General features: G+C 59.6%; 45 protein-coding genes (1 of these 45 running past the window's edge). 33 read left to right on the top strand and 12 right to left on the bottom strand.

Going from position 1 to position 57,671, the window contains the following annotated elements; translation table 11 throughout:
- The 11 genes from H6M51_RS19655 to H6M51_RS19605 form a co-directional block, all read left to right on the top strand.
- On the top strand, positions 1 to 71 hold the end of the coding sequence (locus H6M51_RS19655; RefSeq protein ID WP_185811492.1) for a glycoside hydrolase family 105 protein. It extends 1,036 nt beyond the left edge of the window; the window shows 71 of its 1,107 coding nt (coding positions 1,037–1,107); its start codon lies off the left edge, out of view; the stop codon is at positions 69 to 71.
- Between the two features lie 105 nt (positions 72 to 176).
- Positions 177 to 551: a thiol-disulfide oxidoreductase DCC family protein gene (locus H6M51_RS19650; RefSeq protein WP_246780592.1), complete on the top strand. Its 375-nt coding sequence runs from the start codon at positions 177 to 179 to the stop codon at positions 549 to 551.
- 296 nt (positions 552 to 847) lie between these two features.
- Positions 848 to 1,108: a DUF4212 domain-containing protein gene (locus tag H6M51_RS19645; RefSeq protein WP_185811491.1), complete on the top strand. Its 261-nt coding sequence runs from the start codon at positions 848 to 850 to the stop codon at positions 1,106 to 1,108.
- Between the two features lie 12 nt (positions 1,109 to 1,120).
- Positions 1,121 to 2,887 (top strand): sodium:solute symporter family protein, encoded by a 1,767-nt coding sequence (locus H6M51_RS19640; RefSeq protein ID WP_185811490.1) that lies wholly within the window; start codon positions 1,121 to 1,123, stop codon positions 2,885 to 2,887.
- Positions 2,888 to 2,973: 86 nt separating this feature from the next.
- A complete protein-coding gene (locus H6M51_RS19635) occupies positions 2,974 to 4,800 on the top strand; it encodes a DUF294 nucleotidyltransferase-like domain-containing protein (RefSeq protein WP_185811489.1) in 1,827 nt (608 codons plus the stop codon).
- A gap of 11 nt (positions 4,801 to 4,811) precedes the next feature.
- On the top strand, positions 4,812 to 5,333 hold the full coding sequence (locus tag H6M51_RS19630) for a hypothetical protein (RefSeq protein ID WP_185811488.1): 522 nt from the start codon (positions 4,812 to 4,814) through the stop codon (positions 5,331 to 5,333).
- A gap of 10 nt (positions 5,334 to 5,343) precedes the next feature.
- The gene (locus H6M51_RS19625; RefSeq protein ID WP_210314875.1) at positions 5,344 to 7,413 is read left to right on the top strand and encodes a 3'-5' exonuclease; all 2,070 of its coding nucleotides are present in this window, start codon (positions 5,344 to 5,346) and stop codon (positions 7,411 to 7,413) included.
- Between the two features lie 250 nt (positions 7,414 to 7,663).
- Positions 7,664 to 8,608, top strand: a complete 945-nt coding sequence (locus H6M51_RS19620) for a tripartite tricarboxylate transporter substrate binding protein (RefSeq protein ID WP_185811486.1) — start codon at positions 7,664 to 7,666, stop codon at positions 8,606 to 8,608.
- Complete coding sequence (locus H6M51_RS19615; RefSeq protein ID WP_185811485.1) at positions 8,605 to 9,099, top strand: tripartite tricarboxylate transporter TctB family protein; 495 nt, start codon at positions 8,605 to 8,607, stop codon at positions 9,097 to 9,099. Before H6M51_RS19620 ends, H6M51_RS19615 begins: the two co-directional genes overlap by 4 nt.
- Positions 9,100 to 9,109: 10 nt before the next feature.
- The gene (locus H6M51_RS19610; RefSeq protein ID WP_185811484.1) at positions 9,110 to 10,627 is read left to right on the top strand and encodes a tripartite tricarboxylate transporter permease; all 1,518 of its coding nucleotides are present in this window, start codon (positions 9,110 to 9,112) and stop codon (positions 10,625 to 10,627) included.
- A gap of 140 nt (positions 10,628 to 10,767) precedes the next feature.
- Positions 10,768 to 10,932, top strand: a complete 165-nt coding sequence (locus H6M51_RS19605; protein WP_113460508.1) for a hypothetical protein — start codon at positions 10,768 to 10,770, stop codon at positions 10,930 to 10,932.
- Positions 10,933 to 11,074: 142 nt separating this feature from the next.
- On the opposite strand, the gene H6M51_RS19600 is transcribed toward H6M51_RS19605, so the two are convergent.
- Entirely contained in the window at positions 11,075 to 12,949 is a 1,875-nt protein-coding gene (locus tag H6M51_RS19600) for a sensor histidine kinase (RefSeq protein ID WP_246780591.1), read from the bottom strand.
- A gap of 210 nt (positions 12,950 to 13,159) precedes the next feature.
- On the opposite strand from H6M51_RS19600, the gene H6M51_RS19595 reads away from it, so the two are divergent.
- Together H6M51_RS19595 and H6M51_RS19590 are read left to right on the top strand one after the other, a co-directional pair.
- Positions 13,160 to 14,287: a PAS domain-containing protein gene (locus H6M51_RS19595; RefSeq protein WP_185811483.1), complete on the top strand. Its 1,128-nt coding sequence runs from the start codon at positions 13,160 to 13,162 to the stop codon at positions 14,285 to 14,287.
- Entirely contained in the window at positions 14,284 to 14,712 is a 429-nt protein-coding gene (locus H6M51_RS19590) for a response regulator (RefSeq protein ID WP_185811482.1), read from the top strand. Before H6M51_RS19595 ends, H6M51_RS19590 begins: the two co-directional genes overlap by 4 nt.
- On the opposite strand, the gene H6M51_RS19585 is transcribed toward H6M51_RS19590, so the two are convergent.
- The 4 genes from H6M51_RS19585 to denD all read right to left on the bottom strand — a co-directional run bounded on the left by H6M51_RS19585 (position 14,694) and on the right by denD (position 19,140).
- Positions 14,694 to 15,365, bottom strand: coding sequence for a BA14K family protein (locus H6M51_RS19585; protein ID WP_185811481.1), 672 nt, complete (start codon positions 15,363 to 15,365; stop codon positions 14,694 to 14,696). The two genes, H6M51_RS19590 and H6M51_RS19585, sit on opposite strands and share 19 nt — an antisense overlap.
- A gap of 115 nt (positions 15,366 to 15,480) precedes the next feature.
- On the bottom strand, positions 15,481 to 17,265 hold the full coding sequence (locus H6M51_RS19580) for an IlvD/Edd family dehydratase (protein ID WP_185811480.1): 1,785 nt from the start codon (positions 17,263 to 17,265) through the stop codon (positions 15,481 to 15,483).
- Positions 17,258 to 18,160 carry an NAD(P)-dependent oxidoreductase gene (locus H6M51_RS19575; protein ID WP_348644542.1) on the bottom strand — a complete coding sequence of 301 codons (903 nt, stop codon included), beginning with the start codon at positions 18,158 to 18,160 and terminating at the stop codon, positions 17,258 to 17,260. Before H6M51_RS19575 ends, H6M51_RS19580 begins: the two co-directional genes overlap by 8 nt.
- Complete coding sequence (gene denD / locus H6M51_RS19570; RefSeq protein WP_185811479.1) at positions 18,157 to 19,140, bottom strand: D-erythronate dehydrogenase; 984 nt, start codon at positions 19,138 to 19,140, stop codon at positions 18,157 to 18,159. Before denD ends, H6M51_RS19575 begins: the two co-directional genes overlap by 4 nt.
- 223 nt (positions 19,141 to 19,363) lie before the next feature.
- Here denD and H6M51_RS19565 point away from each other — a divergent pair, with 223 nt between their 5' ends.
- The 6 genes from H6M51_RS19565 (at position 19,364) to H6M51_RS19540 (ending at position 25,710) form a co-directional block, all read left to right on the top strand.
- Positions 19,364 to 20,761 (top strand): FAD-binding oxidoreductase, encoded by a 1,398-nt coding sequence (locus H6M51_RS19565; RefSeq protein ID WP_185811544.1) that lies wholly within the window; start codon positions 19,364 to 19,366, stop codon positions 20,759 to 20,761.
- Between the two features lie 34 nt (positions 20,762 to 20,795).
- Positions 20,796 to 21,524 carry a FadR/GntR family transcriptional regulator gene (locus H6M51_RS19560; RefSeq protein WP_185811478.1) on the top strand — a complete coding sequence of 243 codons (729 nt, stop codon included), beginning with the start codon at positions 20,796 to 20,798 and terminating at the stop codon, positions 21,522 to 21,524.
- A 160-nt stretch (positions 21,525 to 21,684) separates the two neighbouring features.
- Complete coding sequence (locus H6M51_RS19555; RefSeq protein WP_407073603.1) at positions 21,685 to 22,851, top strand: fumarylacetoacetate hydrolase family protein; 1,167 nt, start codon at positions 21,685 to 21,687, stop codon at positions 22,849 to 22,851.
- Positions 22,852 to 22,854: 3 nt separating this feature from the next.
- Positions 22,855 to 23,388 carry a TRAP transporter small permease gene (locus H6M51_RS19550; protein ID WP_185811476.1) on the top strand — a complete coding sequence of 178 codons (534 nt, stop codon included), beginning with the start codon at positions 22,855 to 22,857 and terminating at the stop codon, positions 23,386 to 23,388.
- Positions 23,388 to 24,665, top strand: coding sequence for a TRAP transporter large permease (locus tag H6M51_RS19545; protein ID WP_185811475.1), 1,278 nt, complete (start codon positions 23,388 to 23,390; stop codon positions 24,663 to 24,665). The genes H6M51_RS19550 and H6M51_RS19545 overlap by 1 nt, the downstream gene beginning before the upstream one ends.
- A 40-nt stretch (positions 24,666 to 24,705) precedes the next feature.
- Positions 24,706 to 25,710: a TRAP transporter substrate-binding protein gene (locus H6M51_RS19540; protein WP_185811474.1), complete on the top strand. Its 1,005-nt coding sequence runs from the start codon at positions 24,706 to 24,708 to the stop codon at positions 25,708 to 25,710.
- A gap of 75 nt (positions 25,711 to 25,785) precedes the next feature.
- On the opposite strand, the gene H6M51_RS19535 is transcribed toward H6M51_RS19540, so the two are convergent.
- The gene (locus tag H6M51_RS19535; RefSeq protein WP_185811543.1) at positions 25,786 to 26,661 is read right to left on the bottom strand and encodes a DMT family transporter; all 876 of its coding nucleotides are present in this window, start codon (positions 26,659 to 26,661) and stop codon (positions 25,786 to 25,788) included.
- Positions 26,662 to 27,030: 369 nt separating this feature from the next.
- On the opposite strand from H6M51_RS19535, the gene H6M51_RS19530 reads away from it, so the two are divergent.
- Positions 27,031 to 27,687: a response regulator transcription factor gene (locus tag H6M51_RS19530; protein ID WP_185811473.1), complete on the top strand. Its 657-nt coding sequence runs from the start codon at positions 27,031 to 27,033 to the stop codon at positions 27,685 to 27,687.
- A 61-nt stretch (positions 27,688 to 27,748) separates the two neighbouring features.
- Here the strand turns inward: H6M51_RS19530 and H6M51_RS19525 are convergent, their stop codons facing one another.
- Positions 27,749 to 29,173 (bottom strand): sensor histidine kinase, encoded by a 1,425-nt coding sequence (locus H6M51_RS19525; protein ID WP_185811472.1) that lies wholly within the window; start codon positions 29,171 to 29,173, stop codon positions 27,749 to 27,751.
- Between the two features lie 320 nt (positions 29,174 to 29,493).
- Between H6M51_RS19525 and H6M51_RS19520 the strand changes: the two genes are divergently transcribed.
- The 5 genes from H6M51_RS19520 to H6M51_RS24880 all read left to right on the top strand — a co-directional run bounded on the left by H6M51_RS19520 (position 29,494) and on the right by H6M51_RS24880 (position 44,048).
- Positions 29,494 to 38,394 (top strand): peroxidase family protein, encoded by an 8,901-nt coding sequence (locus H6M51_RS19520; protein ID WP_185811471.1) that lies wholly within the window; start codon positions 29,494 to 29,496, stop codon positions 38,392 to 38,394.
- A 63-nt stretch (positions 38,395 to 38,457) separates the two neighbouring features.
- Positions 38,458 to 40,176 carry a type I secretion system permease/ATPase gene (locus H6M51_RS19515; protein WP_185811470.1) on the top strand — a complete coding sequence of 573 codons (1,719 nt, stop codon included), beginning with the start codon at positions 38,458 to 38,460 and terminating at the stop codon, positions 40,174 to 40,176.
- 6 nt (positions 40,177 to 40,182) lie between these two features.
- Positions 40,183 to 42,393: a calcium-binding protein gene (locus H6M51_RS19510; protein ID WP_185811469.1), complete on the top strand. Its 2,211-nt coding sequence runs from the start codon at positions 40,183 to 40,185 to the stop codon at positions 42,391 to 42,393.
- Positions 42,394 to 42,434: 41 nt separating this feature from the next.
- A complete protein-coding gene (locus H6M51_RS19505; RefSeq protein WP_185811468.1) occupies positions 42,435 to 43,739 on the top strand; it encodes an HlyD family type I secretion periplasmic adaptor subunit in 1,305 nt (434 codons plus the stop codon).
- 174 nt (positions 43,740 to 43,913) lie between these two features.
- Positions 43,914 to 44,048 carry a hypothetical protein gene (locus H6M51_RS24880; RefSeq protein ID WP_281418972.1) on the top strand — a complete coding sequence of 45 codons (135 nt, stop codon included), beginning with the start codon at positions 43,914 to 43,916 and terminating at the stop codon, positions 44,046 to 44,048.
- Positions 44,049 to 44,178: 130 nt separating this feature from the next.
- Here the strand turns inward: H6M51_RS24880 and H6M51_RS19500 are convergent, their stop codons facing one another.
- The 5 genes from H6M51_RS19500 to H6M51_RS19480 form a co-directional block, all read right to left on the bottom strand.
- The gene (locus H6M51_RS19500) at positions 44,179 to 44,337 is read right to left on the bottom strand and encodes a YqaE/Pmp3 family membrane protein (protein ID WP_006728180.1); all 159 of its coding nucleotides are present in this window, start codon (positions 44,335 to 44,337) and stop codon (positions 44,179 to 44,181) included.
- Positions 44,338 to 44,494: 157 nt separating this feature from the next.
- The gene (locus tag H6M51_RS19495) at positions 44,495 to 45,214 is read right to left on the bottom strand and encodes a Bax inhibitor-1/YccA family protein (RefSeq protein WP_185811467.1); all 720 of its coding nucleotides are present in this window, start codon (positions 45,212 to 45,214) and stop codon (positions 44,495 to 44,497) included.
- A 23-nt stretch (positions 45,215 to 45,237) separates the two neighbouring features.
- Positions 45,238 to 46,011 carry an anti-sigma factor gene (locus H6M51_RS19490; RefSeq protein WP_185811466.1) on the bottom strand — a complete coding sequence of 258 codons (774 nt, stop codon included), beginning with the start codon at positions 46,009 to 46,011 and terminating at the stop codon, positions 45,238 to 45,240.
- Positions 45,998 to 46,543 (bottom strand): sigma-70 family RNA polymerase sigma factor, encoded by a 546-nt coding sequence (locus tag H6M51_RS19485; protein ID WP_185811465.1) that lies wholly within the window; start codon positions 46,541 to 46,543, stop codon positions 45,998 to 46,000. Before H6M51_RS19485 ends, H6M51_RS19490 begins: the two co-directional genes overlap by 14 nt.
- 52 nt (positions 46,544 to 46,595) lie before the next feature.
- A complete protein-coding gene (locus H6M51_RS19480; RefSeq protein ID WP_348644541.1) occupies positions 46,596 to 47,189 on the bottom strand; it encodes an exopolysaccharide biosynthesis protein in 594 nt (197 codons plus the stop codon).
- Positions 47,190 to 47,873: 684 nt separating this feature from the next.
- On the opposite strand from H6M51_RS19480, the gene H6M51_RS19475 reads away from it, so the two are divergent.
- From H6M51_RS19475 to H6M51_RS19440, 8 genes are all read left to right on the top strand, one after another.
- Positions 47,874 to 48,953 (top strand): glycosyltransferase, encoded by a 1,080-nt coding sequence (locus H6M51_RS19475; protein WP_348644540.1) that lies wholly within the window; start codon positions 47,874 to 47,876, stop codon positions 48,951 to 48,953.
- 2 nt (positions 48,954 to 48,955) lie between these two features.
- Positions 48,956 to 50,437, top strand: a complete 1,482-nt coding sequence (locus tag H6M51_RS19470) for a glycosyltransferase family 39 protein (protein WP_185811462.1) — start codon at positions 48,956 to 48,958, stop codon at positions 50,435 to 50,437.
- Positions 50,438 to 50,462: 25 nt separating this feature from the next.
- The gene (locus tag H6M51_RS19465) at positions 50,463 to 51,197 is read left to right on the top strand and encodes a glycosyltransferase family 25 protein (RefSeq protein ID WP_185811461.1); all 735 of its coding nucleotides are present in this window, start codon (positions 50,463 to 50,465) and stop codon (positions 51,195 to 51,197) included.
- Between the two features lie 80 nt (positions 51,198 to 51,277).
- Complete coding sequence (locus H6M51_RS19460; RefSeq protein WP_185811460.1) at positions 51,278 to 52,636, top strand: O-antigen ligase; 1,359 nt, start codon at positions 51,278 to 51,280, stop codon at positions 52,634 to 52,636.
- A complete protein-coding gene (locus H6M51_RS19455) occupies positions 52,633 to 53,916 on the top strand; it encodes a glycosyltransferase family 1 protein (protein WP_185811459.1) in 1,284 nt (427 codons plus the stop codon). The genes H6M51_RS19460 and H6M51_RS19455 overlap by 4 nt, the downstream gene beginning before the upstream one ends.
- Before the next feature lie 149 nt (positions 53,917 to 54,065).
- On the top strand, positions 54,066 to 54,632 hold the full coding sequence (locus H6M51_RS19450) for a sugar transferase (RefSeq protein WP_185811458.1): 567 nt from the start codon (positions 54,066 to 54,068) through the stop codon (positions 54,630 to 54,632).
- Positions 54,633 to 54,644: 12 nt separating this feature from the next.
- Entirely contained in the window at positions 54,645 to 56,624 is a 1,980-nt protein-coding gene (locus H6M51_RS19445) for a nucleoside-diphosphate sugar epimerase/dehydratase (protein ID WP_246780589.1), read from the top strand.
- The gene (locus H6M51_RS19440; protein WP_210314874.1) at positions 56,621 to 57,559 is read left to right on the top strand and encodes an NAD-dependent epimerase/dehydratase family protein; all 939 of its coding nucleotides are present in this window, start codon (positions 56,621 to 56,623) and stop codon (positions 57,557 to 57,559) included. Before H6M51_RS19445 ends, H6M51_RS19440 begins: the two co-directional genes overlap by 4 nt.
- Positions 57,560 to 57,671 lie beyond the last annotated feature (112 nt).

The raw sequence follows: 57,671 nt of genomic DNA, 5'->3' as shown, positions 1-57,671 counted from the left end.
TCGTCATGCTGCTCCTGGCACGCGCGATGAATGATGCCAAGCAGGCTGCCGACCGGTCGCGAAAGATCTGAAATCCGGCCCTTTGCCGAGGTTTCCACGGTGAAGAAGGCAGCGGCGCGACGCCGCATTGCCTTCGCTCGGCTTTCACTGCATCGTTTTATCGTGGAGTTCTCACGATGAAGGCGACCATGTCCACGCAGGTGACCGTCTGGTTCGACAGCAGCTGCCCTCTCTGCCAGCGCGAGATCGCCCTGATGCGTCGCCTTGATCGACGAGGGGCAATTGAATTCATCGACGCATGCGACCCTCAAGGAAGCTGTCCGATCGACCGCGCGGATCTTCTCGCGCGCTTCCACGCTGAAGAAGGGGGCAAGCTTCTCTCCGGTGCTGCGGCCTTCGCCGCCATGTGGCGTGCCATCCCCCTGTTGCGTCCTATTGGCCTTGTGGCGGGATGGAAGCCTCTGACCCCACTCTTCGACGTCGCCTATCGGCACTTCCTTCGCATCAGGCCACGACTGCAGCGCATGATGGCTTCGTCTTCCGTGTCATGATGTTGTTGCCGACCATCTCCTCAACTGGCACTCCGCGATCCGTTCTCGTTATCACGTGACGTCTTGATGCGTTGATCAGTGGATCTCGACCGAGTTCTTGCAGCAAGTCCTTATTGCATTGCAACACTTCACCGAAGTTATGGTGCCTCCTGCGACTAACGGAGAATGTACGTTCTCCGGCGGATTCGTTACTCCTAGACAATTGTCTATTCCGCCTTGGGACATGGATTGGTGGAATGGACGTGGAGGAAGGGGCGTCCCGGGGGACGTCTCGTCGAGGAAAGGGAGGAGTACTCGTGACGGATAATTCTTCGTCCAACGCTTACTGGTCAGCAAACGTTCGCATCATCTACATCTGCCTGGCGATCTGGGCCGTCGTATCCTACGGGTTCGGCATCCTGCTCCGCCCGGCTCTTTCCGGCATCGCCGTCGGTGGAACCGATCTCGGCTTCTGGTTCGCCCAGCAAGGCTCGATCGTCGTCTTCATCGCGCTGATCTTCGGCTACTCGATGTACATGAACAAGATCGACCGCGAATTCGGCGTCGATGAGCAGTAAGGCGGACCAACAATGGATCAGTATACACTCAATCTGCTGATCGTAGGCGCGTCCTTCGCGCTCTACATCGGCATCGCCATCTGGGCCCGCGCGGGCTCGACGGCCGAGTTCTACGCCGCCAACCGCGGCGTCAACCCGGTCATGAACGGCATGGCAACCGCTGCCGACTGGATGTCTGCAGCCTCCTTCATCTCGATGGCCGGCCTGATCGCCACCGTCGGCTATGGTAACTCCACCTACCTCATGGGCTGGACCGGCGGCTACGTGCTGCTCGCGCTCCTGCTCGCGCCCTATCTGCGCAAGTTCGGCAAATACACGGTTCCGCAGTTCATCGGGGACCGCTTTTACAGCCAGGGCGCACGCCTCACGGCCGTCGTCTGCCTGATCATCATCTCGGTCACCTATGTTATCGGCCAGATGACCGGTGCCGGCGTTGCCTTCTCGCGCTTCCTAGAGGTCGAAGTATCGACCGGTCTCTGGATCGCTGCCGCTGTCGTGTTCGTCTACGCCGTTCTCGGCGGCATGAAGGGCATCACCTACACGCAGGTCGCCCAGTACATCGTTCTGATCATCGCCTATACCATCCCGGCGATCTTCATCTCGCTGCAGCTCACGGGTAACCCGATCCCGTGGTTCGGCCTCTTCGGCACGCATACCGAATCCGCGCTTCCGCTCTTGCAGAAGCTGGACCAGGTCGTGACGGACCTCGGCTTCAACGCCTATACCGCTCAGGGTTCCATGCTCAACATGACCCTGTTCACCCTGTCGCTGATGATCGGTACTGCTGGTCTGCCGCACGTCATCATCCGCTTCTTCACCGTTCCGAAGGTTGCGGATGCGCGCTGGTCGGCTGGCTGGGCGCTGATTTTCATCGCGCTGCTCTACCTGACGGCTCCGGCTGTCGGCGCCATGGCACGCCTGAACATTCTCGACACCATCTATCCGGGTGGCACGCAGCAGGAAGCCGTCCTTTACGAAGAGCGTCCCGACTGGATGCGTAACTGGGAAGTCACCGGTCTCCTGACGTTCGAAGACAAGAATGGCGACGGCCGCATCCAGTACTACAACGACAAGTCGGAAGGCTTTGCTGCCACGGCAACGGAGCGCGGCTGGACTGGCAACGAGCTGACGATCAACAACGACATCCTCGTTCTCGCCAATCCGGAAATCGCACAGCTTCCGGGCTGGGTCATCGGCCTCATCGCCGCAGGTGGTCTCTCAGCTGCTCTCTCGACTGCTGCCGGCCTGTTGCTCGCCATTTCGTCGGCGATCAGCCACGATCTGATCAAGGACTTCCTGAAGCCGGATATTTCCGAAAAGTCCGAACTTCTGGCAGCCCGCATCTCCATGGCCGGTGCAATCCTGGTGGCGACGCTGCTGGGCCTCAACCCGCCAGGCTTTGCCGCGCAGACCGTTGCTCTCGCCTTCGGTCTTGCCGCTGCAACGATCTTCCCGGCGCTGATGATGGGCATCTTCTCGAAGCGCATCAACTCGCTCGGCGCCACGCTCGGCATGGTCGTCGGTCTCGTGGTCACCTGCGTATACCTGTTCACCTATCTGGGCTGGTTCTTCATCGCCGGTACCAACATGCTCGAAAACGTCCCGGCCAACTACCTGTTCGGCATCCCGCCGACGGCATTCGGCCCGATCGGCGCGCTGCTCAACTTCGCGACGGCCTACGTCGTATCGTCGATGACCCAGGCTCCGCCGAAGCATGTCCAGGACCTCGTCGAGTCCATCCGCGTCCCGCGTGGCGCCGGTGCCGCGACCGGTCACTGATACCGATCAATCGGGAGGGGCGAGCCAATCGCCCCTCCTGTCCCTCAAACAGCCAGGGCACTATCGTGCCGCATGAGGGCAAACCGATGAACCAGGCACAGTCCGACGTGCTGGCATTTCTCGAGACAGTCCATCCTTACGACAGTCTTCCGAGAGACGAGATCGAACGGGTCTCGACCCGCTTCCAGGAATTCTCCTTTTCGGCCGGGGCCGAAATCTATCACCGCGGCAATCCGCTGCCGGGTATCTATCTCATCATGGACGGGGCCATAGAAATCAGGGACGCCACCAGTACGGTGGTCTCCGAGCTTGCCCCTCGCAACTCCTTCGGCGAACGCGGCCTCTTGGCCGATGGCTTTGCGGCGACAACCGCGACGGCGCGCAGCGACTGCACGCTGCTGATGCTGCCTGTGGACGAGTTCCGCCGTCTGATGCAGGAACAGGCCGTTTTTTCCCGTTTTTTCACGCGCGGGCGATTTGCGGACAGCCGCCGCGGCGACGTTGCTATCCAGAAAGTCAGCGAGTTGATGTCGCGGCCGCCCATCGTCTGTGCGCCGTCCGACACCGTGCGCTCTGCCGCGGCGCTCATGCGGGAAAGGCATGTTTCCAGCCTCGGCGTCGTTGATGGAACGCGATTCCTCGGCATTCTCACCACACGCGACCTGACTGGGCGTGTGCTCGCAGAGGGGCTCGATCCGGATAAGACTCCGGTTTCCGCCGTGATGACCCCCGACCCGGTCGGTTTGCCCGGCGAGGCGCTGGGGTCAGACATCCTGCATCTGATGCTGGAGAGACGTGTCGGGCATCTGCCGGTGGTCGAAGGCGACCGTCTGGTGGGTATGATTACGCAGACCGATCTCATCCGCTTTCATGCGATCAGCTCGGCGCAGCTGATCCGCGACATTGCGACTGCCGAAACGCCCGAGGCGATGCGGACGATTACGGCGCGGATACCGCAACTGCTTGTCCAGCTCGTTGGCAGCAACAACGCGCACGAAGTCGTCACGCGGTTGATCACCGATATCGCCGACAGTGTCACCCGCCGGCTGATCATGCTGGCCGAGCGGGAGCTGGGGCCGCCGCCGGTCCCGTATGTCTGGCTGGCCTGCGGGAGTCAGGGGCGTCAGGAACAGAGTGGGGTCAGCGACCAGGATAATTGCATCTTCATCGAAGACGGTGTCGAGCCGGAGGAAATGCCCTGGTTCCAGCAATTGGCGGCCAAGGTCAGTCGCGGTCTCGATGTCTGCGGCTACTTTTACTGTCCAGGCGACATGATGGCGACCAATCCGCGCTGGTGTCAGCCGGTTTCGGTTTGGCGCAGTTACTTCCGGGACTGGATCAACAAACCCGACCCGACGGCACAGATGCTGGCCAGTGTCATGTTCGACCTCAGGCCGATCTGCGGCGCTTCGTCCCTCTACCAGGATCTGCAGGCCGAGACCTTGGAAGCAGCGGGCCGAAACTCGATCTTCACGGCTCACATGATCAGCAATTCCTTGAAGCATGCACCACCGCTCGGCCTCCTCCGGGGCTTCGCGACGATCCGCAGCGGTGAACATCGCAACCAGATCGACATGAAGCACAATGGCGTGGTGCCGGTTGTCGATCTCGGGCGCGTCTACGCCCTTATGGGCAGGCTTGCACCGGTCAACACGCGGGCGCGCTTGCTGGCAGCAGAGGAGGCCGGAATCATCTCCGGCGCTGGTGCCCGTGATCTCGTTGCCGCCTACGACCTCATCGCGGACATGCGGCTGCGGAATCAGGTTCGACAGGTAAGAGACGGTCGAAAGCCAGATAACTTTCTGGCACCTTACGATTTCGGTGATTTCGAGCGCGCGCATCTGCGCGATGCCTTCGTCGTCATTCGAACCATGCAATCGGCGCTCGCCAATGGCGGTCGAGCGCCTGTCTGAAGGAATGAAGAATGCTGTTTGAGTTGATCGCGGCGGTGGTTGCTGGCGTTGCCCTGGCAGGCGTGGCGATGCTGTTGCGCTGGTTGAGCCGCGGACTGCTGCCAAAATGGATCGTGCCCGCGACGGCCGGTCTCGGAATGCTCGGCTATGCCGTCTGGAGTGAGTACAGCTGGTTCGATCGGATGAATCTGGCTCTGCCAGGCATCGCCGTCTCCTGGAAAAACGAGCAGACGGCTTTTTGGCGGCCCTGGTCTTACATCGAGCCGGTGACGACCCGGTTCACGGCTGTCGACCTGAAGGGCGTCAAACGCAATCCGAACCAGCCGGCTCTGGTGATGGTCGACATCCTTCTGGTGGCACGCTGGCAGCCGGTTACGCCCGTGAAGGTGGTGTATGACTGCCAGAATGCGCAACGGGCGGATCTGATCGACGGGAGCGTGAGTATCGCGGATGACGGCAGCGTCGTGGGGGCGGAATGGCGCAAGGTGGAGCCTGACGATGCGGCGCTGAAGATTGCATGCGCGGCCGGGTGAGGGAGATATGTTGACGAGGATCAGTCTGCGCGGACGCATCCTTCTGTTCTTCGCGGCTCTGGCGGCCGGTGCCATGGCGGCGCTGGCGGTCGGAATGTGGTTCGGCTACCACCGCGAGGGTAGCCCGGACATGCTCAACGCCTTCATGCAGAGCGCGATTGCAGCCGGATTTCTGATCCTCGCCCTCGTGGCCTGGATCTGGTTTCTGTTCGATACGCATCTGGCTCGTCCGATCGACAAGGTGGCATCCGCGATGCGCGCTCGGGCCCATGCCGATGTCGCACACGATTTTCAGGCAGATGATGCACGTTATCTTGGGGATCTCGCCGAAGCGGCATCGGCCACCGCAGCCACGATTGCCCAGACGCGCGGGGCGCTGGCTGAACAGGTGCAGCGGGAGACGACCCGCCTCTCGTCTGACAAGAACAAGCTAGAGCAGTTGCTGGCGGATGTCCCTCCTGCTGTTCTGCTTTGTACGGGCCGTCATCACCTCGTTTTCTACAACGGCGTCGCCCAACAGATGCTCGCCGGCTCTCAGCGTCCCGTGTGTCTCGACCGGAACGTCTTCGACTATCTCAGCGAGGGCCCGATACGCGACGCGCACAACCGGCTGCTGGAAGGTTCCGACCGGGACGCGGTCGTCGAGTTCATCTGTTTGAGTCCCTGCGGTCGCCGCAGGCTTGCGGGGCGCATGAGACTTGCCAGCGATAACGGCGGCGATCAGGCGGCCTATGTCATGACCCTGAGGGACGTTACGACAGAAGTGGCGGCCTACGCCCGGCGAGATGCGCTTCTTGGTGATGTTTTCCTGCAGGTTCGCCCCGTCGTATCAAATCTGCGCAATGTCTTGCTTTCGCGTGAGGTGGACGTGCGCGGAGAAGACGCGGTGTCGACGCAGATTCAGGTTCTGGACGCGGCGCTTGCCGAACTGGAAGCGCGCTTTGAAAGCTGTCGCTCCGATGGCTGGCCCATGGCGCCGACAGATGCGCGAGAGCTCGCCGGCCAGTTGCGACGCGAACTCGAGGTGCGCAAGCTCTCACTTTCGAGCAATGCTGCCGAACTTGCTGTTCGCTGCAACGCCTTCGACATTGTCAGTCTACTGGCCCACGTCGTCACGCGGATCGGCGAGCAAACCGGTGCCGCCCGCTTCCATCTCGCCATTTCGGAGTCGGCAGGAGCAGCGGATGTCACCGTTACCTGGGAGGGAAGATCCGTTCAACCCGACAACCTTGCTGTCTGGCTGAGTGAGCCGGTTTTCGAAGGTGGGGTCACCTGCGACACAATTCTCAGAGCCCATGGAAATGAGGTCTTGACCGGCAACACCGAGGGCCAACCTGCGATCTCGATGCGGCTGAAACCGATCGAGCGGCTCCATCCGGCAAGTGCGGACATCTCACGGCATGTTGTCTATGACTTCGATCTTCTCTCCCGGTTGCATTACGACAAGCTCTCCGAAGCCCAGATGGACGCGCTGACCTATGTCGTATTCGATACCGAAACCACAGGCCTCTTGCCGGAGCAGGGTGACGAGATCGTGCAGATCGCCGCTGTCCGGATCGTCAACGGGAAGCGTGTCAAGAACGAAGTCTTCGACATGCTGGTCAATCCCGGTCGACCGATTCCCGCTTCAGCTTCGGCGATCCATGGGGTGACGGATGCTATGGTCAAGGATGCGATCAGTGTTCAAGAGGCTGTTCGCCAGTTCCATCGCTTCGCCGAAGGTGCCGTGCTCGTGGCACATAATGCGCCCTTCGATATGGAATTCCTGTCCCGCCGAGAGAAAGATGTCGGGCTGCGTTTTGTCAACCCGATCCTGGATACCGTGCTTGTCTCAGCCACGGCCTTCGGTCAGGCGGAGACCCACACGCTCGATGCCCTGGCCGAGCGACTTGGTGTGGTGATCGCCGAAGAGGACCGGCATACGGCCCTGGGCGACGCGATCGCAACTGCCGATGTGTTCATCAAGCTCAAGGATATGCTGGCAGGCCGAGGGCTGACACGGTTCGGCGAGGTTCTGACGCGGTTGCGCAGCCATCAAAGGCTCGTCCGAGACCTGAACGATCACGCGAGGGTCTCCTGAACCTCAGCCAAGACTGACGCGGTCTCCCCTTCATGCCCTGGGCGATCATCCGGTGTGCCGTCGGCTGTGACAGGTGGATGACAGATTCTTCTGTTAAGCCTTCCTTCACATCTTCCCGTGGAGGCGGGAGAGATGGGACCTGGGAGGAGCAGGCTTTGCCTGGCGCGGACTTGTCCGCAAGCGCATGCTTGCGTTCTCCCCACAGATCATTTGCAAGCGGCACAAGCCGCATTGATGGTGGAGGACTATCTTGAAACACTTCTTTCTCGCATCCTTTCTCGCTGGCGCACTGGCCCTTCCGGCTGTCGCTGCCGACTACACGATCATGGCTCCGGCGGCGCCGGGCGGTGGTTGGGACCAGACGGCTCGCTCGCTGCAGCAGGTGATGCAGGCCGAAGGCATCTCCGGCAATGTGCAGGTCATGAACGTGCCGGGCGCTGGTGGCACGATCGGCCTTGCGCAGTTTGCGAGCCAGCAGAAGGGCAATCCCAACGCCCTGATCGTCGGCGGCTATGTCATGGTCGGCGCGATCCTGACCAACCAGTCGCCCGTCACGCTTGCCGACGTCACGCCGATCGCGCGCTTGACCGGCGAATATCAGGCGGTTGTCGTGCCGGCCAATTCCGAAATCCAGAACATCGGCCAGTTGGTCGAAAAGCTGAAGGCTGATCCGGGTTCCGTTTCCTGGGCCGGTGGTTCGGCCGGTGGTACGGACCATATCGGTGCAGGCCTGATCGCCAAGGCTGCCGGCGTTGATCCGACCAAGATCAACTACATCGCCTATTCGGGTGGTGGCGAGGCGCTTGCTGCGATCCTCGGCGGTCAGGTGACCGTCGGCATCTCCAGCTACGGTGAATTCCAGGCCCAGGTTGCGGCTGGCGCGCTGCGTTTGCTCGCCGTCTCCAGCGCCGAGCGCATTGCCGGTGCGGATGCTCCGACCCTCAAGGAAAGCGGCCTCGACGTGGTTCTGCAGAACTGGCGTATGGTTGCCGCCGCTCCGGGCCTGACCGACGAGCAGAAGGCCGCAATCTCTGCCGACGTCGAAAAGCTCGTGAAGTCTGCCGGCTGGCAGGAAACGCTGAAGACGAAGAACTGGCAGGATACCTATCTTTCGGGTGCTGCTTTCCAGGAACAGCTCACCAAGGATATCGCCGCGACAGAGGAAATCCTCAAAGACATCGGTCTGGTGAAATGAGCTCGGAAGAACGCTCTTCCACAGATCGGTCGCGCCGCCCTGATTGGGCGGCGCTGATCATCGCCCTTGTCCTCGTGGTCATGGCCGGCGTGATCCTTTACGATGTTGCGCGCCTGCAGGGGGGCAACGTCTATTCCGGCATCGGTCCTGCGACCGTACCGAAGGGCATCGCGATCGGGTTGATTGGCCTTGGCGTCTGGACGGTTTTTGCGGCTATGCGTCGGGATTTTCCCGAGCGCGAGCATCAGGAACTGCCGCCGATCCTGTTCATCGTTGCAGGGCTTGCGGCACAGATGATGCTTTTGAAGACGGCAGGCTTTTCGATCGCCACAGGCATCCTTTTCGCGCTGACCGCTGCCGGTTTCGGGAAGCGGAAATTCTGGATCTCGCTGCCCGCCGGCATCGCACTTTCATTCGTCGTTTGGATCGTCTTCGCGCGCTTCCTGCAACTGTCCTTGCCGGCCGGACCGCTCGAACGGCTGTTCTTCTGAGGGGAACCCCGTGAATACGTTTGATTTCCTTCTCCAGGGGCTGGCGATCGCCGCTCAGCCGATCAACCTGTTTTACGCGCTGATCGGCGTCACACTCGGGACGCTTGTCGGCGTGCTTCCGGGCATCGGCCCGGCGCTGACCGTCGCCCTTCTTCTGCCTGTCACCTATCAGCTGGATCCAGCGGGATCGCTGATCATGTTCGCGGGCATCTATTACGGCGGCATGTATGGCGGCTCGACGACCTCGATCCTGCTCAACACGCCTGGCGAGAGCGCATCCATCGTGACTGCGCTGGAGGGCAATAAAATGGCCCGCGCGGGGCGTGGCGGCCCGGCACTTGCGACGGCCGCCATCGGTTCCTTCGTGGCCGGTCTCCTGGCGACAATCTCGCTTGCCTTCATCGCGCCCTATGTCGTCAAGTTCGCCCTGTCCTTCGGTCCTCGCGAGTATTTCGCGCTGATGGTTCTGGCCTTCGTGACGGTGTCCGCCGCGTTCGGTGATTCCACTCTGCGTGGTCTGACCGCCCTGTTCATCGGTCTTGCCTTCTCTATCGTCGGTATCGACCAACTGACAGGGCAGACGCGGTTGAGCTTCGGCGTGCCGGATCTCCTCGATGGCCTTGAGGTCACCACGCTTGCCGTCGCCATGTTTGCGATCGGCGAGACGCTTTACATTGCGGCTCAAGGCGCCCGTGCGCCCGAGAAGGTCGAGGCTGTGCGCGGCTCGCTCTGGATGAACAAATCCGACTGGAAACGCTCGTGGAAGCCTTGGCTTCGCGGAACCGCAATCGGCTTTCCGATCGGATCCATGCCGGCGGGTGGTGCCGATGTCTCGAGCTTCCTGTCCTACTCCGCGGAAAAGCACTTCACTAAGCATCCCGAAGAGTTCGGCAAGGGTGCCATCGAAGGCGTCGCCGGGCCCGAGGCTGCCAACAATGCCTCGGCTGCCGGTACGTTGGTACCGTTGCTGACACTTGGCCTGCCCACGACGGCGACCGCTGCGATCATGCTTGCGGGCTTCCAGCAATTCGGTCTGCAGCCCGGGCCGCTGTTGTTTGCGACCAATCCGCAGCTCGTCTGGGGGCTGATCGCATCCCTGCTGATCGCCAACTTCATGCTGCTGGTGCTGAACCTGCCGCTGATCGGGCTCTGGGTGCGTCTGCTCACCATCCCGAAGCCCTGGCTCTATGCGGGTATCCTGGTCTTTGCGACGCTCGGCACGATCGGTGCCAATCCGTCGGTGTTCGAACTCGGCCTGCTTCTGACGTTCGGCGTGCTCGGTTATGTCATGCGCGTCTTCGGCTATCCGATTGCGCCTGTCATTGTCGGCCTGATCCTCGGTCCGATGGCGGAGCAGCAACTGCGTCGGGCGCTGTCGATCAGTCAGGGCGATCCGACCGTTCTTGTGACCTCGCCCATAGCAGCGGTTTTGCTGCTGCTGGCGGCTATTGCGCTCTTCGTGCCGATGATCCTTCGGGCGCGGGGTAGGGGCAAGGTTCTGGCCCAGGTCGCGGCGAGCGAGGACTGATCCTTAAACTTCCATGTTCTGATGCAGGATCAAGTTAACTGGGCCTGCATCGGCTGCATGGCTGGCCTGACTTTCCGTCCATTGTAATCCGATGGGCGGAGTATCATCTTGTGCTTGCAAACAAGAAAGCGAGCAAAGAAATGTCTAGCCTCCGCAAGTCCATCCAGCAGGGTTTCCTCGGTCGTGCATTCGCCGTTCTCGGTGCAGCAAGCTCCGCAGCGGCTGCTGTCGAAGGACATCGTCGTCCGAAGGATCATCACCTGAAGACGCTCGGCATCAATCCTGCCGACTTCCCGCGTTACTGATCCGACTGCTACTGGCAAGCGCTTTTCGGCCTTGCCAGGGAGCGAGCAACAAGCTCAGAAATCATCAGAGACAGTCAGAGCGTCCCTTCCGGGCGCTCTTTGTCATTCGGCCCAGCGCCAGGTCGTGAAAGCGGATGATCTGCTATCGGCCGAGCCGCTCTGCCGAGGCAGTCAGTGCTATGCTGACGCCGCCCGGTCGCCACTCGAAATCGATGGAGCCGCCCAATTGGTGAGTCGCACTGGTGCGAGCGAGCTTGCTGCCAAAGCCTTCCTGGCTTGGAGCACTGATCAGAGCCTGCGTGACGTTTTCCTGCCATTGCAAATTGAGCCGGTTGCCGTCCATTTCCCACAACACGTCCAATCGGCCATTGGCATCGCGAAATGGCCCGTATTTCGCGGCGTTTGTCGCCAGTTCGTGAAAGATGAGGGCGAAGCTCGTTGATGCATGCGGACCAAGCCGAAGCTCCGGTCCCGTCAACGAGACCTGGCGCTCTCGATCAGACAGATGCGGCGACAGAATCTCCTCCAGAAGGGCGTGAAACGCGACTGTCTCCGCTCCCGTTGATCCTGCCATGATAGCCGGCTGGATCAACTGATGGGCTTTGGCCAATGCCTGCAATCTCCCGTGGAGGGATTGTGCCATGGCGCTGACCGAATGCGAGGATCTGGCCGTCATGTTGATCATGCCGGAGGTGATGGCAAAGAGGTTCTTCACGCGATGATTGAGCTCGCGCAGGAGAAGCTGACGTGCCTCTTCGGCCACCTTCAGGTCATGAATGTCGGTGCAGGTGCCGTACCAGCGAATGATCTCGCCGTTGTCGTCGCGAACACATTGGGCGCGTCCGATAACCCAGCGATAGGCGCCTGACCGATGCCGGAGCCGGTACTCGACATGGTAGGGCTCTCCTGTCTCAAGGCTGAACTGCCATTTGGCCCAGGTTTCCTCGCGATCATCCGGGTGAAAGACCGTCTCCCATTCCGCTCCGTCCGTCTGGCCCTCCGGCACTCCGGTGTATTCGTACCAGCGTTGATTGAAGTAGTCGTGGTAGCCGTCCGCCCGTGTGGACCAGATCATCTGGTCGATCGAATTGACGATCGCTTCAAAGCGCTGCTCGCTTTCCCGCAGCGCGGCCATGGCCGTGGCGGCCTCGGTTACGTCCGAGGCCTGGATGAATATGCCCGCTGGCTCGCCGGCCGCATCGGTGACAGGCTGGAAAACGAAATCCACATGCCGGTGCTGACGTTCGCCCTCTGGCAAAATGAACTCGACAGGAACTGCAGTGCCCTTATAGGGCACGTTCGTCGCATAAACGGTGTCGAGAAGATCGACAAAGCCCTGGTCTTTGACTTCCGGAAGGGCGTCTGCGACCGTGCGCCCAACAAGGTTCGAGCGCTGCACCAGCGCTTCGTAGGCCGGATTTACGAGCTTGAAGACGTGGGTCGGACCTTCGAGTATGGCGATCGCCGCCGGAGCCTGAGCAAATAGTCGACCAAGACGGGCGAGCTCTTCCTGAGCCTCGCGTCTGGCTAAGACGGCAGCGGTCGTCTCGTTGCCCTGGTTGAAGATGCCGCAGATCGTTCCGTGTTCATCGCGGATCGCGGTGAAGCTGTAATTCCAGTAGCTTTCCGTCTGCACGCCGTTGCGCATCATCGGGAGATGCTGGTCGTAGATGGACAGGCCCTTGCCCGTGCTTGCCACACTGGCAAACTGCGGTCCCACGACTTTCCAGATGTCGGACCACACTTCTGCGGCCGGGCGCCCCAGTGCCCACGGATGCCGCTCGCCAGGAATGTGAGACCAGCTGTCGTTGTACAGCAGACGAAGTTCAGGACCCCAGTATATGGCTGTCGGGAAGCTTGAGTTCAGGCAGATGGACAGTGCCGAGCGAAGTGCGGCCGGCCATGTTTCTATCGGCCCCAGACCATCCGACCAGTCGCGAGCCAGGATGAGGTCCGCCATCTGTCCGCCGTTTCTGAGAAAGCCGGGTATGGCGTGTTGCTGCTCGTCCTTGGACATCAATTCCGTTGCCTTGAGCTTCGCGTTTCGGCCTGTCTAATGTCAAATATGCTAAACAGGTAGTCGTGTCCATTGTCACCGCACTGCCTGAAATGGGGAGCCTCCTGGCGTGGAGCGGTGGTTGGACGGTTCGGCATTTTTTCGCTACGGCCTGGAACTTTATGGCGTCGCGTGCGTTTTGGCGCGAAGCCTGATCAGGACTAGGTGTGAATGTCAGACCAAAATTCCTCGCGGCGTGACGCAAGAGACGCCGGCGACCGCCTCCTTGCTTCCCATCCCTCGGAAGATCCCTTCGCTGCGGCCTTCAAGGCAACGCGCATGCCGATGCTGATTACCGACCCGAAACAACCCGACAATCCGATCATTTTCTGTAACCACGCCTTTTGCAGTCTGACCGGATACAGCTCGGAGGAGTTGATCGGCCGAAACTGCCGCCTGTTGCAGGGCCCGGAAACCGAGAGCAGCGCAGTTGCCCGGCTTCGGGAAGCCATCGCCGCAGAACGTGATATTGCCATCGACATCCTGAACTACCGGAAAGACGGAACACAGTTCTGGAACGCTTTGTTTGTCAGCCCTGTCCGAGATGCGGCCGGCGATGTGGTCTATTTCTTTGCATCCCAGCTTGATTTCACCACGATCAAGAGCAAGGAATTGGACCTGGCAGAGGCACGTCAATCCGCCGAGCGGGAAGTGGCAAGGCGCACCCATGATCTGTCGGAGGCGCTGAAGGCGCAGACGCTCCTGGTGCATGAGGTTGATCATCGAGTGAAGAACAACCTTCTCACCATTGCCTCGATCGTGAAGCTGCAGGCACGGATGTCAGAAAGCGACCTGGTGAAGCGGACCCTGTTCTCCGTGCTCAATCGGGTGGAGGCGCTGAGCACCGTACAACGCAAGCTGTTTACCAGCAGCGATCTCGGCCGGTTTGACGTCTCCGACTTCGCCAAGGATCTGATCGAGGATCTATTGGGCGCGCTGCGGCGAGATGACATCCGGGTCAGCACAGACCTTTCTCCCGTGCTCGTTCCGGCGGTCAAGGCCTCGCCGCTTTCCCTGATCATCAACGAACTTGTGCTGGATGCGGTGCGTCGCGGGCTAAGCGACGGCGGCGGTGACATTCATCTGGAGGTGAAGCGGACCAATGGTCATTTCCTGATCCGGGTCACGGATACGACAAAGCCGGTCTCAGTCAATCCGGAGGAGGAGGCCTTTGGTCTGTTGATGCTCGAAACCTGCGCCAAGCAGCTTGGAGCGGAGATTCGTCGCGAGGTCGACGGCCATCGCACGGACGTGCTCGTCACCATGCTCGTCGAAGAGATGAAGGATACCGACACTTGAAGATCATGATTGTCGAAGATGAAGCACTTCTTGCCCTCGAACTGGAGCTAGAGGTCGAGGCTGCGGGTCATACGGTTGTCGGCACTGCGGCGTCGCGCAAGGCGGCTTTCGAGATCATTGAGCAATCGCTGCCCGAGTTTGCCTTTGTGGACGTTCACCTCGGCGATGGCCCGTCGGGTATCGAGATCGGCCGGCACCTGGCGGAAAGGCACATCCCGTTCGTCTTCGTCACGGGCAACATAAAGCGCATACCCGAGGATTTCGTAGGTGCCATCGGCGCGATCGAGAAGCCATACACCATGAACGGGCTGCAGAACGCGCTTGCCTACATCACTCGCAAGGTGGCTGGTGGCGAAACTGGCACACCGCCTTCCGGTCTCATCCTGGCAGCGACCCGTTGTCTTCATCAAAATGATGCCAGCTGACACTGCTGACGAGGTCCACCACCGAAAGGCTGGTAGGTGTTGTCGCTCGACCGGTAAGAGCGATAGCGGTCCATGCAGGCATTCACCTGTGACTCATTCACCGTGAGACCCGTTTCCGCGTGGCTTGCGCTGACGTTGATCACCTCCATCTCGTCTTCGCGGACGTCCGCCATGACCTCGACCTGGAATGGCGAGTTGCAGGGCCGAACAGTGCCGCTGAAGCTTCGATAGGTGTTGTGAACGGGGTCGTAAGAGCGATACCGCGCTTCACACCAGGAAAGATGTTCCGGCGGTAAGGTATCGGTGCCGAAGCCAGAGGTCGCTTCGTCGATTGCGGATGTCACGAGGATATCGATGTCTCCGACTTGATAATTCGCGTCGGAACTGGCGGTGGCGGCACCCTCCTGGGATTGGCGAACCGACGGTTCGCTCATGACTACATGGCTTGCATAACGTGGCGGCAAACGCTCAAGGTCCTGGGCAGACCTGTCGATACGAACAGGTTCCATTGTCCAGAGATCATCGATGTCGAGGCCGGTAAAGCGATGAGGATCCTCCTCCGGTGCGAGCGCCGCCGAGGCGAGCACCACGCCGCCAATGACCATTCCGGCAGCAAGCGCGGATGCTGTGAGCAGTTCCAGAAGCGGTTTCATCGGGATCTCCATGCGTCGTTTGTAACGGGAAATGAAATTCCCCTTCGACGGTTCCCGATGAAACTTCGCTGGAGATCCTTTGAACGGTGGTGTTGGCTGGTGACGACGTGGTCCGTCAGTGATTGTGGCGCGGTGGCGTCTTCGAAATCTGGCGGAACTCCTCGGCCGAGCGGATGGTCGCGCCATCGGCAAGCTGGGTGACAGTCTGCCGGTAGAGGCGTTGCCACGGCGTAGCATCCTTCGGCACGGGCGGTATGCCTTCTGCCTTGCGCCTTGCGATCTCTTCCTCGCCGACCAATGCGTCACAGCGACCCTGATTGAGGTCGATGCGGATGACATCACCGGTGCGCACCCAGGAAAGGCCACCACCTGCTGCACTTTCCGGAGAGGCATTGAGGATCGACGGGCTGTCGGCGGTGCCGGACTGGCGGCCGTCACCGATTGTCGGCAGGCTGAGAATGCCGCGCTTGATCAGATGATCCGGCGGCTGCATGTTCACCACTTCTGCCGAGCCCGGCCAGCCAAGTGGTCCGGCACCGCGGATGACGAGGATGCAGTCCTCGTTGATGTCGAGGGCCGGGTCATTGATCCGCTTGTGGTAATCCTCCGAGCCATCGAAGACGATCGCACGGCCTTCGAAAACGCCTTCACGGCCTTCCTCCTGCAGGTAGCGCTGGCGGAAGCCCTCGGAAATGACGCTGGTCTTCATGATCGCGAAGTCGAAGAGATTGCCTTTGAGCACGATGAAGCCGGCGCGTTCGCGCATCGGCTCGCCATAGGGCTTGATCACCTCCCGGTCGGTTGCCTCTCGCCCTTCCAGGTTTTCGGCGATGGTGCGTCCGGTGACCGTACGACAGGATCCCTCAAGCTTTCCGGCCTGCATCAGTTCCCACATGATCGCGGGCACGCCGCCGGCGCGGTGGAAGCGTTCGCCGAGATAGGCGCCGGCCGGCTGGACATTGGCGAGAAGCGGAATGTCGTAGCCGTGGATCTGCCAGTCTTCGGGCTGCAATTCGACCCCGGCATGTTTGGCCATCGCCATCAAATGCGGCTGGGCATTGGTGGAGCCTCCGATGGCGGAATTCACGCGGATGGCATTGAGAAAGGCCTCGCGGGTCAGAATGTCCGACGGTCGAATATCCTTGAGCACCAGTTCGACGGCCCGTCTGCCGGTGCGGTAGGCCATCTGGCCGCGCTCTCGATAGGCAGCGGGGATTGCCGCGCAGCCGGTCAGCGACATGCCGAGTGCCTCGGCGATCGCGTTCATCGTCGAAGCGGTACCCATGGTGTTGCAATGGCCGGGCGACGGGGCGGAATCGAGCGCACGTTCGAGGAATTCCTCACGGCTGATCTCGCCGGCGGCATACTTGCGACGCGAGCGCCAGATGACAGTGCCCGACCCGACAAGCTCGCCGTCGTGCCAGCCGTCGAGCATCGGACCCCCGGACAATACGATGGCCGGGATGTCGACCGTGGAGGCGGCCATCAGGGCCGAGGGCGTGGTCTTGTCACAGCCGGTCGTCAGGACGACCCCGTCGAAGGGATAACCGTAGAGGAGTTCGACGAGCCCGAGATAGGCGAGATTGCGATCGAGGGCGGCGGTCGGTCGCTTGCAGTTTTCGAACAGCGGATGGGACGGAAATTCGATCGGGATGCCGCCTGCGTCGCGGATGCCGTCGCGGACGCGCTTGGCGAGTTCGAGGTGGTGGCGGTTGCAGGGATTGATGTCGGAGCCCGACTGGGCGATGCCAATGATCGGTTTGCCGGACCTCAGCTCCTCCGGCGTGGTGCCGTAGTTCATGAAGCGCTCAAGATAGAGCGCGGTCATGTCGAGATGATCGGGATTGTCGAACCAGTCTTGAGAACGCAATCGGCGCTTCGGCTGTTCAGTCTCACTCATTGTCGGCACCTTTGCGGCGGTTGATCTTTTCGAGATGAAGAAGAAAGGCGCTGTGATCCAGGTCGCCGTTTCCGTCTGCCACGAAGGCATCGAAGGCGTGGCGAACATCTGAGGTCAAGGGCAGGTCGAGGCCGTATGCTTCAGCCATCGCGGCCACTGCATTCAGATCCTTCAGTTGCAGGCGAGACGGGCCGCCCGGCTCAAACCGGCGGTCGACCATGCGCTGGCCATGCAGGTCCAGGATCCGGCTCTCGGCGAAACCGCCGCGGATCGCCTGGCGAAACCGTTCGCGTGAGGCTCCCCCTGCTTCGACCAGCATCATGGCCTCCGCCACCGCGCCGATGGTGATTGCCACGATCTGCTGGTTGGCGAGCTTGCAGATCTGGCCGGCGCCCGAAGGTCCGACATGGGTGACACGTCCGAGCGGTGCAAAGACTTCGGCCAAAGCCTCGACCGCAGCCTCGTCGCCGCCGGCCATGATGGCGAGCGTTCCGGCTTCTGCTCCGACGACGCCGCCTGAAACAGGAGCATCGAGATGGACGATGTCGCGCTCGGCCAGCCGGCGGGCGTGTTCTCTGGCAATCGGCGGCGCGATCGAGGATGTATCGATAACGGCCGCGCCCTTTTTCAGGGCGGCGGCGGCTCCTCGGGCGAAGAGCACATCCTCCACAGCGCAGCCGTCCGAGAGCATGGTGAAGACAATATCGGCATCTGCCGCGGCCTCTGCCGGGCTTTGGGCGAGCTTTGCACCGGCTGCCCGCAGCGGCTCTGCCTTGCCAGGATCGCGGTTCCAGACGGTGACCGGAAAGCCTGCGCCCAGCAGCCGCCGCACCATGGGGGCGCCCATCAGTCCGGTGCCGAGAAAGGCAATCTGCCTCGTTCGTTGAGCGGTCACAGCTTTCCTCCGAGTTCGTCCTCGATATGGGCACGGATGATTTCGTCGAAGGAGGTTTCGGCCGTGAAACCGAGGGCACGGGCACGAGTGGCTTCGAAGCCGGGCGCCCAGCCGGCGCAAATGCGCATGATCATCTCATCGGGTTCGTGGCGAATGAGTTTTACCGCGTTTTCACCGGCGACGCGGCGTAGCGCCTCGATCTGCTCGCCAACGGTGGCACTCAGCCCCGGCATCGAGAGGTTGCGGCGCGGTCCAACCTCTTGCAGATCGATCGTTGCCCCGTGAAGCAGGAATCCGACGGCGGAGCGCGGTGAGGCATGCCAGTGGCGGACATCCTCGCCGACCGGGAGCACGGCTTCCTGGCCAACCAGTGGCTCGCGCAGGATGTTGGAAAAGAAGCCGGAGGCGGCCTTGTTCGGCTTTCCGGGACGGATGCAAATCGTCGGCAGCCGGATGCCGATGCCGTCGAAATACCCCTTGCGCGAATAGTCCGACAGCAGAAGCTCGCAGATTGCCTTTTGCGTGCCGTAGCTTGTCAGGGGCGTAGTGTGGAAGTCGTCGGGGATGGGGAAGGGCAGAGGAGCACCGACGACGGCGATCGACGAGGTGAAGACAAGACGTGGACGATAGCCGTCCACCATATGGGCGAGGCGGATGGCCTCAAAAAGATGCCGCGTTCCGTCGAGATTGATCTTGTAGCCTTTCTCGAAGTCGAGTTCCGCTTCTCCAGACACGATGGCGGCTAGGTGGAAGATCACATCCGGACGGGCGGCAATCAGGCGATCGGCTGCCGCTGGTTCCGACAGGTCGAGCGTCTCGATCGCGACCGTGCCGGTAAATCCAGTCGGGACGTCTGCCGGTATGACATCAGCGAGTGTCATGGCAGTGACTTCACGACCCTGCAGCCCGCCGTCTCGTGTCAACCTCTGTGCGAGCTTGCGCCCGACCATACCGGCTGCACCAATCACCAGAATATGCATGCGATGAACTCCTCCCGTGCCATTCTTCGACCCGACGCGCCTGTGCACAAGGGGCCCATTGCAAAAACTAATTGTAAGGTTGTCTGATAACCTTATATCGTTCGCATGAAAACCGAATTCTGGGCTTGCGCGATGCGAGCCGCCAAAGGGGATACCGATAGTGCTGGAAAGCCCGAGTGAAACAGGTGCATCAACGCCAGGCCATGGAGATGCTGCCGAGAGGCTGATCAGCCTTCTTGGCCAAGAACTCGTGCTGACTGGACCGGACGTGGAGCGCTATTGCCGTGATTGGCATGGCGATGTGACGACCGGCGCTCTGGCCGTCCTTCGCCCGCGAGATACGCAGGAGGTGGCGGCTGCGGTACGCGCGGTGACGGCGCTTGGACTGACAATCGTCCCGCAGGGCGGCAATACCGGACTGGTGCTGGGCGCCACGCCCGACCGGCCGTCGGACCAAGTGGTCATCAGTCTCGAGCGCATGACGATGATACGCCGGATCGATCCCGATGATTTCTCCGCAGTGGTTGAGGCCGGCGTCATCCTTTCGGACTTCAAGGACCAGGTGGAGGCAGCGGGTCTTTACTTTCCTCTGGCACTTGGCGCTCAGGGCTCCTGCCGCATCGGTGGCAATGTCTCGACCAATGCCGGCGGGCTCAATGTGCTGCGCTACGGCATGATGCGGGATCTCGTGCTGGGCCTCGAAGTGGTTCTTCCAGACGGGACGATCTTCGATGGTCTCTCGACCCTGCGGAAGGACAATCGCGGTATCGACCTGAAGCAGTTGTTCATAGGAGCCGAAGGGACCCTCGGCATCGTGACCGCGGTCGCCGTCAAGCTGATGCCACCCGCCGAGAAGGTTGCAACAGCCCTGCTCGGTCTCGGCGCGCTGTCGGATGCGATCGTGCTTTATCGACGCGCGCGGCGAGAGTGTTGCGACCTCATGTCTGCCTTCGAGTTCATGCCTCCAGTTGCGTTTTCTCTTGCGCAGGAGGCCATGCCGGATCTCACCATGCCTTTGGCTGCCAATTATCCGGCTTATGTGCTGCTTGAAATTTCCGGCTCCGGCCTGGTCGATATCGATGATCTCTTGCAGCGGTTTCTCGAGGGGGTGATGGAGGACGGGCTGGTGCTCGACGGCGTGATCGCGGCCTCGCGCAGTCAGGCGCGGTCGCTCTGGATGTTCCGCGAAGGCATGAACGAGGGGCAGGCGCGACGTGGTCCGCATTTGCGGACCGATGTGTCCGTGCCGCTGTCCCGTCTCCCCGAATTCGTCGAGATGGCCGAGGCGGCACTCACAGAACGGCTGCCGGACTGCCTCTGTGTCTCCTATGGTCATGTGGGCGACGGCAATGTGCACCTCAATGTCCTGCCGCCGGCCGGTCTTGCTGCCGATGCGGTGGCTGAAAGGATCTATGCGGCAAAGGCCATCATCAATTCCGTCCTCGACCGGTTCGGCGGGTCGATCAGTGCCGAACATGGTGTCGGCCGGCTGAAGAGAAGCGATTTCCTGTCTCGTTTATCTCCGGCGCATCTCCAGTTGCTAACGCGCGTCAAGCAGGCGATCGACCCCGCTCTGATCATGAACCCCGGTTGCCAATTGAATTTCGGTACGGATTCGTGAAATACCGGAGCGGATGGCAAGGAGACCAGCAGGCATGTCGATCGACCTCGGGCAATTGAGTTTCGGACAGATCAGGCGCAGCGAGCACCTGCCTGCCCGCATTGCCGCGCAGCTTGCCGAGGAAATCAGCCAGGGTCGGCTCAAGCCCGGTGAGCGCCTGCCTACCGAACATGTGCTTGCCAAGACCCTTGGTGTCAGCCGCTCGGTCGTGCGCGAGGCGATTGCGCAGCTTCGAAACGAAGGTCTGGTCGAAACGCGGCAGGGCGTCGGTGCCTTTGTCAGCGAGCCCTCGGCCCGCCCCATCCGTATCAAGGACGGCGAGCTTTCCGAGCCTCAGAGCTTCAGGGCGCTCTTCCAGTTGCGTGTACCGCTCGAAATCGAAGCCGCGGGCCTCGCCGCCGTGCATCACACGCCTGCCGATCTCGCCCGGATCGACGAGGCTCTTGCCCGCATGACCGGCTCGGAGAAGTGGACGGAGCAGGGGATCGTCGCGGATCTTGCCTTCCACAGGGCCGTCGCCGAAGCGACGCATAACGAGTATTTCGCGCTCTTCATCGGCTTCATCGCCGAGCGGATCAGCATGGCAATCGATGCGGCACGGGAACGAGCCGTGCTCGAAGAGATCGTCGAGGTCACGATCGCCGAACACGTTCGACTGCGGAACGCGATCGCAGAGCGTGATGCTGCGGCAGCGCGGGTGGCGATGCGCGCGCACCTGCATGGCGCTGCCAGCCGTATCGACCTCAGTCTCGAACAGTTCTGAGTTTTCCTCCAAGCACGGTTTGTCCACAAGCCTGCCGGCTGGGGTAGACAGGCAGGAATTCTGACCCTATGACTTTGTCTCGAGGGTTGTCAGACATCCTGACAATAGGGCAGGGCGAATGGAGCGCCCGTGTTCGAGGACAAGGAGGAGGTCCGTCTTGCTGCAGCGTGAACGCCTGGAATCCGACTATATCCTGCCGCAGGATGCCCCCGAGGCTTTGTTGATCGGACGTGTCTGGTCCAATGCTGCCGGTGGACCTTGTCCTGTGATCCTGCGTGCAGGAGTGGTTCACGACCTGACGTCCGTCTCCCCGACGGTATCGGGCCTCTTCGAAATCGAAGAGCTTGCAGAGCATCTTGCCTCCCATCAGGATCTGCCGGCGCTCGGTACACTCGATCAATTCCTTTCCGGTGAAGCAGGGCGCCTGCTGGCACCGATCGATCTGCAGGCGGTCAAGGCGGCAGGTGTGACCTTTGCCGACAGCATGCTTGAGCGCGTGATCGAGGAACAGGCGAAAGGCGATGCCGGTCGTGCGCAGGCCATCCGCGAAAAACTCGCGCCGGTGCTGGGCGACAGTCTCCGGGGTCTCGTCGCCGGCTCAGAGCAGGCGGCCAAGGTCAAGGCTCTGCTGCAGGACATGGGGTTGTGGTCCCAGTATCTCGAAGTCGGCATCGGGCCGGATGCCGAAATATTCACCAAGGCGCAGCCGATGTCTTCCGTCACCTGTGGGGATGTCATCGGGATCCATCCGATCTCACAGTGGAACAATCCCGAGCCTGAAATCGTTCTTGCGGTTCGTTCCGACGGCAAGATCATCGGCGCGACGCTCGGCAACGACGTCAACCTGCGCGACGTCGAGGGCCGGTCGGCGCTCCTTCTCGGCAAGGCGAAAGACAACAATGCGTCCTGTTCGGTTGGGCCTTTCATCCGGCTTTTCCATGGTGGCTTCACCATCGATGTGTTGCGCAAGGTGCGCGTGTCCCTCCTGGTTCGCGGCGAAGACGGCTTCGAGATGACGGGGGAAAGTCCAATGGAAGCGATCAGCCGTGCGCCGGAGAATCTGGTTTCCCAGCTGCGCAATCGTAATCATCAATATCCCGACGGCGCCGTGCTCTTCCTCGGGACGATGTTTGCACCGGTCAAGGATCGCCGTGGTGCTGGTCTCGGCTTTACCCATGAAGTCGGAGACCGCGTGGAAATCTCCACTCCGACGCTTGGACGTCTCGTAAACTGGGTCGATCGCACCGATGCCTGCCCGGAATGGACGTTCGGAACCCGCGCGCTTTTCGAAAATCTTGCTCGCCGCGGCCTCCTGGGGAGGGGCTGAGAGATGACCAGAGCCGTCGACCTCTTTTACCGGGTTCTTGAGATTACTCTCATTCTTCTGTTGAGCGGCATGGCGATCATGGTCTTCCTGAACGTGATCCTGCGCTATGCGTTCAACTCCGGACTCACGGTGTCAGATGAGCTCTCGCGATACTTCTTTGTGTGGCTGACCTTTGTCGGTGCCGTCGTCGGCCTTCGCGAACATGGACATATGGGTGTCGAGTCTCTGGTGGCGCTGCTGGGCAAACCTGGACGGATCGTCTGCATGGTTCTGACCAATCTCCTGATCCTCGGCGTGTCCCTGCTCTTTTTCTGGGGCACTTGGAAGCAGCTGCCGATCAATGCCAGCATGAAGGCACCCGTCACCGGACTATCGATGGGCTGGGTCTATGGCATCGGATTCTTCACCGGAGGTCTCTGCAGCCTGATCGCGCTTGAACGGCTGTTTCGCATTGTCACCGGGCGAGTGACCGACGACGAGATAGCCGCCTTTGCGGGCGAACATCTCAGTGTCGAGAAGCTTGCGGAGCGCGGCTGATGACCCTTCTCGTCTTCATTGCTTCCCTGCTCGGCGCGATGGCCATCGGTGCGCCCGTCGCCTTCGCCCTGATGTTCTGCGGCGTCGCCCTCATGTGCTACATGGGGATGTTCAACAGCCAGATCATCGCCCAGAACATGATTGCAGGTGCGGACACATTTACGCTTCTTGCGATCCCCTTCTTCGTGCTGGCCGGCGAGTTGATGAATTCCGGCGGATTGTCCAAGCGGATCATCGAATTTGCGATCGCCTGCGTGGGTCATATACGCGGTGGCCTTGGTATTGTCGCCATCGTTGCGGCCATCATCATGGCCAGCATATCCGGATCGGCGGCGGCCGATACGGCGGCGCTTGCCGCCATCCTGATCCCAATGATGGCAAAGGCAGGTTATAATGTGCCCCGCTCGGCAGGACTGATTGCTTCAGGCGGCATCATCGCGCCCGTCATCCCTCCGTCCATGGCGTTCATCGTCTTCGGCGTCGCTGCCAACGTCTCGATCACCCAGCTTTTCATGGCTGGCATCGTGCCCGGCATCCTGATGGGCCTCATGCTCATCGTGACCTGGCAGCTGCTGGTCCGGAATGATGACATCAAGCCTCTGCCAAAGGCCCCCGCGAAAGACCGGCTGCGCGCCACCGGCCGTGCGGCCTGGGCGCTTGGCATGCCGGTCATCATTCTAGGGGGCATCAAGGCTGGCGTTGTCACGCCAACGGAGGCCGCGGTGATTGCTGCCGCCTATGCGCTGTTCGTCGGCATGTTCATCTATCGCGAACTGAAGCCGCGAGATTTGCCGCATGTCATCCTTCAGGCAGCGAAGACGACGTCGATCATCATGTTCCTCGTCTGCGCGGCCCTCGTATCAGCCTGGCTGATCACGGCTGCCAACATCCCCGGCGAAATCACCGGCTATATTTCACCCCTGATCGATCAGCCGAAAATGCTGATGCTGGTGATCATGATCCTGGTCCTGATCGTCGGTACGGCGCTTGATCTGACCCCGACGATCCTGATCCTGACCCCCGTCCTGATGCCGATCATCAAGCAGGCCGGGATCGATCCCGTCTATTTCGGCGTGCTTTTCATCATGAACTGCTGCATCGGGCTGATCACGCCGCCGGTTGGCGTCGTGCTCAATGTCGTGAGCGGCGTCGGGCGTGTTCCACTCGGCAAGGTCGTGACCGGCATATGGCCGTTCCTGATCGCCCAGATTCTGGTGCTTCTGCTTCTCGTTCTGTTTCCCGAGATCGTCATCGTGCCTGCACGGTGGCTGATATGACGTGACTTTTTCAATCAATCGGTATCCATGGGAGGATAACATGAGACGATATCTACTGGCGACAACTTCCCTTGCCTTCACCGTTTCGGCTGCAGCACCGGCCCTTGCAGAATTCAACGACAGGACCATCCGCGTCTCGAACGGCATCAACGCCGATCACCCGGTTGGCAATGGGATCGAGGCCATGCAGAAATGCCTTGATGAGAAGTCCGGTGGCAAGCTGAAGCTTCAGGCCTTCTGGGGCGGAGCCCTTGGTGGCGACCTCCAGGCAACGCAGGCCCTGCGTTCGGGTGTCCAGGAAGCCGTCGTGACTTCGTCCTCGCCGTTGGTCGGCATCGAGCCGGCGCTCGGCGTCTTCGATCTGCCGTTCCTCTTCACCTCTGCAGACGAGGCCTACAAGGTGCTCGATGGAGAGTTCGGGACGATGATGAACCAGAAGCTCGAGGCTGTCGGGCTCGTCAATCTCGGCTATTGGGAGAATGGTTTCCGCAATCTCTCGAACTCTGTTCGGCCCGTCACGAAGTGGGAGGACTTCGAGGGCATGAAGGTTCGCGTGATGCAGAACAACATCTTCCTCGATACCTTCCAGAACCTTGGCGCCAACGCCACGCCGATGGCGTTCGGTGAGGTGTTCTCGGCGCTGGAAACCAAGACGATCGATGCCCAGGAAAACCCTTATGTGACGATCGATACCTCGAAGTTCTTCGAGGTTCAGAAATACGTGACCGAGACCAATCACGCCTATACGCCTTTCCTCTTCCTGTTCTCCAAGGCGATCTTCGACACCTATACGCCCGAGGAACAGGCCGCGTTGCGTGAATGTGCCACGGTAGGGCGCGATGTCGAGCGCTCCGTGATTGCCGATCTCAACAAACAGTCGCTGGAGAAGATCAAGGCGGCGGGCCTTGAGGTCAATGTTCTCTCTCCGGAAGAACAGCAGCGCATCCGCGAGAAGTCGATGGTGGTCTATGAGAAACACAAGGAAACGATCGGCGCCGATGTCGTCGACAGCATCCTTGCGCAGCTCGCGGAGATCCGCAAATAACCTCCCTGGTCGTGGCTCTCAGGAGCCGCACCAGAAAAAGCCCGCAGCGGGAGACCGTTGCGGGCTTTTTGCGTTTCACTCGGGAACAGAGGGCAGGACCATATCCCTTTTCTTGAGTTGCTGCTCGCGAAAGAAGATGAACAGGCCCGAGCCGACGATCAGCGTCGCGCCGACCACCATCGTCAGTCGTGGGACCTCACCGAAGAGGAAGTATCCGAACACAACCGCCCACAGGAGCAAGGTGTATTGCAGCGGAGCGACCGTTGCAGCATCTGAGATCTTCAGCGCTCGGTTCACAAGAATGTGGGCGCTCATGGCCACGATACCGAGAAGTCCGAGCAGCATCATCTCGGAAACTGAGGTGAGTGGTGTCCAGCCGAAAGGGGCGACAAACAGGCCGACTATGGCTGCACCTCCAGTCTGAAACAGCACGAGGATCTTATCGGGCGTCCCCCTCAGGCTGCGACCGGAGAGCATCATGAAGGCAAAGGCCGCCGTTCCAACGATGGAAATCAGCGCCGGCGTAGTGAACATGGCGCTCGAGGGTTCAAGGGTGATGACGACCCCGATGAAACCCACCGCAATCGCGGTCCAGCGCCGCCAGCCCACTTTTTCGCCAAGAAGAAACGGTGCGGCTGCGGCGACGTAGATTGGGGCCGCAAGCCAGTAGGTCATGACATCCGCGAGCGGCAGGTACATGACTGCGTAATAGAAGCAAAAGAGTTCCAGCGTCGACAGAATGACCCGCAGGAGCTGAAGCCCAGGACGTTCAACCTCGAGGATCGGTTTCAGGCCGGCTGCCCATATAAATGGGGCGAGGATCAACAAAGCCGCGATGCTGCGGATCAGGATGACCTGGCCCAGACCGTAACTTGCCACCAGCCATTTACCCATGGCGTCGTTCAAGGCAAACAGCAGCATGCCGAGCAGCATGACGGCAGGGCCGGTCATGCCGGCATATCTCAATACTCCAGGTTCGGCCCGATCGGTTGCTTGCGTGCTCATGAATTGTCCGCCGATTCTCATTTCAATTGTTTATGTCATGTTGTCTGACAAGTTTGCCTTATTGTCCCATCCAGCGCCACCTCGCAAGCCGCATTGGGCTTCACTTTTTCAGTTTGCCTTTACCGAGACGAAGGCCAAACAACTTAAGTGAATCGTGAAATGAAGATATTCACGCCTAAACCTCCTGCTTTGAAACAATGGTTGCGGCTCTACTTGACCCAAAAAAGGCCCAACCAGAATTAACCGAACATTAAGCATCCGCTTTATGAGCAGTATCAACTGTGATACCCATTTTGCTCATGGGGGAATGGATCAATGTTGGTACGCGTCGCGTTTGTAGATGACCATCCGATTCTATTGGAAGGTCTTGTCAGTCTCTACCGTACAAAAGAGGATCTGGATGTCGTGGCGATGGGACACACAACCGTCGACGCCCTCAATATCCTCGAGATCCATCGTCCTGATGTGATCGTGATGGACCTGAGCATGCCAGGGGACTCTTTTGCTGCAATCGACGTAATCCTGGCATCCTACCCCGAGACGAAAGTCATCGTGTTTACAGCTTCAAGCGCGATTCAGCCCGCCGTCGAACTGATCGAGGCAGGCATCAGCGGTTATGTTCTCAAGGGCTCGTCCTCTTCAGACCTGCATAACGCCATTATCACGGCCTTTAATGGCGAGACCTACATCACGCCGGGATTTGCGACAAAGGTCATCGTCTCGATGAAGACCGCGGAGCTGCGCCGAAAGACGCAGCAGCCGGAGCGGTTGCATCACCGCGAAGAGCAGATCGTGAGCGGTCTGTTGAAAGGGCTGACAAACCGCGAAATCGGACAAAGCCTCAACATCAGCGAAAAGACCGTGAAGCACTACATGACGTCCCTGATGAACAAGCTCAGCGTCCGTAACCGCGTCGAACTGGTTATCGCGGTCAAGAATCGCACTTCGCCACGTGACCGCTTGGCAAGCTGAGCACCATCTCTTTGCAATCCTGTCGCTCGGATACCTAGTGTCACCCTGACAGACCAGGGTGTCAGTCCACGATGCCGATCGGCAAGCTGGCAACGGCGAACGAGCCGTTTTTCCTTGGAAAGTAACGCATGCGCCCGCCGAAGTTCCGGATTCGCCGCTTTTGGCTGATCTTGCCCAGTCTTGCGCGCTGAACTTCCCGCTTCGATGACAGGACCGGCCGCTCGCCGATATCGATAACCGCGATGAATAGGCGCCCACGCTTGAAGCTGTAGCGCACGAGATGGGTATTGCTGTTGGCATGACGATAGCTGTTCATCAGGCCTTCCAGCACAAAGCGGTAGATGCAGATCGACAGGTCCGGGATTCTCAGGTCGAGGCCAGCACTGCCCACGAGCATCGTCTCCCGCCCGGTGATCTCGAGATAGCGTTTGACCGCCAGTTGAACGGCTTCGTCGATGGTGGCTTCTTCGAGTTCCGGAAGAATCAGGCCCGCCGACAGATTGCGCACCTCATCAAGGATATTGCTTACCAGATCCATGATCTTGGAAAGCGCGTCGCGCACCGGTGGTGTTATGTCCGGGCTCGGCATGGTCAGGTCGCTCAGGCGCAGCTTGACCAAGGTCAACAGCTGGACTGACCCATCATGCAGGTCGGCGCCGATCTGATCGAGAATTCGCTCGTTGAGCTTGCCAGCTTCGACGCGGGCATTGTCCGCCAGAAGGCGTAGTCGATTGTTTTCGATCGAAAGCTCTATGGCGTTGCGAAGGCTCTCTCGCAATGTCTTTCTCTGTTCCTCGATCAGTCTCGCGCCCTTGCGCACCACCAGATACAAAAGTGATAGCATGGGCACGGCCAGCAGGAAGACACCCGCCATGGAGGTGAGGCGTGTCTCGGCTATCTGGCGGCGCAGGATTTCTGATTCCTCGTAGATCTCGCCAGCCAGCAAGACTGTTCCGTCTGCTGCTCTCACCAAAGGTCCGTAGATCTCCAGGAGGGGCTCGGATATCTCCTCCTCGCTGTATTCGTGTTTTGCTTCGGTGGTCCTTGAAACTACGACTTCGCCCGCGAGGGCCAGAGCGAGTTCTTTGAACAGAACCGGCTTTTCATTCATGTCATTCGCGGGGTAAAGCTGGCGCCCGTCTGCGGCCCAGATCTTGATGTTGCGTATCCTTTGACCTTCGGGACCCTGCCCGATCAGCGCAGAAATCCTATTCTGCAGATCCTCGCCAAATCCCGCCTCGCCGCCTTCGACATCCTTGATGAGAGGGGCGATCAGTATCTGCATTCGCACTGCGCTCGCAGAGCCGGCTGCGTTCAAGGCGGCCCTCTCAACCTGCGCAGCCGCGAAGACGCTCACCCCGGTCATCAGGCCAAAAACGATCAGCGATGCGGCGATCAGGAATTGCGCCGATAGCGACAGGGATTCGAGTTTTCTCCACAGGCGACTTGCCAACGATAGTGTCGACTTCTCGATATCAATTTTCATTGAATTTCAGTTTTGCCCTCAACCGGAGGGTATCGGATCCGAGCATGAGTTCCCCCGTTCGGCGTGACTTCGCAGTATAGGTCCCCCACCCCTCCATTTTTTCAGCGCTTCTATTGATGCACGCTGACGGTGAACATGTCGACAGAGGTCTGGCGAAGTTCAGACAAAGGTCTGAACTTATTTTGGACTTTGATCCGACACTTTGCGGGACCATGTTCCCTTCCGATTTTGGGGGTTTATGCGACGCTGGAGCCTGAGAAATCCCTGGCAAAAAGTAGCAGGGACGTGAGCAGCGGAGGCGGGGTTTCCCCGAAAGAGGCATGGTCCAGGTCAACAAGCACGATCTCGAATTCATCCTGCGGCAGATCAAGATCGCCGAAGCGAACTCGATTGCGCATTCCACGACGAACGCTAGGCCGCTTACCGACATCTGGGTCGACGAGCTTGGCAATGTCGTGCCGCAGGGGACCCCCGGCGCGACACTCGCGATCAGCGCCGAGCACGTTCCTTACGGTCTGCGCACCGTCGACGGCAGCTTCAACAATCTCGGTGCAGGCCGCGATAAATGGGGTGCGGTCGATCAGCCGTTCCTCGATCTGCTCGGAGACGAATGGCGGGTGTCGGATGGCGACACGTTCCAGCTCCGCACTGGCGCAAACAGCTTCACCACAATCGGCGGCGCCTACAATCCGACCGGTGCTGTCGCCGATGCCGATCCGCGACTGATCTCGAACCTGATCGTCGACCAGACCCTGTCGAATCCCGCGGCGATTTACACAGCCCTCGTGCAGGCAGGCTTTACGGGCGACCTGATGGCTGCGGTTAATGCGATCAGAGCGGACTTTGCCGATGCCTTGCAACAAGTCACGCCTGCAAGCGACGCTCCGTTTAAAACCGATGCGGTTTTGATCGCCGAGGCCACAAAGTTGGTCGCTCCGGTGATCGAGAGCGAATACGGGATCAAGTTCGATGGTCCCTCCATCCTCATCGAAAATGTCGCGCCTGACGAGGGCCTCTCGGCTCCTTACAATTCCTGGTTCACGCTGTTTGGCCAGTTCTTCGACCACGGCCTTGACCTGGTCCAGAAGGGCGGCAACGAGAAAATCTACATTCCGCTGGCGCCGGACGATCCGCTTTATGTGCCCGGCAGCTTCACGAACTACATGGTGCTGACGCGCGCACCACAGCAGCCGCTCAACCTGACAACGCCGTTCGTCGACCAGAACCAGACTTACTCCTCGATCGCCTCCAAGCAGCTTTTCCTGCGTGAATACAAGCTGGTGGACGGCAAGCCGATGGCAACGGGCCACCTGCTAGAGGGAGCAAAGGGGATCGCAACCTGGGCGGAGGTCAAGGCGCAAGCTCGCGACATTCTCGGGATCAACCTGACTGACGAGTATGTGGGTTCCGTGCCGCTGTTCCGGATGGATGCGTATGGCGAATTCGTTCGCGGCCCGAACGGTTTCCCATTGCTTGAAACCTCGTCAGGCCTCGTCGAAGGCAGACCCGGTACGGCTGCAATCAGCCTTGCAAATGCCGTTCTGACAAACCACGCCTTCCTCGACGATATCGCGCACCTCGCAGTGCCCGTCGTGGTGAACGGAGCACTTGCTCCGGATGGCGACGTTGCCAAGCGGGACCCTGTCACTGGAGAGCTGGTCCTCGATCAGGATAGGAAGCCAGTTGATGGCATCGGGCTGAAGAATGCGGACGGCACATCGCCAATCCCGAACGGCCGAGGACAATACTCCGTCTATGACAACGAGCTCCTCGATGCACATTTCGTCACGGGCGACGGTCGCGGTAATGAAAACATCGGCCTGACTGCCGTTCACCATATTTTCCACTCCGAGCACAACCGCATCGTCGAACAGGTCAAGGAACAGGCGATTGCGGCGGCTCAGAACGGTGATTTCGCCTTCCTGAACGAATGGCTTGCGACAGATATCCAGTCGCTGCCAGGTGGCAATCTCGCGGCCATCAAGGCCGCGCTTAACTGGGACGGTGAGCGCCTTTTCCAGGCTGCTCGCTTCACCACGGAAATGCAGTACCAGCACCTCGTCTTTGAGGAGTTTGCACGCAAAATCCAGCCGGACGTCGACGCCTTCGTGTTCAACCCGTCAATGGACATCAACCCGGCAATCTTTGCCGAGTTCGCGCATGTGGTCTATCGCTTCGGCCATTCGATGCTGAACGAGACGGTGGACAGCGTGAGCGCCAACGGGACCAAGTCCTCCATGGATCTCTTCACCGCGTTCCTCAACCCGACCGCCTATGCGCCCGGGCAGATCACGGCGGACCAGGGTGCCGGTGCCGTTATCCGCGGCATGACCGGTCAGGTCGGCAACGAGATCGACGAATTCGTCACGGACGTCCTGCGCAACCACCTGGTCGGCATTCCGCTCGACCTTGCCGCGCTCAACATCGCTCGCGGTCGTGAGACCGGTATTCCGAGCCTGAACGCCGCTCGTGCGCAGTTCAAGGCAATCGCAAACGGCGATACGCAGCTCGACCCCTACAAGAACTGGGTCGATTTCGGGATGAACCTGAAGAACCCGGCTTCGATCGTCAACTTCATCGCCGCCTATGGTACGCATGAGTCTATCACGACGATCGAAGATCCTGCACTGATAACTGAAACCAATCCCAAAGGTGTCCGGCCAACGACCCTCGAAGAAAAGCGTGACGCTGCCATGAAACTGGTCTTCGGTGGCACGGGAGCACCGGCCGACCGTCTGGACTTCCTCAATGGTACCGGCGCCTACACCAATCTCGGCGGTCTGAACGACGTCGACCTCTGGATCGGCGGCCTGGCCGAAAAGAAGATGGCCTTCGGCGGCATGCTGGGCTCGACCTTCTCCTTCGTCTTCGAGCTACAGCTCGAAAATCTGCAGAACGGCGACCGCTTCTACTATCTGTCGCGTACCCAGGGTCTAAACCTTCTCAACGAACTGGAAGCCAATTCCTTCGCTGAAATGGTCATGCGCAACAGTGATATCGGTCAGTCGGGTTATGCCGTTCCAGGCGACATCTTCTCCGTGCCGGACCACGTTCTCTACGTCGACAAGACGGAGCAGACGAAGTGGGGATACGTCGATCCGACGGGTACCGATCCCTTCCAGAATGCGCTGGCACCTGTGGTCGAACGTGGAGCCAATTTCATCAAGTACAATGGCAACGACCATGTGTTGATCCAGGGTACCAACAAGGACGATACGATCGTTGCCGGTGGCGGTGACGACACGGTCTGGGGCCGTGGCGGCAATGACCGCATCGAAGCGGGCTACGGCGTCGACAAGATCCATGGTGGTGAGGGCGATGACATCATCACGAACTCGGGGACCGATATCGGCGAGACCGACTTCCTGATGGGTGAAGAAGGCAATGACGTCGTGCATGGCGGCTCTGGCCTGGCGCTGGTCTTCGGCAACCAGGGCTCTGACGTCCTGATCGCTGGCCCCGACGGCAAGGAAATGTTCGGCGGCGAAGGCGACGACTTCATGCTTGGCGGTGAAGGCGGCGACTTCCTGCTCGGCAACGAAGGCGACGACTGGATCGAAGGCGGCAACGGTTTCGACACGACGGCCGGCGACAATTCCGAGTTGTTCTTCAACTCGACGATCATCGGCCACGACGTCATGTTTGCTGGTCAGAACGAGCATGACTTCGACGCCGAATCCGGCGACGACATCATGGTGCAGGGCGAAAGCGTCATGCGCAATGAAGGCATGTGGGGCTACGACTGGGCGATCTACAAGGGCAATACCGAAAATGCCGATGCGGATCTGACCAAGCCTATCTTCACCACCGACCAGCAGGACATTCTGCGCAACCGCTTCGACGCTGTCGAAGGATTGTCGGGTTACAAGCAGAACGACGTACTGCGCGGCGACAATCGGGCAACCGCCTTCGCGACGACGCCGGATCCCGAAGCCGAGCCGGGTGCAAATCTGGCCGGCGCCGAGAACACCATGGTCAAGCACCACCTCAGCCAGGCCGGTATCGATCGGATCGCCGGTCTGCGTGAACTGTTGGGCAATCTTGTCCAGAACACGACGACCGTGGGCGAAGCCGCCCGCGAAGCTGAAATCGCCTTCGACGACGGCAACATCCTGCTCGGCGGTGGTGGCAGCGACCTGATCGAGGGGCGCGGCGGTGACGACGTGATCGACGGGGACGCATGGCTCAACGTTCGCATCCGCATCACGACGACACCGGGCGGACCTGTATATACGGCAGACAGTCTGGCAGGACCGGTCTATCTCCAGTCTCAACTCGTCAACGGCGAAATCCCGGCCGATACAGCGCCTGCCTTCGGTGGCATGGCACTTTCAGACCTGCTGCTTGAACGGGTGGTCACACCCGGCCAGATGAAGATCGTTCGCGAAATCGTCAACGGCGGCAAGACTGGTGATGTCGACGTCGCCGTCTACTCGGATGTCCGGGCCAACTACTCTTTCGTCCGCAACGCGGACGGCAGCGTTACGGTCACCCATGTGAACGTTGATCCAGACGGTACGCTTGGGCTCGTTACTTCCGACGGCACCGACCGCATCAGGAACATCGAGGTGCTGCGCTTTGCCGATGGAGACGTGTCGCTGGCGAATGTCCTGAACCGTGCGCCCGAGATCACCTCTAATGGCGGCGCTGCGACGGCCTCAATTTCGCGGCCGGAAAACGCCACTGTCGTCACCACCGTGACGGCAGCCGATCCGGATGCCGGCCAGGTGTTGACCTATTCGATCACCGGTGGGGCCGATGCCGCACTGTTCTCGGTCGATGCGAACACGGGTGTACTCTCGTTCCGTGCGCCTCCGAACTTCGAAGCTCCCACTGATGCTGGCGGCAACAACGTCTATGACGTGGTTGTCGAGGTTTCCGATGGCATCGCGGTTGACTCCCAGGCTTTGGCTGTCACCGTGACCAACGCGCAGGAAGGTCAGAGCGGCGCTCCTGTGATTTCGGATCTCACGCCGACCCGGCCCCAGCAATTGTCCGTCAATACAGCGGGTATCGCCGATCCAGATGGCCTCGGTGCTTTTGCGTACCAGTGGCAAGTGTCGACCAACAATGGGGCGACTTGGGGCAATATCGCGGCTGCCACCGCGTCGACGTTTACGCCAGTTGCGGCTCAGGTCGGCAATTTGCTGCGCGTTCAGGTCACGTACACCGATGGCGCCGGTGCGCTGACGACGGTGACCTCCGCACCGACCACCCCCGTGGGCGACACGATCAGCGGCAGCGTCTTGAACAACAATCTCATCGGCACTGCCGGTGACGACATTATCGCCGGTAATGGTGGCAATGACACGATCAGCGCTGGCGCTGGCGATGACATCATTAGCTGGACGGTGGACAATCCGACCCTGTTCCTGGGCATACCGGTGTTTACCCGTACTGATGGTCGCGACTTCATTGATGGTGGCGCGGGCACGAATGACACTTTCATCGTCAACGGCAACAATACGGCAGAGACCTATCGTGTCTATGCCCGTGCAGACTGGCTTGCGCTGACCGGCCGCACGGTTGACAACGCCAACACCGAGATCGTGATCACCCGCAATGGCACCGGCAATGGCAATGTGATCGCCGAGCTCGACAACATCGAGGAAATCATCATCAATACCGGTCCGGGCAACGATCTGGTTATCCCGATCGGTAACTTCAACCCGACCAGCCTGAACTTTAATACGATCACGATCGAAGGCTCCGAAGGCAACGACACGGTCAACATTTCGGATCTGTCCTCTGCGCACCGCATCCTGTTCCGCTCCGCCGGAGGCCAGGATACGATCATCGGTACTCTGCGTGCGCAGGATGTCGTCGAGATCCCCGTAGGCGCGAATCCGACCGACTATGCGCTGACGGAAAATGGCGACGGAACGAAAACGCTGTCGAACGGGGCGCACTCGATCACCTTCTCGGGCGAGGTTCCGAAGCTTGCCCCGCCCAGCGATCACGGGGTCGAAAACCCCGGCCCGATCCCTGGACCCGCAGGTGCCTTCGAATATACGGCGCGTGACATCCAGGGCATCACCAACCTTCTCAAGGGTCTTCCGGCCTTTGAGGGAGATGATGATACAGTAGGTGCTGGCGGCGTCCGTGATCTCTCGGGCAACGGCAACAATATCGACAATCCGACCTTCGGCTCGGCGGACGAGCCCTTCATCCGCCTGACCGAAGCCCGTTATGGTGCCGGTGTCGAGCTGGATGGCCAAGGCAATATCATCAACCGAGCCCTCAACCCGATCTTCGACGGGCTCGACCCACGTGCGATCTCCAATGCCATCGGTGCACAGGAGGCAAACCTGCCGAAGGCGCCGAATGACGCCAATATCTTCTTCATGGCCTTCGGTCAGTACTTCGACCACGGTCTCGACTTCCTGCCGAAGGGTGGGGCCGGCAAGGTGATCATCGACGGTGCGGACATTCCCGGACCGACGGCGGCTAACTTCACCGATCTCACCCGCGGTTCATTGGCGAGCCAGCTGCAATCGGCGAGTGATACGCCGGAGCATCTGAACAAGACCTCGCCCTATGTCGATCAGAATCAGGTCTATGGTTCCAACGCGATCGTGGGCCAGTTCCTGCGCGAAAGCGATGGGGCGGGCGGTGTCGGTTCTCGCATCCTGATGGGGCCGGAAGATCCGTCGGCTCCGGGCTTCCAGCTGATGTCTACGCTGCGGGAGCTTCTCGACCATCACCGCGGGGCCCAAACCGTCTTCGAGGGCCTGGGCCTCGGTGCCGGCAAGACCCTTATGGAATACTATCCGACGCTGTGGACGCAGGCCGGTGGCTACAACATGACCGTTGTCCGGGAACTTGCCGGGAACTTCATGGGCTCGAGCCACGCGCTCCTTCTCGACGCCAATCCGATGATCAGCCCGCTCGATCACTATATCGGTGGCGACGGTCGTGCGAACGAGAACTTCACGCTGACCTCGATGCACACCATCTGGGCCCGCAACCACAACTTCCATGTTGATAAGTTGCAGGCTGCAGGCTTCGAAGGGACACCGGAAGAGCTCTTCCAGGCTGCCAAGATGGTCAACGAGGCTGAATATCAGCGCGTCGTGTTCACGGAGTTTGCCGATGCCCTGATCGGCGGCATCCAGGGCAATGGCAGCCACGGTTTCGAAGCCTATAACGATCAGGCGACCGCGAGTATCAGCCACGAGTTTGCTGCGGCCGTCTACCGCATCGGCCACTCGCTGATCGGCGATACGATCACGGTCAAGGGAGCAAACGGGCAGAACGTCTCGGTCAACCTGTTCGACGCCTTCCTGAACCCGACCAACGACGTGTTCACGGAGAGCGAACTGGCGGCACTGAGGGCCAGAGGCTATGATCCGAAGCCTGGCTACGAGCAGCTCGGCACCGGCGCGATCCTGTCGGGTATCGTCGAGCAGCCGGCGGAAGACGTGGACTTCAACGTCGTCAACGCGGTCCGCAATGACCTCGTTCGGATCCGGGCCGATCTCTTTGCCTTCAACGTGGCGCGTGGTCGTGATGTGGGTCTCGGCACACTCAATCAGGTCAAGGCCGATCTCAAAGCTTCGACCGACCCCTATATCAAGTTCGCAGTCGAATTCCTGGAAGCGAATGGCGGTTCGATGAACCCCTATTCGAGCTGGCAGGACTTCCAGCAGCGCAACGGTCTCAGCGATGTCGTGCTTGCACAGTTCATCGCCGCCTATCCGGACCTCGTGCTGCAGGCTGACCAGATTGCCGCCTTTAAGGCGATCAACGGCAATATCGTGACTGTCCAGCAGGACGGTACGGGCCTGGTCAAGGGCATCGACCGTGTCGATCTCTGGGTCGGTGGTCTTGCCGAGAAGCACTTCAATGGCGGCATGGCCGGCGATACGTTCTGGGTCGTCCTGCACGAGCAATTCGATCGCCTGCAGGAAGCCGACCGCTTCTATTATCTGGAGCGTTTCGACAACTTTGATCTGTATGAAAACTTCATCGATGGCCAGGGCTTCTCGGACATTGTTGCCCGTAACACCGGTCTCACCGGCTTGCCGGAAGACATCTTCTCCTCCGACCTCGAAGACGGCGCCAATGGCGACGGCGCGGGTGAAGGTGACGACAATGGTAACGGGGATGGCGATGGCGACGGCGATGGCCAGACTGGCGGCGGCGACACCGGCGGAGACGACGGTGGCATCGACAATGGCGGGGACAACGGCGAAGGCGGCGAAGACGAAGGCGACGATGATGGCTCTTCGGATGGCGATGGTGAAGGGGACGGCAGTGGCGAGGACGATGGTGCCGGTGCCGGCTCTGGCAATGGTTCCGGTAGCGGCTCAGGCACAGGTGGCGGCACAACGCCGACCCCGGTTCCGGTGGCAGCCCTGACACTGATCGGCACGGCTTCTGCGGACGCTCTGCTTGGTGCTGGTGGCAACGACACGATCCTTGGCGGTGCGGGCACCGATGTGCTGGTCGGTCAGGCTGGTTCGGACATCCTTCGCGGCGAGGATGGCGATGACGTGATCACCGGCGGTGACGGTGACGACTTCATCAATGCTGGTCTCGGCGACGACGAGGTTCATGCCGGAGAAGGCAAGGATATCGTGTTCGGCGGTGCAGGTTCCGACCAGATCTTCGCGGGTGCTGGAAACGACACGATCGAAGGCGGTGCGGGTGATGACAGGATCTGGGCCGGCGACGGCAATGACACGGTCATCGCCACGGCCAATGACGGCAACGATACCTACTACGGCGAAGCGGGCATCGACACGCTCGACTATGCCGCAAGCAGTGCCAACCTGACGGTCGACCTCGGCAATGGCTTCAACCAGCGCGGCTCGGTTTCCGGCGGCACGACGGGCTCAGATACGTTCTACGGCTTCGAGAACTTCGTCGGCGGCTCCGGCCACGACAAGATCACCGCGTCGATGGCGGTCAACATCATCGATGGCGGACTTGGCGACGATGTCTTCAAGTTCACCTCGGCGGCGTCGGCCAATGGCGACACGATCTACGGCTTCCAGACCGGTGACCGGATCGACTTTACCGGCATGGGAGCGATGAAGCTTGAAGCAGGCCAGACGATCGATGCGATCGGCGACGTGACCATCACGCACGAGATGCGCGACGGCGAGGAGTTCACTGTGATCCGGGGCAATACCCAAGGGGACAACGCCGCGGACTTTGAACTCTCGCTGCATGGCCGTCACAACCTGACGATCAACGACTTCCTCGGCGTGTCCTGAGGACTGCATGGCAGAACTGCCGGCCCGGCGGGGCCGGCAGAGATAGTTTCGGTGGGGGAAGCCATGAACAAGCAGTCGAACTACAAGCTTTCGGGGATAGGCCTGGTGACGGGTTTCGTCTTCGGTCTGTCGGGGATCATCAATATCCTGGCGCTGACCGGCGCCTTCTACATGCTGCAGATCTATGATCGCGCGTTAACCAGCGGCAGCATCCCAACGCTCATCTGGCTGTCGGTGATCGCCGTCGGCCTCTATCTGTTCCAGGGGGTGTTCGACATCCTGCGGTCGCAGATGCTTGTGCGTTTCGGATCGAATGTCGACCGGAAGATCGCCCCGCTCGTGCACCGGGTGGTGATCGACATGCCGCGCTTCGGCTATTCCTCGGCGGAAGCCTCCGAGCGGGGGCGCGACGTGGATACGGTCCGCGGCTTCCTGTCAGGGGCGGGACCGGTCGCGCTTTTCGACCTGCCTTGGATACCGGTCTATCTGGTCTTCGTCTGGATGCTGCATCCGGTACTCGGCATGCTGACACTCGGGGGAGCCGCCTTCCTTGCATGTCTGACGATCGCGGCCGAGCTTCTCTCGCGTCGTCACGCAAAGGAGATGACGCGGGCGGCGATCCAGCGCAACAACGTTTCGGACAACCATGTCCGCAACGGCGATATCCTTTATTCGATGGGCATGACAGACCGGGCGATCGACCGGTTCGAAAGCGCCAATCGCCGCCATCTCGAAACCCAGACCGCGACCTCAGACATCGCCGGCACCTTTGCCGGGATCTCCAAGGTGTTGCGCATGATGCTGCAGTCCGCAACGCTCGGGCTTGGCGCCTATCTCACCATGAAGGGCGAGATGTCGGCCGGCGCGATCATTGCGTCCTCGATCGTTACCGGTCGGGCGCTTGCACCTGTCGATCAGGCGATCGCCCAGTGGAAGGGCGTGATCTCGGCGCGCCGATCCTGGGCACGCATCAAGGATACGCTCGCCGTACTCGACCGCCCGCCTACACAATTCGATTTGCCGGCCCCAAGCGAGGACCTCGTCGTCGAGGGCATGACGACGGTCGCCCCCACGACCGGTACCGTTCTCCTGAGCGATGTCTCCTTCAAGCTCACAGCCGGTCAGGCGCTGGCGCTGATCGGCCCGTCGGGCGGTGGCAAGACCACACTTGCGCGTTCGCTGCTCGGTATCTGGCCGCTTCTGCGCGGCTCGGTGCGCGTCGATGGCGCCGACCTCAAGCAGTGGCCAACCCGCTTCTTCACCGAGAATGTCGGCTATCTGCCGCAGGAAGTGGCGCTGCTCGACGGAACGGTTGCCGATAACATTGCGCGCTTCGACCCGGATGCGGATGCCAAGATGATCTTCCGCGCCGCGCGCGCAGCCGGTATCCACGATCTGATCGTGCGGCTGCCGAATGGCTACCAGACGCAGATCGGCGCGGGCGGCCAGTCGCTGTCGGCCGGCCAGCGTCAGCGCATCGCGCTGGCACGGGCGCTTTACGGCGATCCCTTCCTGGTGGTGCTCGACGAGCCCAACTCCAATCTCGATGCCGAGGGGGAGGAGGCGCTGATGAAGGCGATCGTCAAGGTGCGCGAGCGTGGTGGGATCGTCGTCATCGTGGCGCATCGTCCGAGCGTGCTGCAGGCCGTCGACATGGTCGGCGTCGTCCAGGGCGGCAAGCTCATCTCGTTCGGTCCGAAGGAGGATATCATCAAGGTTCCGGCGAACACGCAGGAGAAGCCGCTTCGGCCGACACGCGTCATGCCGATCGCGGCGGAGTAAATCATCATGCGTTCCTCCGTTACCGATCATGATGAGACCCTCCAACTCGGGCACGGCGATGCTGTTTCCGCCAAGGCGCCGGCGCGCAAGTTTGCGCTGAGTGATGAGGCAGAGAGAACGCTGTTGTCGCCCGGCATCTTTGCCGTGTTGGCCATGGGGCTTGGCGCCTATCTTGGGCGGCTGCGCGATATCGTCAATCCAGCACCCAATACGGTTGCGCTGGATGACAAGCCCAAGGTAGCGCCGGACGACAGCCTGCCATCACCCCTCGAAGATCAGCCGGAGGCCGGCATCGATATCGCAGCCTTCTGGCAGGAGATCCAGCGGCGCTACGAGGACGTGATGGAACAGGTGCAGCCGCAGAAGCGGCTTTACTCGTCGATCCGCTTCAACGCACAGGACTTTGCGCTCGACGGCGAGTATGCAGGCCGTCCCTCTCAGGGTGTCACGATCGACGTGGCTGCCAATGATTTCCGCTTCGCCATGCCGAGCGTGGCTAAGCCGAAGTTCTCCGTCTTCAGCCTGCCGTCGAACGCAGCAGATGGCTCCTCCTCCGGTGGTTCATCCGCCGGTGGTCGGCCGGGTGAGGACCATGCGTCGGCCGGCGCATTGCCGGGAAATGGCGCTTCGAACGCGGGATCCTCGAACCCGGGCTCCTCGAACGGGGGCGGTACGAATGGGGGATCTTCCGGTAACCCGCCGGTCGATACCAATCGTGCGCCCGTATCGCGCGGCCCGGTCTACCTCGGAGCCGGCTTCATCAACCTTTCCATGCTTTTGATGTGGGCGGATTTTGCTCGTGCCGCCGTGGATCCTGACGGAGACCGGCTGTCGATTTCTGACATTCGTGCCACCTCCGGCGAGATCCGCGCCTATGGCGGCGATGCCTGGATCTATGTGCCCGAACGGGATGCTTCCGGTACGATCACGCTGACCTTCACGATCGGCGATGGCAAGGCCTCGATTCAGGGGCAGGCCTTCCTCGATCTGCGTGCTCATCCCGACAAGGAAATCATCGGCACAGAGGGCGACGACGTGATTCTTGGCACGCCGGGCAAGGACCTGATCGATGCCGGTGCCGGTAACGACATCGTCTATGGCCGGGAAAGCGATGATTTGATCCTCGGCGGCACCGGGGATGACCTTCTGATCGGCGGCGACGGGCGCGACGTCATCCATGGCGGCGCCGGCAATGACCGCATCTTCGGGGGCGAAGGCGATGACGTTCTGCTCGGCGAGGGCGGCGACGATGTGATCTTCGGCGAAGGCGGAGACGACAGCCTGATCGGCGGCGAGGGCAATGACGTCCTCTCGGGCGGCGACGGCGACGACCGGTTGTTCGGAGAGGCGGGCCATGACGTGCTGTCGGGCGATGCCGGTGACGACGTGCTGGAAGGCGGTGCGGGGAACGATACGCTTTCGGGCGGCGCGGGCGTTGATGTGGTCGTCGGCAGTGATGGCGACGACGTCTATGTGGCCGGTCTGCAGCCGGTGCTGCAAATGCGTGAGCTGCCTGCCTTGCCCGCAGCGCCTGCCGCGCCGGTTGAAATCGCTGCGGCCGCCGGTCCCGACACGACCGCTCCGGACGCGACGACTTCGAGCACGACGATTTCGCCTGCGATCGTCGACGATGGCGATGACGTGGTGCATGGCGGCGAGGGCTCGGATACCTATGACGCCTCCTTCGCCACGTCAGCCGTCGTCATCGATCTTCAGGCGGGCAGGGCGTCCGGCGAGGAGATCGGCGAGGACCACCTGACGTCGATCGAGAATGCTGTGGGTGGCGCAGGCGACGACATGATCACGGCCAACTCTGCCGTGAACATTCTCTATGGCCAAGGTGGCCACGACACCTTCGTCTTCGGGTCGGTCGCTTCGATCGGCAATTCCGGGGCAGGCTTCGACCAGATCCGCGACTTCGATGTCGGCGACAAGGTCGACCTGTCGAAGCTCGAGCGGGAACTCGGCCGGCTCTATTTCGACGATGGCGAGACCTCGCTCGAACTCAATCGCGACGACCACAAGACCCTGGTCAAGCTCTACAAGAAAATGATCGATGATGACGATCAAGAACATCAAGTCCTACAGCTTGTCACCGACATCGACGGTGATCAGGACTACGAGATCATCATCATCAGCGCGCAGGATCTGGACGCAGACGACCTGATCTTGACCGCTTTCCACCTTCCCGGTCAGGCCGAAGGATTGGTCGCCTGAGGCCGGGCTAGAATTGTAATCTGCGTTTTGGGGAACACGTCATGACACAGCGATCCAATGACAGCGAAACACGGGTCTCTCTTGCCGGCATAGGGCTCAAGGGGCGCATGGTAGCGGCGACCGCGCTGGCCCTTCTGCTGACCGCCGGAATCGGGGGATGGGCTGCTCAAGCCAAATTGGCGGGCGCAGTCATCTCGCAGGGCGAACTGGTGGTGACCGGCGAGACCAAGCAGGTGCAGCACGTCGATGGCGGTACGATCGTCGACATACCGGTAAAGGTCGGTTCCCAGGTCGAGAAGGGAGACGTGGTGCTACGCCTGGATGATACGCAGGTGGGGCTCGAACTCGGGATCGCACAATATCAGATCGCCCAGATGAAAGCGATGATGATCCGGCTCGTCGCCGAGCGTGACGGCAAGGACAGCTTGTCTTTCGACGGCCTCAATCTGGCAGCTGACGTGATGCGGGAGGAAATCAAGCTGTTCGATGAGAACCGCGAGATGCGGGCGAACCAGAAAAGACAGATCGAGATGCAGATCTCGCAGCTTCGCAACCAGATCGATGGGCTGAATGAACAGGAAAAGGCCAACCTGTCGGAGAACGAGCTGCTCGCGGAGGAGCTTTCGGTGCAGGAGGGGCTGGTGCAGAAGGGGCTCGCCAAGGCTGCCGAGTTGCGCGGCCTGCGCCGGCAAATGGTTCGTATCGAAGGCACGATCGGGGATCTGCGTGCCCGCGTGGCCGAAGCCGAGGGTCAGATCAGCGAGCTTAATGTACGTCTGATGTCGGTGGATCAGACCAGCCGTACGGAGCTGCAGAAGGAGATCGTTTCCGTTGAGGCGAAGCTGACGGAGCTTGAACAACGCGCGCTGCAACTCACCCACAGGCTGGAACGCACCGTCGTCAAGGCACCTGAAAGCGGTACGATCTACGATCTCCAGACACATACCGTCGGCGGCGTGGTTGCGCCTGGCCAGGTGATCATGGCAATCGTCCCGAAGGACAGCGATCTCAACGTGCATGTGAAGGTTGCCCCCACCGACATTGACCGCATCTCTGTCGGTCAGACAGCCCGCATGCGCTTCACCGCCTTCAACCGGCAGACCACACCGGAGATCGTTGGCACGGTCGACGTCATCCCTGCGGCGACCGTTGTCGACAAGGCAACGAACCTGCCCTTCTACAAGACAAGCGTCGAGTTCTCACCCGATGACCTCGGCGACCTCGCCCCCAAGCTCACACCGGGCATGCCCGTCGAAGTCTACATCGAGACCGAGGAACGCACCGTCATCTCATTCCTTGCAAAACCATTTACCGACCAGCTGATGAGAGCATTCAGAGAGGAATGAACGAGGCATGGATGCCGAATGCACGAAGCAGGCGCGCGATAGCGAACCGTTTTTCATTTATCGGCATCTTTAGAATACCAATCTAGTCGTGATTATTGACCCCGCGCTGATTATGACGAAAATGTGTCACTATCAGCCGGGGCCAATGAGTGGCCTCCCCAGTCGGAGACTGCCATGTCGGATGCGATTGCCAAGCTTTTGAACCATGACAAATCGTGGCGCTCAACCGAGCTTTGCAGGCAGCGGATCGCCACTGCAGCGGCGACCCTGTCGATCGGTTTCCTCGCTGTCCTGATCGTCACGCTCTAACAGACGCAGACCGGTTAAAGGCGGCGACGAGGGATCGCGCGGAGCTTCCCTGCGCCTTAAGATGATTTCGGCTCGTTAGCGGGCCTATCGAGGAAGCCTGTTCCTCACCGGCAGCAATCTGCTTCTTGCGCTACTTGCGGATGATGACCCAGATGGCATGGATGATGCCGGGGATGTAGCCGAACAGCGTCAGCAGGATATTCAGCCAGAAATGCAGGCCGATGCCGACCTGGAGAAAAACGCCAAGCGGCGGGAGGAGGATGGCAAGCAGTATGCGTAGAACGTCCATAGGGACTCCGTGAGTTTGAGATCGCCCTTACAACGCACAAAACGCCTGATCGTTCGATTGCCAAAAGTCGTGCGTCAATTCGGGCCTCATGCAAGGAAAACGCCCGGGTGAAGATCCGGGCGTTCTCTTTTCAAGCGTTCTCCCGACGCGTTTTATCTTATTCTTCGCGCTGACCGGTCAGGCTCAGCAGCAGCTGGAACAGATTGACGAAGTTCAGGTAGAGCGACAGGGCACCGAACACGGCGAGCTTCTGCTGGCTCTCCTGGTCGTAGTTTTCGGCATACTGTTCCTTGATGTTCTGCGTGTCCCAGGCGGTCAGGCCGACAAAGACGAAGACGCCGATCACCGAGATCGCGAACTGCAGGGCGCTCGAGCCCAGGAAGATGTTGACGATCGAGGCAATGATCACACCGATCAGACCCATCATCAGGAACGAGCCGAACTGCGACAGGTCACGCTTGGTCGTGTAGCCATACAGGCTCATGGCGCCGAACATGGTCGCGGTGATGAAGAAGGTGCGGGCGATCGAGGTTCCGGTGAAGACCAGGAAGACCGAGGCCAGCGACAGACCCATCACGGCAGCAAAGGCCCAGAAAGCCATCTGTGCGGTGGCGGCCGACATCGCGTGGATGCGGAAAGAGAAGAAGAAGACGAATGCCAGCGGGGCCAGCATCACGACCCACTTCAGCGGGGTCTGGAAGATCGGGACGTAAAGCGCCGGCGTCTGGCTGACCACAAAGGCGACGATACCGGTGATGACCAGTCCGAGACCCATGTAGTTGTAGACGCGCAGCATGTGCTTGCGCAGACCTTCATCGAAAAGTGCCGCGGACTGGGCCTGAGCGCCGTAGCCGAAGCGGTTCTGGATAGGATCCATGGTCAGTTACCTCCTTGAATGGATCAGTAAAGGGTCCGGGCAAGCTTGCGGGCCTGTTCGGCCAGCTTGTCCGGGTTTTCGGTTTCGGAGATCAGCGCGTAGGCAACCTCGCCGATCTGCCAATAAGCTGCATTGGTCTGGCCTTCCTGCTTCAGCAGAACCTGCTGAACCGAGAAGTTGCCAGGCCGGACGGCGAAGAGGGACAGCCTCTCGCCGGATTGGGGCTCCACCTCAAGCTCGACACTCGGGCCGTAGGTGGAGGGGAAAACCTGGGCGTCGCGCACCGACCATTCCGCCGGCATGGTCGGCAGAACGATCGCCGTTGCCGAGCGGATTTCGGCCGGGTCGAAACGGCTGACTTCCGTCTGTGACGGCATCTGTTCACGTAGTTCCGCCGTCTGGTGGGCGCGCATGGCTTCCTCGACGAACTGCGGCGGCGGGACCGAGGCCACCACTTCGCCGATGCTGCCAGGGGCGAGCCATCCATGAGCGATCCATCCGGCGCCGACCAGAAGAATGACTGCGGCTGCGCGACGCATCACATCGACGGTGCGCGGGCGGTTCAAGGCGCTTTCGAGTGCGCGGGCGGCCTCCCGTGTTTCCTGGCGCATGACGGACGGCATGCCGGCCAGAGCCAGCCTCAGCTCGTCACGGACCCGCAGATCCGCCATCACTTTCGCCGCGACCGTCGGATTTTCGGACAAGTAGGCCTCTACCTCGATGCGGCGGGCAACATCCAGCTGGTCATCGACATAGGCGTGCAGGTCGGCCTCTATCACGGGATCATTGCTGGTCATCGGGGTTTCCTCCAACGATTCTGAGGTGGGGCACGGCGCTCGTCTCCTCGCCGCCTTCCATCGCCCTCAGGCGGGCGCGGGCGCGGGAGACACGAGACATCAACGTGCCGACGGGAACGTTCAGGACATCGGCGGCTTCCTGATAGGAAAGCTCCTCAATGGCCACGAGATGCAGCGCTTCGCGCTGCTCATCCGGCAAGGACAGAAACGCATCACGAACCTGGGACAGCCGGACAGAGTGCTCCTGGCCGGCCGGCGCGACAACATCGGCCAGATCGGCCGCTGCTTCGTGACGGCGGTTGACTGCACGGTCGTGGCGGAGGCGATCGACATGCGTGTTGTGCAGGATCGACATCAGCCAATTGCGAATGCTGCCGCCGGTTCGGAACGTCGATTTGCGCTCCAGCGCCCGAACGAGTGCATCATGAACGAGATCTTCCGCCTCGTCCGGATTTCTGACGAGCGAACGGGCATAGCGTCGCAAAGCTGCGAGCTGGCCAATTACATTGAACGGGTTCGAGGTCGTCGTCATGCCCTAGTATACGAAGCCGCCTCTGGTCCTATTCCCTCGGGCAAAACTTTTTTTAAGGTCCGACGAAGGAGCCGAGACCCCAGGCTGCAGCATAGACGAGACCGCCCGTGGCACCCAATGCGACGACACTCATTGCAAGGCCGAGAATCGTGACCAGGCCATCCCGCTCCATCAGACCCAGAGCGATCATCACAAGGGCCGCGACGGGCAGCATGTTGCCGAAGGGGATGGGCAATGCGACAGCAATTGCCAGAAGCAGGACGGGAATCCCGAGGAAGGCCTGAGCTCTCGGGCCGGCAAACTGCCGCATCCTGTTCTTGCGCAAGAGGGTCTCGATCCGAGAGACGAGGGGGGCGGTGTAGCGGACCATGATGTCGATCGTGCCGCCGGATACCTGTCGGCGACCGAGAAATCCGGGCAGCCAGATGCGGCGGAAACCCGCGATGATCTGCAGCGAAACGATAGCGAGGCAGGAACCAAAGACCAGGCCGAAGGGGCCGGGGATCGGTGTTAGCGCGGGGAGGGAGAGTATCAGGATGGCGAAGGCGATGCTGCTGCGACCCATCGCCGACATCAGTTCATCCAGGCTGACAGATCCTGCTTCTGCCGCGTGGGCACGAAGTTTGGCCAGGCGTCTGGATGCCACGCCGCCTTCCATGGCGGAGCTATCTTGCGGCGCGGAGCTATTCATAGGATCGGCTCTCCTGTCACGACGGTGATGTAGGAGGCCTTTGGCGCGGCGCAAGATGATCGAAACTGTTTTACTTGCCTGTCCCGTCGCAAGATCGATGATTGGCCTGGGCGAGCATCCGATGCGGCAGTAACGTGTGCCGAGGGGCACATACCCAACCGCACTGGTTCGACTGGACCCAAGCCCAGTCGTTCGGCCGTCCAGTTCTTGAAAGGGTGGGACTTCCGCCAGGTGACCAAGCGTTACCGGAGGAAACATCCAGCGCTCCCTCTGAAATTGAAACCTGCCCGAGAAACCAAGTGACAGTTGCCTGAACTGGAGGCGTTTTCCTATCGCCGACCCGTTCGGCAAATGACGACCGATCTTGGTCAGCGCAGACTGTTGCCGCATTTGCGCTCAGATGCTACCGAGCGACCGGACAACGAGAATATGGGGACTGCAGCCTGAACGGCTGTACGATAGATCGAGCGCGCGTGATCAGAAACAGAGAAAAATTAACGGACAGACAGATGGTCTCGTTGTCAGGACTTCGCGGCGAAAAGCTGACACTCGCGTTTGCGTCCGCTGCAGGTCATGGCCAATCACGGAGAGGCTTGCAGCAGGCCTCCGTTTTCCGAAGCGTCAGCAGGACCAGCCGTGGTGTCTAACCGAATTTCTATTATCGCACCAACCTATAACGAGGTCGCGAACGTCGTGCCCTTCGCCGAGCGGGTAAAGGCATCGCTGGTCGACTTCGATTGGGAATTGCTGTTTGTCGACGACAATTCCGCCGACGGTACGGCGCGTAAAGCGTTCGAATATGGGATCGCCGAACCCCGAGTACGGCCCATCATCCGTTTCGTTGATCGCGGCCTCGCCAAGTCGAGTATCCAGGGCATGCTCTCGGCCAAGGGGGACCTGCTTTGCGTCATGGACGCAGACGGACAACACGATCCGGCAGTGCTGATCGAAATGGTCGAGCGCATGGAACGCGATGGCCTCGACATCGTCAGCGCCGCCCGCCGGCTCGAAGACGACCAGGCCCTGGAAGGGCTATCGCCGCTTCGTCGCAAACTCTCGCAGATCGGCAATGCACTCAGCAGCTTCGTCATCGGACGAAAACTCTCCGATCCCCTCACAGGCTTCTTCCTGATCCGCCGGGACCGCTTCCTCAAACTAGCGCCCGACCTCGGTGATCCCGGCTTCAAATTGCTCCTGGACATCCTCTACACGGACAAAACCCTGCGCCACGGGGAAGTTTTCTTCGATTTCGGAACCCGCCTCCACGGCAGTTCAAAGCTGGACAGCTATGTTCTCTGGAAGTTTGCGACTTTCCTGATGAGCAAGATGACGAGGGGCATCGTACCGGCGAGCCTCATCTCCTTCCTTTTTGTCGGCGGATCCGGGGTATTCGTCCATTTTGCCGTACTCTACTCGGTTCTTGCGGCCACCCCCTCCTTTGCCGTTGCCCAGACTATTGCGACACTGATTGCCGCGACGAGCAATTTCCTCCTCAACAATCTCTTGACGTTCCAGGACAGGCGATTGCACGGGCTGCGTCTCTTGTCGGGCTACTTCAAGTTTCTGGCGGTTTCCGCAGTCGGCATCGTGGCCAACGTGTCCGCCGCTACCCTTGCCTACGAGAACCTGATCCACGTCGTCTTCATCGCAACACTGGCCGGTATCGCCATCGACACCGTCTGGAAATTTGTCATCGCCAACAGGTTCATCTGGAAATGAGCATGAAAGCCGGTCCTAGCCCCATGCCTTCGCGGACAGTGATGAATGCGGTCTGGTTGTTTCTGCTTGGCGCCATCTGCCTGCAGATCCTCGTGCAACTTGTTCATGTGTCCATGTTTTTCGACGGTGGCATCTATGCGACCCTTGCTCGCAATCTGGCGGAGGGGCGTGGATCAATGTGGGCACCGTACCTGTCAGACACATTGTTTCCGACCTTCGCCGAACATCCTCCGCTAATGTTCTGGCTACAGGCGGTCGGATTTGCGCTTTTCGGTGACAGCATCGCAGTCGAAAAAGGCTTCTCTTTTCTAACCTTCATCGTTTGCGCTGTGTTGCTGTTTCACATCTGGAAGCGGCTGCACAAGGACGACGACCTCGTGCAGGCGGCATTCCCACTCGCCCTGATGCTTGCTCTCATCGCCGGCAGGGTAAACTGGGGCTTTGCCAACGGCCTGTTGGACAACCTGCTCGCCGTCTTTTCTCTGACCTCAGTGCTTCTGCTGGTTGTTGCGTATGATCGGCCAGCGCCCCTTACATCTGTACGGCGTCTCGCTTTGGTTTCAGCCGCCGGTCTCGTGATCTGCATGTCGCTGATGACCAAGGGACCAGTAGGCCTGTTTCCCTTGGCAGTTCCTGCAATCCACTGGCTGGTATTCCGGAGGCCCTCATTCCAGGCAATCGTGATCGACAGTCTTGTCATCGTACTCGTGATTGGACTGTTCCTAGGCTTACTTTACGCATTCGACCCATCGCGCGAAGCCCTCGACCGATACGTTACCGCGCAACTCGTATCGAGCCTGAGTGGCGCTCGTGGACATTATGGCGGTGGCCTTTACGTCTTCCGCAAGATCCTTGGTGTCAACGGATACTCGCTGGCAATCCTGGCACTTGCGGCTCTCGCGGGATGGCGCTGGAAGCTCGGCAAAAGTGCCCCGGAGGCGAATAGGCCACGTCTGATGCGCGCTGCATTCTTGATCCTGGTTGGAATGTCAGCGTCACTGCCAATCGGCCTCAGCCCACGGGTCGCGAACTTCTATTTCAATACGTCGCTTCTCTTTTACTCGGCAGGTTTTGCAATCCTTGTGGCACCTGTGCTGATGGACTGGCTATCTCGCCTGAGAGAGCAGCAGAGTAAGCTCCTCGGGTTTGGTTCAGTGCTGTTCCTGGTCGCTTCCATCGTGATTGTGGTGGCCAATGTCGGCCGCCCAGGCGCCGATGCCCGAACGATCGAGCAAGCTTCTGTTATCGAGGATTTCGTGTGCTCTGATGAAACCAACTGCAAGCCTCTGATCAGCGCATGCCAGAACGCCTGGCAGGACTGGGCGCTGCACACCTATATGCAGCGCTTCTACAAAATCAGCATTGCCAAGCAAACCGACGTCGACGCCCACTTTGTCATTGCCGATGAAACTTGTAGCAATCTCCAAGGCCGAAAAGACACAGGCATCGACATCTCCCCTTACCTCCTGCTTGAAAGAGGATGAGGACATGGCGCAAGGACATAAAGATATGAGTATCGCAATACTTGCGATCAATCTGGATCGATCGACCGACCGTTGGGAAATCCTCGCGGATCGCGCCAGCGCACTAGGCTTGTCCCTCACCCGCGTCTCGGCAGTCGATGGCAAGTTGACACCGGAAGCAGAGCGGGAGGCAGTCGACGATGCCGCATTCCGCCGCAACACGGGTCGCCTGATGCTCGCCGGCGAGTATGGCTGCTACAGGAGCCATATCAAGGCGCTCAACGCATTCCTCACAACGACCAACGATATCGCCCTCGTCATCGAAGACGATGTAGAACTGAGTGCCGATCTCAAGGATCGCGTGCAAGCCGCGTTCGACGCGGTTCCGGACGCCGACGTGATCAAGTTCTTCAATCACCGTGTCGTCGGCTTCCGAAAGACCAACACCTCAAGCAGAGGTGACGAGATCGGTCGGGCCATTCACGGTCCACTCGGTTCATCCGCCTGTTACGCCGTGTCTCGGCGGGGGGCAGCGCTCCTGATCGAACACGTGACTGTTATGCGCTACCCGTGGGACGCCGCCCTTGAACGGGGCTGGGACCACAGTGGTCATGTCTACACCACACGAAACAATGTGGCGAACATAGCGCGTGGAGGCACGACGATTGCGACGCGTGACATCTATCGTTCCGTCAAGTTCCCGAAATGGAAACGACTTGGGACCTATATCCGCAGGCTCCGGGATGATTTTGTTAGATTGGCCTATGCACTTCGCGCTTGAGCAAGCAGTGCGGTATGGATCGAGCCGGCACAACAGCTAAGCTTATCGTTCTCAAGCCTTGAGAAACCTGGAAGGGAACCATGAAGACCCATATTGACCGCTTGTGGCAGACCTCAGACTTCCTGTTTCTAACTGGTCTTGTGGTCGCATTGTTTCTCGGCAGCAAGGTGACGCCTCTTCTCGTCGTCGCCGGCGTTTTGCCCATCCCTTTTTTGTTGCATGCGCTCAAGAACGGGCACTTTCACGTGTCGATCTGGAGACTGCTGGCACCGTTCAGTATCTACTTCGCATACTGCCTGTTCGTGCTTTTCTTTTTTACAGGGCTTGAGGCTTCAGATCCCCGCCCGGTCAATCCAAGCCTTGAGTCCTATTCTGTGGCGATCGCTATGCTTATCGTTGGCTTGCTGCGAAGCCTGCAAATTAGAAATCTAGCGTCTCAGTTTCGCAAACTGATGCCTTGGCTCCTTGTCGCCTGCTTCGCCGTCTTGTCCTACATGATGTTTGCCGGGATCAGAGATGCCTGCCGAGTGCGAGGACTGGCGCCCTGGCCTTTCATCCCGGCTTTGTTGTTCTCCACCCTGACATTTATCTGTCTGGTGGGATGGGAAAAGCTGGCCGAGCGCGAGCGCTGGCTTCGGGTCGGCTTGCTTGCGCTCAGCATCGTCGTCTCCACGACCTATACCGGTTCCCGCGGTGTCGCTGTGGCGCAGGTTGGCATTTTCGGTGTGCTTATGCTCCTGCGTCTCATTCCTTCTTTCAGGACGAGCACACCACGCCTCTACCATCTCGCCACAGCGGCAATCGCCGGAACAGTGGTTTCCGTCCTAATCGGCCTGGCAACGGATTGCGGCCCAGCCAGCCGATTCTACTCGACAATTGAGACCCTGGGGAGGATGACCTCGCAGCTCACCGCAGCTGATGAGGAAACCAACTCTCCAACACAGGTCGCGCCGGCACCAGAAACGGTGCAGGTTTTGGATTACTCCGGGTCAGCAGTAGCCACGCCGCAGCAGCCAAACAAACCGACAGAAGTCACCAATGATGCTTCAATCGGGCTTCGGCTCGCCATGTGGGAGACGTCGATCGCGGCGATCAAGCACAGCCCCGTATTCGGTCATGGCTCCCTTTATCTGCAGAAGCTGATACACGCCACCTATGGCTTCGAGCACAACCACAATCAGTACCTCTCTTGGCTCGTAACCGGCGGAGTGCTCCAGCTTACTCTCGGCCTGATCTTCCTTGCGATCCCCTGGTTCATATCCAAGGGTTTGTCGACTTCCGATAGAATTCTCCTGACAACAGGAGTGTCACTCTTTTGGGCCCTTGCGATGATTTTCGATTCATTCCTGAGCTTGAAATTCTACACGCATTACTTCTGCCTCCTCTGTGGTGTGCTCTATTCGCTGTCGAACAGCATGCAAGAAAGCGCCAAGATATGACCGGCCATCTTTACTTCGATCTGACAGAGGTGCTGCTCTCCACATCGGGCAAGCGGACCCAGTATTACGGCATTGCCCGCACGGCCCACGAAATCGGCAGAGAAGCTGCCTTGCTGAGCGAAGACATCAGCTTCGTTGTCTTCTCCTTTGGCATGCAGCAATTCTACGAGGTAGCCTGGCACAAACGACAAGACGGGAGCGTCGAGTTCGATCTGCCGAAGGATGTCGACCAGAAATGGGTGAGGTCGTATTTCGGCAAGAACCTCATCCTGCCAATCATCTTCCGCCTCTTGAACCGAGCGACGCCAAGGAAAAACAGGGATAACTGGCTGAAACACGCCGGCCATCTGAAGCCGGTCGCAATCAAAAGCGGCACCTTCTTCTCCGCAGCTCGGCCGAAATTGATCGTCGACATGGTCAGGGTGCTCCATGAGAGAGGATCGAAAGCGGCCATCGTGCCCTTGCTCCACGATTTCATGCCACTGCATGACCGGGTGACAAAACGCTTCCGAAAACACGATCGCAACTTCCTGGCAGATAACCGATACCTGATCGAGCATGCTAACCGGATCCTCACGAATTCGAACTTCACCGCGAAAGAGCTCGAAATCTTTGTCGAAAAGGGCATGCTTCCCGTACCGCACGGACCGGTCAACGTGGTGCAACTGGTCCATCATTGCCCTGATGGTATAGCAGAGCCAGAAATCTCGGTCCCATCCCAGCCATACCTACTGACGGTAGCCCTCAATCTCGGTCGAAAGAACATCGAGGTCGTCCTGGAGGCCCTTCGGCAACTGCATGCGAACGGCAAACCCGTGCCGCAGCTGGTGATCGCAGGCTCTCACAGAAAGCGCCTGCGTCGTTATGCATTGAGGCCCGCCTTTCGTGCCATTCAGGACAAGATTGTATTCATCGACAATCCCAACCAGACCGATCTCGTCAAGCTCTACAAGGGCGCCCTCGCTCTGGTTATGCCCAGCAAACTCGAGGGATGGGGCCTGCCAGCAGGAGAAGCGCTCTGGTGCGGCACGCCCGCTATCTGCTCGACAGCGGAAGCATTGCAGGAGGTCTGCGGCGAGCTTGGCATTTATTTCGAGCCAGCTGACGCCGCTCATCTTGCATCCATCATTCACCAACTGATCAGCGACGATGAATTCCGGCACGACTTGCAAGCCAAGATCATTCAATCCAAGCCAAGTCTCAGGACATGGCGTACTGTAGCTTGTGAATTCTTGAATGCATTGAACCAGAATCCGCCAGTTCCAAAAGAATTGCTATAGACGCCAGCGTCGTCTGCGAGCGAAGTTTCGCAAGCCCGAAACGCATCCCCTTCTTATCGCGGACGGTAACAATGACCGATGTTTCCCTAGACTAGCTGATCTAAGGCATTGTTAAGCATCGTTGTGAACTGAATTAAACAGGGGCACTTATGAGATTAAAGCGGCTCTTCGACATCCTTGTAACCGCCAGTGCTTTGGTCGTGTTTGCAGTTCCGATGGTAGTCATAGCCCTAGCGGTGAGGATAACATCGGCGGGTCCAGTACTCTATTGGTCGAAAAGAGTTGGGCGAAACAACCAACTGTTCTCAATGCCAAAGTTCCGGACCATGAGGAACGAAACGCCCGTCGTTGCAACTCATCTCTTAACTAATCCGTCAAAACATCTCACCCCGATTGGTGGGTTCTTGCGCAAAACGAGCCTAGACGAGCTCCCTCAGCTCTGGTGTATTCTCAGGGGAGACATGAGCCTTGTTGGCCCCCGACCTGCACTTTTCAATCAGGATGATCTGGTCGCCGCACGAACGATGGAAGGCGTCCACCAGTTGACGCCCGGGCTGACCGGATGGGCACAGATAAATGGTCGCGACGAGCTTGCGATACCAGAGAAAGTTGCTTTTGACGCTGATTATATGCGTAGATCCAGCTTTTTATTTGATCTACAGATTATCGCCATGACAGCTGTTAAGGTTCTAGGCTTTAAAGGTGTATCCCACTGATGAGCCTACCCCATGGAAATCGTAAAGCAAGACATGCGTAGAATTCACTTGCCAGAACATCCAATCGTTCTTGCGTTGAGAGACAGGATTGTCCGAACCCCGCGGCGCTGGAAGCGTGTCTTTCTGGTGTCCCTAGATGCGATTTTGCTACTCGCGTCTCTCTGGGCGGCTTACGCGCTTCGCTTGTCTGAATGGACACCTGCAATTACGACAGAAAGACTTGTCCTGGCATTTTTCGCGCCGATTGTGGCTATCCCGATCTTCGTTCGCCTTGGTCTTTATAGATCGGTCATTCGCTATTTGCCTGAGGCAGCCATCTGGACGATCATCATAGCGATGGCGATCGCGACAATGAGTTGGGTCATTGTTGTATTTCTCCTTGAAATGGCCGGTCAAGGCATAGTCCCACGCTCCGTACCCCTTCTCTACTTCATGCTGGGCACGATCATCATCGGCAGTTCACGCTTCGCAGCGAAATGGATCTTGAATGTTGGTACCGGCATGCGGCGAGACGAGGAGCCCATCTTGATCTATGGTACCGGGCCATCGGCCGCGTTGCTCGCTCGTGCCCTTAAAGGGCATGGGAACCGCTACGTCATGGGCTTGGTTGACGACGATCCAACAAACCACGGACGTGATGTTGCGGGTTACCGCGTGTTTCCCGGACAACAGTTACCAAGCCTCATAGAGCGATATGGCATCCGAGAGATCGTGTTAAATCTCTCATCTCTGTCGCAAGAAACACGGCACTCAATAATTTCAAGAGTTACTGGCCTTGGGGTTAAGGTTCGAACAATCCCGGACTTATCCGACATTGTTGACGGGCGTTACATCGTCAACCAGATTAAAGAAATCGAAATTGACGAACTCCTCGGCCGGTCATTTGTGCCCCCGGACAGGGAGCTTCTTGCAACCGCCGTCACACATAAGACAGTGATGGTCACGGGTGCCGGTGGTTCGATCGGATCCGAGCTATGCCGCCTGATATCGGGCTGGAAACCGGAAAAACTCGTACTCTTTGAGGCAAACGAGTTTGCACTTTATTCCATTGAACAGGAGCTTTCCCAAAAAACAGGGTGCCAAATTGTTCCGATTTTAGGCTCAGTCACTGACGAACGGCTTGTTAAAAGGACAATCGCGTCTAACGGCGTCAACGTCGTCTATCATGCCGCTGCACACAAGCACGTACCGCTTTTGGAAACTAACGCACTGGAGGGCATCCGTAATAACGTGTTTGGAACTTTGACAGTAGCCCAGGTTGCGGCCGCAGCGAACGTCGAGAGCTTCGTTCTCATCTCCTCGGACAAGGCCGTCCGCCCGACCAATGTTATGGGTGCGACCAAGCGCTGGGCCGAGTTGATTGTCAGACACATGTCAACCGAGACGAAGATTCGCGAAACCGGCCAAACCTTCTGCGCGGTGCGCTTTGGCAATGTTATCGGCTCCAACGGCTCCGTCGTACCGCTGTTCAAGCAGCAGATTTCCAAGGGTGGGCCGGTGACTGTTACAGACCCGGATATGACTCGCTACTTCATGTCCATACCAGAGGCAGCAGAGCTCATCGTCCAGGCTGGAGCATTGTCATCCGGCGGGGACGTCTTCCTGCTCGATATGGGCGAACCAATCAGGATTGGGGACTTGGCGGAGAACATGATCAGATTAGCTGGTTTCAACATCCGTCGACCAGACACCGACGAGCCTGGCATCGCAATTGAGGTTGTTGGTAAGCGTCCTGGCGAAAAACTATTCGAGGAATTGTTTTACGATCGTCAAAACGCCAAGGAAACTAAGCATCCGAAGATCTTGCGAGCCGATGCGTCCGCTATCGGACATTATGAGCTGCCGTCCGCGCTCAAACGCCTTTCGCAGGCGGTAGAGCGTGAAGACGAAAACGCAGCACGGGAGATTCTGTTTTCGGAGATCGACGCGGAAATGCGGCTGCCGGTATCCGCCTTGCCCGAGACCGCAAACACCCTTGGTGCACAGCCATGAGCTTGATCATGGTGACAGGTTCAACAGGCTTTGTCGGATCCAACATGGTTCAGACTTTGCGCAGCAACGCGATGAACGTCCGGGCGATTTCGCGTGAGAAACGCCCAGACACCGAAGCAATCAACTCCTATGGTGCGGATACTGACTGGTCCCAGCAACTTAAGGGCGTGGATTGTATCATCCACCTCGCCGCAAGAGTGCATGTAATGCACGAGACCGCATCGGATCCGATCGCTGCCTTTCGGGAGGCCAATTACCACGCGACGCTCAACCTTGCACGACAAGCAGCTTTGTCCGGCCTACGCCGCTTCATATTCGTAAGCACTATCAAGGTAAATGGCGAGCGCACGGATAAAGGGCAGCCTTTCACCTCAGCTTCAACGCCAAACCCTCAAGATCCATATGCCATTTCGAAGTATGATGCCGAACGTGACTTGTTCGAATTAGGCAGATCCACGGGCATGGAAATTACGGTCGTTAGGCCCCCTCTGGTCTATGGTCCAGGCGTCGGCGGGAACTTCAGACTATTGATGCAATGGGCAAAGAGTGGCCTTCCGTCCGTCTTCTCAACAATCAAAAACAAGCGCTCGATGATTTTCATCGAAAACCTAACAGATCTCCTGCGTGTCGTGATACATCACCCCAATGCTGCTAATCGATTGTTCTTGGCAAGTGACAACGAGACAATGTCTACTCACGAGATCTTGAACCACCTCATCACAGCATGTGGGAGAACGCCGCGAACTCTACCGATACCTTTGGCGGCACTGAGACTTGCTGGAAAGATTGTGAAGCGTGAACAACAAGTGCTCCGCCTAACAGAAAGCCTAGAAGTGGACATTAGCGAGACCAAACATCTGCTAGGATGGGAGCCGCCAGTCAGAACCAGTGACGGCCTGCGAATGGCAGTCCGAGGGCAGAAAATACGTGCTTAACTGAAGTGCACCCCGATTCACCGGACATGTCGGCTATGACCTTGCCCCGCTGAACTAATCCATTTTGAAGTAAGCTCTGGCCCATCGAGAGGACCAGAGAATGAAGCGCAAC

Source organism: Rhizobium sp. AQ_MP, from assembly GCF_014237835.1.
Lineage (GTDB): Bacteria > Pseudomonadota > Alphaproteobacteria > Rhizobiales > Rhizobiaceae > Allorhizobium.
Note: the sequence above shows the minus strand (reverse complement) of the source record. Positions and strands in the feature narration are given on the sequence as shown.

What these genes read in the sequence shown, in the direction of transcription:
- H6M51_RS19650 (WP_246780592.1), top strand. Translation starts at nt 177, where the DNA reads ATGAAGGCGACCATGTCCACGCAGGTGACCGTCTGGTTCGACAGCAGC.
- H6M51_RS19640 (WP_185811490.1), top strand. Translation starts at nt 1,121, where the DNA reads ATGGATCAGTATACACTCAATCTGCTGATCGTAGGCGCGTCCTTCGCG.
- H6M51_RS19635 (WP_185811489.1), top strand. Translation starts at nt 2,974, where the DNA reads ATGAACCAGGCACAGTCCGACGTGCTGGCATTTCTCGAGACAGTCCAT.
- H6M51_RS19630 (WP_185811488.1), top strand. Translation starts at nt 4,812, where the DNA reads ATGCTGTTTGAGTTGATCGCGGCGGTGGTTGCTGGCGTTGCCCTGGCA.
- H6M51_RS19615 (WP_185811485.1), top strand. Translation starts at nt 8,605, where the DNA reads ATGAGCTCGGAAGAACGCTCTTCCACAGATCGGTCGCGCCGCCCTGAT.
- H6M51_RS19605 (WP_113460508.1), top strand. Translation starts at nt 10,768, where the DNA reads ATGTCTAGCCTCCGCAAGTCCATCCAGCAGGGTTTCCTCGGTCGTGCA.
- H6M51_RS19600 (WP_246780591.1), bottom strand. Translation starts at nt 12,949, where the DNA reads ATGTCCAAGGACGAGCAGCAACACGCCATACCCGGCTTTCTCAGAAAC.
- H6M51_RS19595 (WP_185811483.1), top strand. Translation starts at nt 13,160, where the DNA reads ATGTCAGACCAAAATTCCTCGCGGCGTGACGCAAGAGACGCCGGCGAC.
- H6M51_RS19585 (WP_185811481.1), bottom strand. Translation starts at nt 15,365, where the DNA reads ATGAAACCGCTTCTGGAACTGCTCACAGCATCCGCGCTTGCTGCCGGA.
- H6M51_RS19580 (WP_185811480.1), bottom strand. Translation starts at nt 17,265, where the DNA reads ATGAGTGAGACTGAACAGCCGAAGCGCCGATTGCGTTCTCAAGACTGG.
- denD (WP_185811479.1), bottom strand. Translation starts at nt 19,140, where the DNA reads ATGCATATTCTGGTGATTGGTGCAGCCGGTATGGTCGGGCGCAAGCTC.
- H6M51_RS19560 (WP_185811478.1), top strand. Translation starts at nt 20,796, where the DNA reads ATGTCGATCGACCTCGGGCAATTGAGTTTCGGACAGATCAGGCGCAGC.
- H6M51_RS19550 (WP_185811476.1), top strand. Translation starts at nt 22,855, where the DNA reads ATGACCAGAGCCGTCGACCTCTTTTACCGGGTTCTTGAGATTACTCTC.
- H6M51_RS19545 (WP_185811475.1), top strand. Translation starts at nt 23,388, where the DNA reads ATGACCCTTCTCGTCTTCATTGCTTCCCTGCTCGGCGCGATGGCCATC.
- H6M51_RS19540 (WP_185811474.1), top strand. Translation starts at nt 24,706, where the DNA reads ATGAGACGATATCTACTGGCGACAACTTCCCTTGCCTTCACCGTTTCG.
- H6M51_RS19535 (WP_185811543.1), bottom strand. Translation starts at nt 26,661, where the DNA reads ATGACCGGCCCTGCCGTCATGCTGCTCGGCATGCTGCTGTTTGCCTTG.
- H6M51_RS19530 (WP_185811473.1), top strand. Translation starts at nt 27,031, where the DNA reads ATGTTGGTACGCGTCGCGTTTGTAGATGACCATCCGATTCTATTGGAA.
- H6M51_RS19525 (WP_185811472.1), bottom strand. Translation starts at nt 29,173, where the DNA reads ATGAAAATTGATATCGAGAAGTCGACACTATCGTTGGCAAGTCGCCTG.
- H6M51_RS19520 (WP_185811471.1), top strand. Translation starts at nt 29,494, where the DNA reads ATGGTCCAGGTCAACAAGCACGATCTCGAATTCATCCTGCGGCAGATC.
- H6M51_RS19515 (WP_185811470.1), top strand. Translation starts at nt 38,458, where the DNA reads ATGAACAAGCAGTCGAACTACAAGCTTTCGGGGATAGGCCTGGTGACG.
- H6M51_RS19510 (WP_185811469.1), top strand. Translation starts at nt 40,183, where the DNA reads ATGCGTTCCTCCGTTACCGATCATGATGAGACCCTCCAACTCGGGCAC.
- H6M51_RS19505 (WP_185811468.1), top strand. Translation starts at nt 42,435, where the DNA reads ATGACACAGCGATCCAATGACAGCGAAACACGGGTCTCTCTTGCCGGC.
- H6M51_RS24880 (WP_281418972.1), top strand. Translation starts at nt 43,914, where the DNA reads ATGTCGGATGCGATTGCCAAGCTTTTGAACCATGACAAATCGTGGCGC.
- H6M51_RS19500 (WP_006728180.1), bottom strand. Translation starts at nt 44,337, where the DNA reads ATGGACGTTCTACGCATACTGCTTGCCATCCTCCTCCCGCCGCTTGGC.
- H6M51_RS19495 (WP_185811467.1), bottom strand. Translation starts at nt 45,214, where the DNA reads ATGGATCCTATCCAGAACCGCTTCGGCTACGGCGCTCAGGCCCAGTCC.
- H6M51_RS19490 (WP_185811466.1), bottom strand. Translation starts at nt 46,011, where the DNA reads ATGACCAGCAATGATCCCGTGATAGAGGCCGACCTGCACGCCTATGTC.
- H6M51_RS19485 (WP_185811465.1), bottom strand. Translation starts at nt 46,543, where the DNA reads ATGACGACGACCTCGAACCCGTTCAATGTAATTGGCCAGCTCGCAGCT.
- H6M51_RS19470 (WP_185811462.1), top strand. Translation starts at nt 48,956, where the DNA reads ATGAAAGCCGGTCCTAGCCCCATGCCTTCGCGGACAGTGATGAATGCG.
- H6M51_RS19465 (WP_185811461.1), top strand. Translation starts at nt 50,463, where the DNA reads ATGAGTATCGCAATACTTGCGATCAATCTGGATCGATCGACCGACCGT.
- H6M51_RS19460 (WP_185811460.1), top strand. Translation starts at nt 51,278, where the DNA reads ATGAAGACCCATATTGACCGCTTGTGGCAGACCTCAGACTTCCTGTTT.
- H6M51_RS19455 (WP_185811459.1), top strand. Translation starts at nt 52,633, where the DNA reads ATGACCGGCCATCTTTACTTCGATCTGACAGAGGTGCTGCTCTCCACA.
- H6M51_RS19450 (WP_185811458.1), top strand. Translation starts at nt 54,066, where the DNA reads ATGAGATTAAAGCGGCTCTTCGACATCCTTGTAACCGCCAGTGCTTTG.
- H6M51_RS19445 (WP_246780589.1), top strand. Translation starts at nt 54,645, where the DNA reads ATGGAAATCGTAAAGCAAGACATGCGTAGAATTCACTTGCCAGAACAT.
- H6M51_RS19440 (WP_210314874.1), top strand. Translation starts at nt 56,621, where the DNA reads ATGAGCTTGATCATGGTGACAGGTTCAACAGGCTTTGTCGGATCCAAC.